The organism is Chitinophaga sp. 180180018-3, assembly GCF_037893185.1.
Taxonomy (GTDB): Bacteria; Bacteroidota; Bacteroidia; order Chitinophagales; family Chitinophagaceae; genus Chitinophaga.
The window spans coordinates 7,903,430-7,961,100 of sequence record NZ_CP140772.1; the positions used below are offsets into that span (position 1 = coordinate 7,903,430).

The window sequence follows — 57,671 nt, forward strand, 5'->3', positions numbered from 1 at the left end:
TTTTCAGATTATTATAGAGCATTTTCACAGATGCAGCGGCTTTTTTTTCATCCCCTTTTATATTAAATGTCAGATCCTGTATGTCACAGGAGCGGATTTCCACTTTGCCCATTGCTTTGGTAACCACGTTAAGGTCTTTTCCGTTCATGTTTTTGAGCTGCCCGCTTATATCGAAATGCCCGGCTTTATCTGTCAGGTTGAAATCGAATAAGGCAGTGAGCTTGCCACTTTGCATGAATACCGCATCAAACTTAGCGGTCATATGATTATTGGCAGCCACCATGGAATCGATATTGGTGATATTTCTGAATAGCGCGTGGATATGACTGAAGGTAACATATCCGGTTTGCTCGGTGACCGGGCTCAGTTCCGTGTATTGCAGAGTTACATTGCTGCCGGTGAGACTGTCTACATACAGTGGCAGCTTCAGTTGCTGCAATAATTGCTGCGGATAACGCGAGGGCTCCTTTTCCGGTGGCATGGGCAACATCCGGTTCCGGTAGATGTTGACCTTACCGCCCTGTATATTGAGCCGCTGCACCCAAACCTGTTGTTCCTGCAGTAGCAGCCTGGGATCCAGGTTACGCAGGCTGATATTGTTCAATAGTACTTCATACCGATCCTGCTGAACGCCACCGGTAGCCTGTTGAAATCCTGCAGGATCATAGCGGGGTTCCAGGCCCACCTGCCCCAGGTGCAGTGTCCGTTGGGCAGCATCGTACCTGATGCCCCGTATATGAACCAGATACAGGCTGTCGCGTGTTCTGTTCTCATAATCCTTCATCCCGATCTCATAGTTGCGCGCATAAAGAAAACGGGTGGGATCGTTCAGGGCCAGGGAGTCGATCAGGAAATCTTTGATCCTTACCCGCAGGTGACTGAACTGATGAACGACCCTCGAAGAATCCCGCCGGGTAAAAACGTATTTAAAGTTAGTGCTGTCTAACACAAGCTTGCCGACAAAAATAGATTTCATCCGCGGAGAAATGTTCTGATAGGCAGTTCGGGGCCGGGTGGTATCCCTTACCCGGAGATCCTGTTCCAGTATGATATGGGGATTGGTGACTGTTAGGATCCCGATACTCAGATTTTTCCCTATAAAATAGCTCCAGGGTTTAAAGTATTTCAGCTCCAGTTTATCAACACTGATATTATATAAATTTACAGGGGCTTTCTGGTGAGCCAGCAGGCGGTTATAGACGGATGAGTCGGCTGACATACTGGCATTTTCCAATGTCACACTGCCGGAAAGTACGTTCAACCGGAGGTCTTTGAACTTTACGCTGTACAAGCTGTCCGACATTTCCAGCACATATGCCTGCAGCTCCCGTTTCAGCAGCTTATTCCAATGAACATTAAGATACCATCCGGTGCACAGTACCAATAAGAGGAGTATGCCGGAAGTTATCAGGAGGCGTTTTACCAGACTGCCTTTATTAAATCCGCTTTTAGCCATCTGTTAAGGATAAACGAAAATCAATTCATGAAAATACCGGTTTTGCCGGAACGAAAAAAGCGGGAGGTTTAATGTGTATTGTAACTGTATTGTCAAAACCTGTTCGCTTAAAAAATGAATGCCTAAATTTGTGACTTCTATAACAGCTCGGCATTAAAAAACAGGTAAAGTGAAAGAATTACAGGAAATATTGTCTTTAGCAATTCCCCAGCCAGCAATGAGTGATCAGCTGCGACTGGCGGAACAGGATAGTGTGTCAGTACCTGACTGTCTGGATTTTACTTTACAACGATTTACCTACGATAAACCGCTGCCGGTAGAAGATGTGGCAATGGTTGTTTATCAGCCAGCCAAAAGAGGGCAGTCTGCTGCCATAGAGTTGCGTTACTGTGTGGCTGGCAGTAAATACTGTAAAAACCCGGCCTGCACTGATCAGTTATGTGCGGATGGAAAGAAGGATGCCTGTACAGACAAGATGCCTTCAGTAGATCTGATTACCGTACGTTTTCAACCAGCTTTTATTCAATCCCTGCAGAAAGGAACTACTACCTTCCCTCTCTTTGAAAACCAATCGCGTAAACCTTTCGTAAAAACCATACAGCCCTGTACCAAATCTAAGTCAGTGCTGGAAACAATGGTACATCATAACTACGAAGGAATTCTGAAAAATATATTCCTGCAAAGTCGTGCCCTGGATCTGCTGCTGTACAGCTCCGACCAGTTCATGCAAAATGATACAGAGGAGCGTTACGGATGCCGTTTCCTCACACACCTGGAAGACCGGGAAAAAATAGAAAATGCCCGCAGCATTCTGCTGGAGCAGCTGGATTCACCGATCACTATCCGGGATCTGGCTCGCAGGGTAGCCATGAATGAATGTTACCTCAAGAAAGGATTTAAAGCCATGTACGGCACCACCATTTACGATTATTTCCAGAAGGAACGCATGGAGAAAGCCAAGGGGCTGCTCTATGAAAAGGGAATGTCGGTTTCTGAGGTGGCTATGCTGATGGGCTATTCCTGTATCTCTCACTTCTCTACTGCATTTAAAAAACATACCGGGTTAAAGCCCTGCGAATTGCTGCTGCGCTGACATAGTAACGTATCAGTCCGCTTTTGTAATGCCTTTCCGGCAGCAGATTGTGCGCATTTTCCCACTTCGATCATTACTTTTCCCGATTTGAAAAGTGAAAGCAGGAATATAGCTGTTACTTTGTAACGCGATAGGCAAATATCTATTTGCGTTTCCCATAAGCTTCCTTATCAGATTTGACCATGGAAGAAACCTGGCTGGCATAAGTAAGTAAAGCCATAAATTATACTTGCATCATATCAAACACCATTGAAGTGCAAATATGCCAGACAAGTTTCTACCAGATTTTATAAAGTCGTTCGCTTCAGCGCGCGACTTTTTTTATTTCCGGAATCGCTGGTAGTATGCATGAAAAAACCCCGCCCAAAAGAGCAGGGTCTGTCCTATTTATCCCTATACCTATGAAATACGTGTTTGAATTATTCAGTGATAGTGCCAGCGTCGTTCAACAGCACTGATTTATCTGCACCATTATCCTGAATATCTATTTTGTAGTATGACGCCACATCTGCTCTTTCAATTTTCCAGCCATCTTTTATGGTGGCACTCGGATACTTCGCTTTTAATGTACCAGCTACAGTTCCGGGTAATGTCTGAGCATCGTATTCACTTCTGGTGGCAACCCATTTGCCATCTCCATCATACTCTGCAATTGTTTTGATATTTTCTTTCTGGAAATTTGCTGTCCAATGTCCTGCACTAGTCTTAGTCCACTTAGCTGTTCCTACACCAGCAAAATTCTGATCAAAAGAACTTTTCACTGCTTCCGGTGCCTGCACCGCTTTCGCAATTACTTTTTTTGTTTTTTTAACTGATTTTTTCTGCTGTGCAAAAGTTATGCCGGAAGTGAATATAACCGCACAAAATATTAACGTCAACTTTTTCATATCTGATATGGTTTTTTCGTTGGGTTAAATTTTTTAAACTTCAAGGTTTTTCTAATCTTCCTGGCTAGTTATCTAAAACAATGCCAAAAACGCAATTTAAATTCTATTTATTGCAAAGTACTAAAAAAAAAGTAAAAATTGTTCAAAAAGCGATGTTTTTAGTAAAGTAGCCTTTACTGGTGCCAGTGTATTTTCTTAACTTCGCACAATTTTAATCAATTATTGTCTCAATAACATCAAAGGACGGGGAATTGTTTTATGTCCAGTAAGTACCAGGAATATAATCAGCTGAATTTACCTCAGATAGAGAAAGATATACTTCAACAATGGGAGGATCAACAGACTTTTGAAAAAAGTGTGGAGGTGCGCGATGGAGCTACTCCTTTTGTATTTTATGAGGGACCTCCGAGTGCGAATGGTCTGCCAGGCATTCACCACGTTATTTCACGTACCCTGAAAGATCTGGTGTGCAGGTATAAAACCATGCGTGGTTACCAGGTGAAGCGTAAAGGTGGCTGGGATACCCACGGATTGCCGGTAGAGCTTGGGGTGGAGAAGATGTTGGGGATTACGAAAGAAGACATAGGAAAGAAGATCTCTGTTGCGGAATATAACGACACTTGTCGTAAGGAAGTATTGAAGTACAAGGATATGTGGGACGACCTGACCCGTAAAATGGGATATTGGGTGGACCTCAAGGATCCTTATATCACTTTTGACAATAAATATATTGAGTCGCTTTGGTGGTCTTTACAAACATTATATAAGAAAGGGCTCCTTTATAAAAGTGTAAGCATTCAGCCGTATTCTCCTGCAGCCGGTACCGGTTTAAGTTCGCATGAGCTGAACCAGCCGGGAACCTACAAGGATGTAAAAGACACCACCATAGTGACGATGTTTAAGGCAAAGAAAGCAGATAATTCAAAGTTCCTCTTCGATGCTGCCGGTTCTGATGAGGTATTTTTCCTCGCCTGGACCACTACCCCATGGACATTACCATCTAACCTGGGCCTGACAGTAGGAGCCAATATAGAATACGCATTGGTACATACTTTCAATCCATATACCCATCTTTCTATAAATGTAGTAGCGGCAAAAGTATTGCTACATAAATATTTTAAGGCAGAAGGGGAGAATGGTGATTTTGGCGCCTATAAAGACGGTGACAAGGTTATCCCCTGGAAAGTATTGACTACATTCAAAGGTAGTCAGCTGGAAAACCTTCGTTATGAGCAGTTATTCCCATTTGCGCAGCCGGAAGAAGGAGATCCTTTCCGTGTCCTGATCGGGGACTTCGTTACCACGGAGGATGGTACTGGTATTGTGCATACTGCCCCTGCCTTTGGGGCGGACGATAACCGCGTTGGCAGAAAATATGGAATCGGTATCCTGACATTAGTAGACAGGGAAGGAAAATTCACTGACAATGTAGGTGAATTTTCAGGGAGATATGTGAAGAATTATAAAGATGATCCCGATTATAAAGATGTGGATGTTGATATAGCTGTGAAGCTGAAGAAAGAGAACAGGGCATTTAAAGTAGAAAAATACGAGCACAGCTATCCTCACTGCTGGCGCACAGATAAACCTGTTTTATATTATCCGCTGGATGCCTGGTTTATTAAAACCACCGCGCTGAAAGACAGGATGGTGGAATTGAATAAGACCATCAACTGGAAACCTGCATTTACCGGAACGGGCCGTTTTGGTAACTGGCTGGAGAATATGGTCGACTGGAACCTCAGCCGCAGCCGGTACTGGGGAACTCCGCTGCCAATCTGGAGAACAGAAGACGGTACGGAGGAAATCTGCATTGGTAGTATAGAAGAGCTAAACCAGGAAATACGCAGGGCAAACCAGGTGCTTGGCGGCGACGTAAATAAATCATACCTGCATGAAGGTATCCTGGATCTGCATAAACCATATGTAGATGAAATTATTCTGGTAAGCAAAGGTGGTAAGCCGATGCGCCGGGAGCCCGATCTGATAGATGTTTGGTTCGATAGTGGTGCTATGCCATATGCACAGTGGCACTATCCGTTTGAAAATAAAGAGCTGTTGGATAAAGGGGAAGCATTCCCTGCCGACTTTATCGCTGAAGGGGTAGATCAGACTCGCGGCTGGTTCTATACGTTGCATGCGTTGGGGGTAATGCTGTTTGACAGTGTAGCCTATAAAACAGTGGTATCCAACGGCCTGGTGCTCGATGCCAAAGGCCAGAAAATGAGTAAGCGCCTTGGCAACGTAGTAAATCCCTTTGAAACCATTGATAAATACGGTGCCGACGCTACCCGTTGGTACCTGATTACGAATGCTTCCCCGTGGGATAGCCTGAAATTCGATGTAAAAGGTATCGGAGAAGTACAGCGTAAGTTGTTTGGTACCTTATATAATACCTATAACTTCTTCGCGATGTATGCGAACCTGGACAATTTCTCCTTCAGGGAAGCATACATCCCATTAGAAGAGCGCCCGGAAATAGATCGTTGGATCATTTCTGTGCTGAATACCCTGGTGAAGGATGTGACCGGTAGCCTTGATGATTACGAGCCTACTCAGGCGGGCAGAGCCATAGAGCGTTTCGTGGATGAGCAGCTGAGTAACTGGTATGTACGCTTATGCCGCCGCCGGTTCTGGAAAGGAGATTACGAACATGATAAAATTAGTGCTTACCAGACCTTATATGAGTGCCTGGAAAAGATAACTCAGTTGATGGCACCGGTGTCGCCGTTCTTCAGTGACTGGTTATTTAACAACCTCAACCGGGTGAGCAAGCGTAGCAGCGCTGTTTCCATACATCATACCGATTTCCCGGTGGTGAATGACGCTGCAATAGACGCTGACCTTGAAGAAAGAATGCAGCTGGCGCAGGATATTTCCTCATTGGTATTATCCTTGCGTAAGAAGGTGAATATCAAGGTTCGTCAGCCATTGCAGAAGATTCTGATTCCGGTGGCAAATTCACATATGCAGGAGCAGATCGAAAAAGTCGCTGACTTGATAAAAAGTGAAGTGAATGTCAAAGGGATTGATTATCTTACGGAAACAGAAGGTTTTATCAAGAAAAAGATTAAACCTAACTTCAAGTCGCTCGGTAGCAAAATGGGAGCAAAGATGAAATCGGTGGCTGCAGCTATCAGCGCATTCTCAGAAACAGATATTGCCTCTATTGAGCGTGAGGGGCATTTCAACCTGGTGGTGGAAGGAGAGCAGTTGCAAATCCAGCTTTCTGATGTTGAGATAATTTCCGAAGATATTCCGGGATGGACAGTAGCCAATAAAGGCGCTTTGACAGTAGCGCTGGATATTACTATTACCCCCCTGTTACTGGACGAAGGAAATGCAAGGGAATTGGTGAATCGTATACAGAAAATCCGCAAGGATAGTGATTTTGCATTGACTGACAGAATTGACGTTACGGTAGAAAGTGTGGAGTCCCTGAAATCGGCCATTATAAACTATAATGACTATATTTGCACGGAAATTTTGGCAGATAGCCTGGAATTAGTGGAGCAATTACAGCATGGTACAGAAATAGAGGTGAATGACCTTAAATTTAATGTATTAGTTAACAAAAAAAGCTAATCCCCCATGGCAACAAAAAAGAAGGTTGCTACGAAAACGACCCAAAAGGCAGCTCCAGCTAAGAAAACTGTGGCGAAAGCGATAACAGTAAAGAAAGCTGCCAAACCAGCTGCACCGGCAAAAAAAGCTGTGCCTGCTCCTAAGAAAGCAGCGGCTGTAAAACCAGCCCCTGCAAAAAAGGCAGCTCCAAAAGCAGCAGCTAAACCGGTAGCCAGCAAAGCCGTGGTGGCTAAAAGCCCTGCAAAGAAGGCCGTACCGGCCCCTAAAACTGCAGTGAAAAAGGCACCAGCCTCTAACAGTAAACCCGCATCCGTCAAGAAAGTTGCTGTACCTGCGAAATCGACCGTAAAAAAAGAGCCTGCTGTAAAGCAGAAAGTGGTAACGAAAAGTGTTTCCGCTGAAAAACAGAAACCATTTATTTCTAAGTCAGAAGAAAAAGAACTTAAAACGATGGCAGTAAAGAAAGCAGATACTAAGGTAGAAGTTGCTAAGGAAAAGGAATCCACCAAGAAAGCAGCGGAAAAGCCTGTTGTTAAAGCAGAAAAACCAGCGAAGGCGGAAAAATCAGAGAAACCTGAGAAGTCTGAAAAAGCCGAAAAGAAGGAGAAAGGTGGAAAAAGCCCCCTGGTAACTTACCAGCCGGAGTTCACCAAATCTGTATTGGACCAGCCTGCCCAGTCAAGCGGCCCTGTATACAGGTACAGTGATGCTGACCTTCAGGAATTCAGAGAACTGATCCAGAAGAAACTGGAATCTGCCAAAAAAGAGCTTGTTTATCTGCAGGGATTAATTACCCGTAAAGATGAAGCCGGTACTGATGATACTGAGAATAAATATATGAGCATGGAAGATGGAAGTGGTTCCCAGGAAAGGGAACAGCTGAACCAGATGGCTAGTCGTCAGATCCAGTTCATTGATCACCTGGAGAAAGCTATGGTGAGAATTGAGAATAAAACTTATGGCATTTGTCGTGTAACCGGTAAGCTTATCGATAAAGCGCGCCTTAGAGCTGTGCCTCATGCCACATTGAGCATTGAAGCAAAACTGGCAAAAAGCAAATAAGCCGTAAAATATAAAGCTGTTAAAGCAAGATGGCCAGAGCAGATCACTATCTGCTCTGGCCATCTTGCTTTAACAGCTTTATCGAAATATTCTTACACTGCTGCTTTGTTATTTTTATTACGCATCTGCCGTAATGCGAAATATATGAGTCCTGCTCCAGCCAGTCCCACCAGACTTCCCACTCCAATCCTGCGAGCCTGTTTCTTGCTGATGGTGGGCAATCTGATACCGAATTTTGCAGGGCTGGCCTGCGCAATATCCAATAGCGGTATCAGTGAGATGCCACTAATGATCTTGTCGGCAACCTTTTCTACAGCACTGCCACGATATTGTGGACAAAACGCAACGCCAATCCCCGCATCGGATAATAATCTGGTGTCGTGTTTACTATCTCCCACATAAATAATATTTTGTGGATTTACCTGATATTGTTGCGCAATGTAAGGATACATATAGCTTCTGCAATACTCGTCACCTTTCATAAAATAATCAGCAACAGAAAATTCACCGGTTGCCACACTATTAACCAGGTGCAGTTTGTTAGCGAATACGAAGTCCATTCCGAGCTTATTTTTGATGTGGCGGGCTACAGTGCCAAATCCTTCTGTGATGAGACCGCAGGCATATCCTCTTTTCTTCAGCTCTCTTACTATTTCCCTGATCCCCGGTACAAGTGGAATCGCATCTGCTACTTCCAGCAATTCTGCAATATTGCGTCCTTCAAACAAGGTAGCCGTTAGTTTCATTGTAGTTATTGGATCATAGCCTGCAGATTCAATCTCTTCCAATGCCTCTTCCTGACCAAAAGCTACTGCAGCCCATTGCATGTAGCGTTGCGTAAATACAGCGTGATCGAGATTGAAGATGACCATCTTCTGCAATTTGTCGATCGATTCCAGTATGGAATATTCCATCTGTTCGCGTATGAGGTTGATATTACCGAGTGTTTCCAGGTTTTCCTGTGGAATATTTTCCGCCTTACGCAGAATTGTTCTGGATACTTCTCTCGACATCTTACTCAACTGTTCCCAGGTTTGCATGGCATTTTCCACCTTACCGATATTAGCTTCCTGAATGCGGGCGCCCAGGTGATGCATATCTATCAGTAAACCAATGTCTACACCATAATCATTTTCAAATTGTACCTGAGAAAGGAATGACTTTTTTGCAGCAATCATACCGCTTAGCGGCTGTTGAAAATGTGCCAGCTCCGGGAACAGGATACTCAGCAGGGGCTTGGCCACCAATTGTGTGACCCTGCCAGCCTGCCGCTCAAAATAGGATTTGATGAAGTCGGCTTCATCTTTTTCAATAGGACCTGCTAATAGGTCTACAATATTATCCGGGTACGTAAGTATATCGCCATCTACATAAGCAATAATATCATATCGGGCAGCCATCATTCCTTCCCGCATGGATATCCCCTTCCCGCGCTGGCTGCTCGTGATCACCCGTACCTGTTCCTTCATGGCTTCTTCCACAGTATTGTCTGTGGAATTATCATCAACGATGATAATCTCAATTTTACGGGATGTTTTTTTTACTGTCTTAATAACCTGGCGTATGGTAGCACCTTCGTTTAATACAGGAATTACTACAGAAATCATAGGAGTTCGCTATGTTAAAGGTTAAAAAATAGTACTGCTTAGAGCTGGTATTGGCCTGTCAGGGCCGAATATAAACAAAAACCATACCTGTTGCCGAATGGCTGCGGCGGCATCAACAGTGCAATAAAAAAGCGTTTCCTTATTCAGGAAACGCTTTTTTATTTACGTATATTCTTTAACGTTAGTGTATCTGTTATTTGAACTCCTGCATTTCCACCAATTTATGGTAGATGCCTTCCTGCAGCAGCAGTTGCTCATGTGTGCCCCTTTCTTTTATCTCTCCCTGATCCATCACAATAATTTCATCGGCATATTGAATGGTACTCAGGCGATGCGCAATCACAATGGTGGTGCGGTTTTTCATCAATTTATCCAGTGCTGCCTGTACCAGTTTTTCGGATTCAGTATCGAGCGCAGATGTAGCTTCATCGAGGATAAGGATAGCCGGATTTTTGAAGATAGCCCTGGCAATGGTGAGGCGCTGGCGCTGGCCACCACTCAGTTTCAGACCACGATCTCCAATGATGGTATCATAGCCGTTTTCGAGTTGTTCAATAAATTCATGTGCATTTGCCATCCTGGCGGCAGCAATGATGGCGTCTTTGTCGGCTCCCGGTTGCCCGAATGCAATGTTGTTCAATACGGTGTCGTTAAACAGGATGGCCTCCTGCGATACTACGCCAAGCAGAGAACGAAGATCCTGCAGCCGGAGATGGCGTATATCGTTACCGTCTATACGAATAGCACCGTTAGTTACATCGTAGAAGCGGGGCAACAGATCGGCCATTGTTGATTTACCGGCACCACTGCGGCCGACCAGCGCAATCATCTGCCCTTTTTGGATCTTCAGGTTGACGTCTTTTAACACCAGCTGCTGCTCATAACGAAACGACACGCCATTGTATTCAATTTCTTTCCTGAATTCTTTTACCGGTGTTGCATCCGTTTTTTCGGTAATGGAAACAGGAGTGTCCAGTATCTTGAATATCCTTTCACTTGCCACCATACCCTTCTGAATGGTAGTAATAGAGGTGGATATATTTTTTGCAGGCTGCATGATTTGGGAATAAAAAACCAGGTAAGTCATGAATGTTGCGCCGGTAAGCAGCCCGTTCCCATTCAGCACCAGCGTTCCGCCGTATATCACCAGCACCACCACTACGATTACTCCCAGAATTTCTGAAATCGGCGAAGCCAGCTCCCGCTGATTGTACATGGATTTACTCACTTTGGTAAAACGATTGTCTACTTCAGCAAACTTGCCTTTCATGAACCGTTCTGCGGTAAATGATTGTATGATGCGAATGCCGCTAACTGTTTCTTCAGTGACGTTCAAAATCTTACCCAGCAACTCCTGACTGAATTTTCCTTTTTGCTTCAGCTTCTTGGAAACATAGGAAATGAGGATGCCGGATATGGGGAAAAAAAACAGTGTGAATACGGTCAGATTTACAGAAAGATAAAACAGTGCACAGAAGTAGCCGATTACAATGAATGGGTCGCGCAGGAGCGTTTGTATGGCGTTCACCACGCTGTTTTCTATCTCCTGTACATCATTGGTCATGGTAGATAGCAAGTCGCCTTTCTGCTGTTGGCTGTAAAAGCCGAGCGACTGCTCCGCTAATCTGGCATAGAGGCGTGTCCGCAGCCTCGACAACATCACCATCTTCAACCGCACCATCACCCTGGCACTCATATACCGGCCGATGTTGGCGACGATAACGCATACGCTGATCACCGCACAAACAAAATACAATGCACTTTGTTTGGAGCCACTGGCCCGTATGAAGTTATAGAAGTAGTAATTAAAGAGATCTACAAAGTAATTGATGTTGAAGGAGAATGTTGGGTATGGCAAAGCTTTCGGCACTTCTCCCACCTGGTTGAAAATGACAGTCAACAAGGGAATGAGCATGGCGAAATTGACCATGCCAAATATTATACCTATCAGTGTATATATAATATATTCCGGGAAATAATGATGTAAAGGCGATGCGAATCTAAGGAGACGCTTGAAAGTCTTCATTCCGGTAAAATGATTTAAGCTTGGGGGCAAAAATAGCATAATTACGATATACGAAGGGGTAATTGCAGCTATTCTTTCCGGGAAATGGTTAATTTCGCAGCAGAAGGCTGTCGGCATCCCCGGGATGCGGCGCTTTGTGAGGAGTGTTATGATGCACGAACCACTTTGATAACAATTAAAACTAAAAGAGATGCAGGAAACCAAGAGGCAGAAACAAATAGGGCAACAGGTACAGGAGGAGCTTAGCACTATCTTTCAGCGGATGGGCTTTAATGTGATAGAAGGCGGGATGATCTCTGTTGCGGCAGTAAAGATGACCCCTGACCTGCTGGAGGCAAAGGTTTATCTCAGCATGTTCAAGATACAGTCTCCTTCCGAAATGCTGGAGAGGATCAAGGAAAGGATGGGAGAAATCAAAAAAGCCCTGGGAATAGCGTTGGGTAAGCAATTGCGCAGGATTCCAGAGCTGAGCTTTTTCCTGGACGATACCCTTGATTATGTGTTCAAGATGGAAGAACTCTTTAAAAAGATCAAAGAAGAGGATGCTAATATTAAGAACAACAATAAATAATTACGAGTTACGAATTATGAATTGAACTGTGCAGCAGCAGTTTCTTTGAAGCATTCGTAATTCGTAATTCATAATTCGTAATTCTTTCTTCTCATGGTTTGGCAATTCGCGTCCCGTTACTTCCGCGCAAAGAAATCTACCAATGCTATCAACATTATTGCCTGGGTAAGTGTGGTGGCAATTGCTGTTGGCGCAGGAGCGCTGATTGTGATATTGAGTGTATTCAATGGTTTTGAGGGCCTGGTGAAATCCCTGTATTCTTCATTTTATCCTTCGATAAGAATAGCTCCTTCTGCAGGAAAAACAGTCCTGCTTACTCCGGATCGTCTGCAGCAGATCGCGGCGGTGCCGGGGGTAGCCCATTTTTCAGAAGTAATAGAAGAGAAAGCAGTGCTCCGTTACGGCGATGAACCAACGATCGCTGTGCTGAAAGGGGTTGATAACAACTATAACCAGGTCACAGGGGTAAAGGAGCATGTTGTAAGAGGACGATTTGATACCGGCGACAGCCTGGCATACCGCGCCATACTGGGGGTAGAGATTGAGGGTGCACTGGGGGTAGATGTGGTGCATAGTATAGCTCCGGTAACAGTGTATTTACCAAGAAAGAATACGGGTGCGGCCATCACTCCTGAAGATGCCCTGAGCAACGGGGTACTTTATCCAACCGGCACTTTTGCCATTCAGCAGGAATTTAACAGTAAATATGTAATAACAAATATTGATTTTCTGCGCAAACTGATGGATATCGGTCCGGACGAGATGTCGGCATTGGAGATAAGTCTTGCACCAGGTGTAGACGACCAGCAATTGAAAGACAAACTTACCCAACTGTTGGGAAGCGGCTACAAAGTGGAAACGAGGTACGAACAGAATCAATCGCTCTACGCTATTATGCAAACCGAAAAGTGGGCGGTATATGTTATCCTCAGCTTTATCATGATCATAGCGGCTTTTAACATGATAGGTTCGTTGTATATGCTGGTGATAGAGAAGGAAAAAGATATTACGATACTCAAGGCTATGGGAGCTCGCCGGTCGCTCATCATGAGGATTTTCCTTGCCGAAGGGTTGATTATTGCAGGAATAGGTACTTTACTTGGATTCAGTCTTGGGATAATTTTTTGTGTACTGCAGCAGCAATTCGGGTTGATTAGGCTTCAGGGAACCTCTTTCCTGATAGATACTTATCCTGTAAGTATGAATATCATGGATTTTCTGTTGGTATTTACCACTATCATGGTGATAGGGGTAGCTGCGAGCTGGTATCCGGCCCGGAAGGCAGCGACAGAAGCGATAACCCTGAAAGCAACCTGACTTTATATCAAAATACAATGGAGGTTAATATATTATATATTAACCTCCATTGTATTTTGATATAAACCAGTGGCTATGGAAACTAAAGTCTAATAATCTCCAAGGGTTTCTGGCAATTGGGCGAGTGCTTTGGCCAGTTGTTCGTCGCTGGGAGCGATACCATGCCATTCGTGGTGGCCTTCCATGAAGTCGACCCCTTGTCCCATAACGGTTTTCATCATGATGGCAATGGGTTTACCCTGGCCGGTAAGGCTTTTCGCTTTTTCAAGCGTAGCTACTACATCGTCCATATCGTTGCCATTCATGTGCAGTACATGCCATCCGAAGACTTCGAATTTAGCGCCTACATCTCCTAATCCTGCAACGTCGTCTGTTGTACCATCGATTTGCTGGCCGTTCAGGTCGACGGTGATGATAAGATTATCTACTTTATGGTGTGGGGCAAACATCACTGCTTCCCAGATCTGACCTTCTTCCAGTTCACCATCGCCGTGAAGGGAAAAAACAACATGTTTATCTCCGTTGGCTTTTTTAGCGAGGGCAGCGCCAATGGCAACACTCATACCCTGGCCCAGAGAACCGGAAGCGATACGTACACCTGGCAGGTGCTCATGGGTAGTGGGGTGGCCCTGTAAACGGGAATTCAGCCTGCGGAAAGTGCTCAGTTCTGATACCGGGAAATAACCGGAACGGGCAAGGGCGCTGTAAAAAACCGGGGAGATGTGGCCGTTGGACAGGAAAAACAGATCCTGGTCCTTACCATCCATATCAAAAGGGCTGGGTTTATGGTCCATCACCTTGAAATACAGCGCAGTAAGGAAATCTGCGCAACCTAAAGACCCTCCCGGGTGACCGCTTTGAACGCCATGTACCATCCGTACAATATCTCTCCTGATCTGAGTAGCAATCTCTTTGAGCTGTGGCATGATAGTTGTTATTTTTTGTGCCGCAAAACTAATAGAATTTGATAGAATTCGCGGCTGTTGAAGTTTTTTTTGCGCGCTGAAAGTAAAAAAAAACTGGGTTTTTTTTACGTTTCTTTTCATATTTCGTTGAAATTAATATCTTTGCAAAATTAAGCCCCACAAATGGAGAATGTATTAATTGCTACCGTCCTAAGTTTTGTTGTGACCTATTTTTCTATTCCAATACTCATCAAAGTTGCGGAATTAAAACACTTGTACGACGAACCGGACGAAAGGAAAGCGCATAAACAGCGCATACCAACGCTTGGGGGAATCGGATTCTTCTCCGGATTTATCATTGCTGCTGCTATTTGCGTACCTGCAATAGCCAACTCACCATTTCAATACATGATGGCTGCGTTTTTCATCATCTTTATGGTGGGAATGAAAGATGATATCGTTGGTTTATCTCCTTTGAAGAAACTGATCGGGCAGCTTGCTGCTTCTTTTGCCATTATATATCTGGGTAATCTTCAGATTACCAGTATGTATGGTTTCATGGGTATTTATACACTTCCACCGAATATCAGCCTCATGCTGACTTACTTCACCTTCATAGTAGTTATCAACGCTTTCAATCTGATAGATGGGGTAGATGGCCATGCCGGCAGCATTGGTTTGCTGGTAAGTGCTGTGTTGGGGGCTTATTTCCTGCATGTGGGAGAAATTACTTACGCAGTTATAGGATTTGCACTGGCAGGTGGTTTGGCAAGTTTCCTGATCTACAATATATCTCCTGCCCGCATATTCATGGGAGATACCGGATCATTACTGATAGGCCTGGTAAATGCCGTACTGATCCTCAAGTTTATTGATGTGGCTGGTAACCCGGCGGGTAAAATGCCAATTGGCGCTACTCCGGCGGTTGCATTTGCTATCCTGATAGTGCCGTTGTTTGATACCCTGCGCGTTTTTGCAGTACGTATGATGCAGGGAAGATCTCCTTTTTCGGCCGACAGGAACCACATCCACCACTATTTGCTCGACCTCAAACTCAACCATAGGCAAACCACGCTGGTATCTGTTTCTATTAATGCAGCCTACATTGTAGCAGCATTTGTCATGCAGAAAATGGGTGCTACTTTGCTGTTGATGATAGTAATGGGATCTGCAACCTTCCTTACCGGTATGCTGTATCTGACCCGCCGGAGGAAATTGGCAGTGAAGGCTGTGCCCGAACCGGTTGCTCAACCGGCAGCGGCTGCAGTACCAAAAGAAACTACCAAAATACTGCGTGTTACAACTGAAGGTATCCTTCAGGATAAATAGCTGCCTGTTTCCTGGTCATTACCAGTATCGCTCTCTTCCTTTTTCCGGATAGGTTACTTTGATGATTAAAAGAAAACCTGTAGGTTTGCACGCACTTAACTATTTACTGTTATGCAAGACGATCTAACGCTTATCATTGATGAGGCAGCAGACTCGATGAAAAAAGCCATCGGGCACCTGGAGCTGGAGCTCACCAAGATCAGAGCCGGAAAAGCTAATCCTCAGATATTGGATGGAATTACCGTTGACTATTATGGCGCACCTACTGCCCTCAATCAGGTTGCCAATGTAAGCATTGCTGATGCCCGTACGCTGACTATCCAGCCATGGGAAAAGAACATGCTGCAGCCTATTGAAAGGGCTATTATCGCATCTAATATTGGTCTTAATCCGCAGAATGATGGTGTGATCATTCGTTTATTTCTCCCTCCATTGACTGAAGAACGCAGAAAGGAATTTGTAAAAAGAGTAAACAACGAGGGTGAACAGGCCAAGGTGGCTGTGAGAAATATCCGCCGTGATGCCATTGAAGCGGTGAAAAAGTTGCAGAAAGATGGACTGAGTGAAGATTCTGCCAAAGATGCGGAAGCAGATATACAGCAGATAACTGATAAACATATTGCGCTGATCGATAAACACTGTGAGGCGAAAGACAAAGAAATTATGGCTATTTAGCAATAGTCCGAAATATCTGAAGCGGAGATACCAGTTTCTGGCATCTCCGTTTTTTTTATTTTCTGCCAGCCTTATTCACCATATATACTCCTAACAAGATAATACCCATACTTAATATTTGTATCCAGGTGACAGGTTCGTGGGCCAGCAACCCCCACCCCACTGCTACTAACGGTATCGCATATGCGACCATTGATGCCAGCAGGGATCCGGCTTTTTTGATCAACAGAAAAAAAAGAACGGCTGCGATGCCAGTACCCATTACCCCAAGTATGAGGCCAGCAACCAATGAGCGCCAGGGGGCATTGGGTTGAACGAATGGCGGAAAGAAATGACTATACCATAGGATAGGAAAGGTACATACAGCACAAAAACACATCGCCACAGCACCCAGCTGAAGGGAGTCAAGACCGTTCAGCTTGTGATGTACCAGACTGATATTAATACCATAGCTGACAGTGGCGAGCACCACCAACAGTGCATAATACCAATGTCCACTGCTGCTGATACCCCTGGAAGTGAAGAGCACAATCACACCCAGCAACCCAATAATGATACCTCCCAATTGTTCTTTTCTGAAAGGGCTTTTAAAGATGACTATCCCTGAAAGTAATGCCATTAAAGGTGTCAGCGCATTCAGTATACCTGCTAACGAACTGTCGATTTCGGTTTCAGCGAGACAAAACAAAAAAGCAGGAATACCATTTCCCAATAATCCCGACAGTAAGATCAGTGGTAATTTTTTGATGGGTATTTGTCGCAAAGCCTTTGGCAGAAAAGGTAAAAGCGCTAGCCCGCCCGCTACCAGTCTTAGGCTGGCCACCTGGTAAGAAGTGAAGGACTCCAATCCAATTTTCATCAGGATAAATGAGCTGCCCCAGGTAAGAGATAACAGAAGAAAAACCCCTAAGTGAGCATAGCGTTGGTGCATGTTTCCACATTTTCGGGTACAAAGGTGCACATATCTGTTACATTCTGCAAAATATAAATCGTGTTATTGCAACACTTATGAATTGATTTTGTTAAATTTATTTATAAGAATGCATTACATGAGTAAAATCAAATTGTCGGACATCAGTACTTCAGCCCCTAAAGAGCTGGACAAAGAAAAAACCAAAGAGAAAACGCGCGAAATTCTTGTAGAACTGGACGAGCTCCAGAATCTGTTATATGCTCAGCACAAACACAGCGTATTACTCGTAGTGCAAGGAATGGACGCCAGTGGTAAAGACGGGGTTATCAAAAATGTTACTGGCACTTTAAATCCTCAGGGGGTAACTGTACATTCATTTAAAACGCCTACCAGTGAAGAATATGATCATGACTTCCTGTGGAGGGTACACCAACATGCCCCTGGTAAAGGAATGATACAGGTTTTTAATCGTTCTCATTATGAAGATATACTTATACAGCGTGTACACAAATGGATAGATGAAAAAACGGTACGTAAAAGAATGGAAGCTATCAATGATTTTGAAAAGCTACTGTCTGTACACAACAATACGCAAATCATCAAATGTTATCTGCACGTATCAAGAGCAGCTCAGCAGCAACGCCTGGTGGAGCGCACGGAAGATCCACGAAAAATGTGGAAGTATAATGAAAGCGATCTGGCGGAAGCTAAGCTATGGGACGATTACATGGAAGCATATGAAGATGCGATCAATCGTTGCAATTACATTCCCTGGCTGATTGTGCCTGCTGATCATAACTGGTATAAAGAGTATCTGATTGCACTAACGTTAAGGGATACACTGAAGTCGCTGAAGATGAAATACCCCCGTTTGAAGAAATAATACATTAATAATTAACGAGTTCCGGGATTATAAATTAATTTTGTTCAGTTATTCTAACCGATAAAACCTTGCATTATGTCGTTCATGAAAGAATTTAAGGAGTTTGCCATGAAGGGCAATGTAATGGATCTTGCTGTGGGTGTGATTATAGGAGGTGCATTTGGAAAGATTGTTACATCCCTGGTGGATAATATCCTGATGCCCCTTGTTGGAGTATTTACCCATGGAAAAAACTTCAACGACTACTTTGTTTTACTGGATAAGAGTAAGGGAGAGTTTACGACGCTTACAGAAGCAAAGGCAAAGGGCGTAGCTGTATTTGCCTATGGTGCATTTATTCAAAGCATCATCGATTTTCTGATCATTGCATTCTGCATTTTCCTGCTGGTTAAATTCATGAACAGACTGACCAGGAAGAAGGAGGAAGCTCCTGCTGCCCCACCAGAGCCTACCGCACAGGAAAAACTCCTGATGGAGATCCGCGACGAATTAAGAAAATCCAGATAATTTTTATTACTTAAAGCCACCATGTTTTTCCGTAGGAGAAACATGGTGGCTATGTTTGTATATCACCTTAAATAAGAAGATTAATGAGAAAATTCACTTTATCCATTGCCTGTTGCCTGCTGTTATTTATGGCGGCATCTGCACAATCGAACTGGATGAAGACATCAAGAGAAGATGCAGCAGGTAAGATCAAAAAAGATGAGGATACTACCGGCAAAGTATGGCGTAAAGGGCTTAACCTGAATGTGAATATCAACCAGGGATCCCTGAGTAACTGGGCTGCTGGTGGCGACAAATTCTCTTTTTCCCTGGGTTCCACGGTATATGCGTATGCGTTTTACAAGAAAGGCCGGAGATCCTGGGATAACGTTGCAGACCTTGCCTACGGGTATATCAATACTACCAGCCTGGGAGGCCGTAAAAGTGATGACCGTATTGATCTTACTTCTAAGTATGGCTACGATATTGGCAGACACTGGTATGTAAGCGGATTAGTGAACCTTCGTACCCAGTTTTCGGATGGTTATCTGTATCCTGCAGATACTACTCCTCAGCTTTCATCCAGGTTCTTCGCCCCGGCCTATGTATTGCTCTCGCCGGGTTTTGACTATAAACCGGATAATTCATTTTCATTATTCCTGTCGCCGGCAACTTCCCGTTTTGTACTTGTAATGGATGATTTCCTGTCGAAACAGGGAGCTTACGGGGTAGATACCGGATCCCACTTTAAGTACCAGATTGGTGCGTACCTCTCTGCCAACTATGTAAAGACGTTTGCAAAGACGATGATGTATAAAGGCCGGCTGGACCTTTTTTCGGATTACCTGCATAACCCGCAGAACATCACGGTGTTTTTCACCAATGCGCTGGAGCTAAAGGTGAATAAATGGATTTCTACAGTGCTGAGCCTTGATATGATCTATGACGATACGGTGAAAGTATTTGAGAATAAGAAAACGGGCGTCATGGGCCCCCGGCTACAGATGAAACAGGTCATCGGGGTCGGGTTTGCCGCCAAGTTCTGATTCGCCGGATTTTTGTTATTTTTGATATCGCACACAGGTATTACCTCTGTGCGATATTTATTTTTATTTTACCTTAAAATCATCCCGTGAACGAGCAGGCGCCTGTTTATAAGATCAAATTACCGCAGTTTGAGGGTCCTTTCGACCTGTTACTGTTCTTCATTGAGCGGGATGAGCTGGATATCTACAATATCCCGATTAATAAGCTGACACAGGATTTCCTCGATTACATCCATCATATTGAGTCGCTGAATATAGAACTGGCAAGCGAATTCATCCTTTTTGTGTCCACGCTGATGCGGATTAAAGCAAAAATGCTGCTGCCACGAAAGGAGCTGGACGAGCAGGGGAATGAGATCGACCCGCGTATGGAGTTGATTGATAAGATCCTGGAATACAAGCGCTACAAACAGGCTGCTGCAGAGCTGGCTGAAATGGAAGCAGAACGGATGTTGCAGATCAAGCGCGGGAATATTGCGAAAGAGTTGGCGGAGATCGGCGAAGTTACAAGTGAAGGTACAGAGATACAGACACTTACGCTGTTTAAACTGGCTCAGACTTTTGAGAAGGTGATCCAGCGTATGAAAGAGCGGGATCATAAACCCCAGCACGTGGTGTATAAATACGATTACACCATGGAAGGTTCCAGGATGTATATGGAGGAGTTGGCAAGAACAGAGCGTACCTTATCTTTTGAGAAGATATTTGATCACTGTAAAGACAGGGTGCATGCAATTTTCCTGTTCCTGAGTATGCTGGAGCTGGTGCAGTTAAAACACCTGGGTATTATGGTGGGAGAAGGAAGAAATAATTTTATCATTGATTACATTGATCCTTCCGAGAGGGAGGAAGAACCCGCAGGAACTGTAATAGATGGCTGATAAACGTGAAAATATAGGCATAGTATCTTTACCGGATTATGCACATGTAGATCCGGATTTTGTAGTATCCGGACTTTGCGAGCTGGGGAACAGTTTCTTCAGCCATATCGGCGTGCCGCACCGGCACGATTTCTATACCATTTATTGGATAAAGAAAGGAAAGCTGGTGCATACGATCGATACTGTTCCGCATGAAGTAAAGAAGAATACACTCTTTTTTGTAGCACCTGGCCAGGTGCATAATCTGCAGGCCAGCGAAAGGATTGAGGGGTATATGATTGCTTTCCGGGATGCATTTATGTGTTTGAAAGATCAGACGCATCAGATCACCGGCATTAATTCCGGTTTGTTTTTTAACAACCAGTTCAGCAGTGTCATTCACCTTAACGACGAGCAGGAAAAAGATATTGATGCGATTGTACGTTTGATGATGAAGGAGCTTGCCATGAGAGAGCCGGATTACGAAACGGCATTACATGGCCTGTTGCGTTACTTCCTGGTGCTGGCGTCGAGGATTAAGGGAGAAAACGTGGCTATTTCCCCTGAACAGCATGCAGCCCACAATAGTTCCATCTTCCTGAAATTCAAAAACCTGATAGAAGAAAAATACCAGCATCTGAAAACAGTATCCGATTATGCAGAAATACTGCACATTAAGCCAGTGCTGCTGAATGAGATCAGTAAACAACTGTCAGGGATTACTGCCGGGGAACATATCCGCAACCGGGTGATCCTGGAGGCGCAGCGCTACCTTTATAATACCGACCTTACCGCCAAAGAAATCGCTTACAAGCTGGGTTTTGATGACCCCCATTATTTCAGCCGTTTTTTTAAAAAATATACCAATCAGAGCCCTTCTGAGTTTAAAGAGGCTGCCCGTAGTGCTGCCGTACCCACATCTGCCTGATTTTTCCGTGTAACTAAAAAAAAGTCCACCACTAGCGATATTTTATCCATTCCTAACGGGTGTTGTAACATGTAATTTTGTGTTGTCTTAAGGAGGCAAATAAATATGAAAACACAAAAACATGTAAGCCAGGTTGTAATTGCCGCAGCACCACATATGGTGGGCGATGGATTCAGGGTGCAGAGCACCTTACCTGGGGGCACCCGTTCTGAAAATAACCGGATTAGTCCGTTTATAATGATGGACTATGCCGCTCCCAATTACATTCCTCCAAGCCCGCGTCCGCGTGGTGTAGGCGAGCATCCTCATAAAGGTTTTGAAACAGTAACCATTGTTTACCAGGGAGAACTGGAACACAGGGACTCTACCGGTAGTCATGGAAAATTATTTTCGGGCGATGTACAATGGATGACCGCCGCCGGTGGGATTCTTCATGAAGAAAAATACAGTGAGGCATTTACTAAGCAAGGTGGTAAAGCCGAATTTGCCCAGTTATGGGTAAATCTGCCGAAGGCATATAAAAACAATCCGCCTGCTTATCAGAATCTTACCAAAGCAGAAATACCTGTAGTGAAGGTAAGTAACGAAGGGTATGTGCGGGTCATCGCAGGAGAGTATGATGGTATAAAAGGCGCTGCCAGCACCTTTTCTCCGGTGAACGTATGGGATATTCATTTGAAAAAGGATGATAAAATATCCTTTGAATTGCCAGCGCATTTCAATACAACAGCCGTAGTACTGCAGGGCGAAGCCGATATTAACGGGCAGCCGGTAAAATCAGTAGAAACTGCACTCTTTGAAAGAGAAGGTACAGAGATCACTATTACTGCACTGAAAGATGCCAGTATACTGGTATTGAGTGGAGAGCCGATTGATGAACCCATCTTCGCTTATGGGCCTTTTGTAATGAATACAGAGGAAGAAATCATTACGGCCATCAACGATTACAATGCAGGCAAAATGGGTTATTTACACTAATCAATTATTTATAAAAAATACTAAAACTAAAAATGATATGACTACCTGGAAAATTGATCCTACTCACAGTGATGTACAATTTAAGGTGAAACACCTGATGATAACTACAGTAACTGGTCAGTTCGCAAAGTTTGATGCGACTATGCAAACTAACAATGATGATTTCAGCACAGCGCAGATTAGCTTTGAAGCTGATGTTACCAGTATCTCTACACAGAATGCGCAGCGCGACCAGCATCTGCAGGCAGCTGATTTCTTTGAAGCTGAGAAATATCCGAAACTGACTTTTGTTTCGAAAGAAGTGAAGAAAGTAGATGCAGAAAACTACAAGCTGGTAGGAGATCTGACCATCCGCGACAATACCCGTCCGGTAGAATTGAATGTTGAATATGCCGGTGAAGTGGTTGATCCCTGGGGACAAACAAAAGCTGGTTTTGAGTTGAGCGGAAAAATCAACCGTAAAGATTTTGGTCTTACTTTCCACGCTACTACTGAAACTGGCGGAATATTGCTGAGTGATGAAGTGAAACTGGTAGCCAGTGTACAGATGGTGAAACAACAAGCATAATTACTACTCACGGGTTGAGTGTAATAATACTTAACCCGTGATACTCAATATAATAAGATGGATATTCTGAATAAATTAGAATGGCGTTACGCAGTCAAGAAATTTGATCCTGCAAAAAAGCTGAGTGCTGAGCAGTTGAACAGACTGATGGCAGCAACCAGACTTTCTGCATCTGCATATGGGTTGCAGCCTTACAAGATACTGGTAGTGGAGAATCCGGCTGTACGTCAGCAATTGAGGGCGGCGTCTTATAACCAGCCGCAAATAACAGATGCTTCACAGTTGATTGTTTTTGCGAGATACAATGATCTGAATGAAACGCACGTAGACGACTATATTAACAATATATCAGCCACACGTAATCTGGCTCCGGAGCAACTACAAGGTTTTTCCGGAACAATGAAAGGTACGGTGAACAGCCTGGGTGCAGAAGGGGCAGCAGTATGGGGTTCCAAGCAGGCTTACCTGGCATTGGGCACCCTGCTTACAGCCGCCGCCGCAGAGAATATTGATGCCTGTCCGATGGAAGGCTTTGATGCGGCCAAATACAACGAAATTTTAGGACTTAAAGATAAAGGCCTTGCGGCTGTAGTAATAGCAGCAGTGGGATTCAGAGCGGAAGATGATGTGATGCAGCATGCTAAGAAAGTTCGTAAGCCAATGGAAGAATTGGTAGAAACAATTTAAGGATCAATTGCCAGGAACCATTCAAAGGCCGCACAAATTGTTTTGTGCGGCTTTTTTGTTGCCCGGACGCAGCCGTGAGTGTTATATTTTTTATTCACGATTAATTTGTAATTTGGGCATCCACATTGATTTCTCTAACAGGAAAATAAAAAATTAAACATGAAAAGATTTGCATCTGCCAATTGGCAAGGTACCGGTAAAGAAGGTAAAGGCACTTTAACTTCTCAGTCTACAGTATTAAACAAGACACAGTACTCTTACAGCAGCCGTTTCGAAGAAGGCGTTGGCACTAACCCCGAAGAGCTGATTGCAGCTGCACATGCAGGTTGCTTCACTATGAAACTGAGTTTTGTGATCACCGGTGCAGGTTTTACTCCAGGCAACATAGATACTAAATGCACCATCACACTGGAGAATGGCGCTATCACTACCAGCCACCTGGAAGTAACTGCCAGCGTGCCCGGCCTGGATGCTGCTAAATTTGCAGAGTTCGTGAAAGATGCAGAAGCTAACTGCCCGGTGAGTAAAGTGCTGAATGCAACTATTACGTCCGACGCGAAGCTGGTTTAAGAAGAAATTACGAATTAGGAATTACGAATTACGAAACAGAGCGAAGATCTAAGCAGACAATATTTATTCGCTTAGATCTTCGCTCTGTTTCGTAATTCGTAATTCCTAATTCGTAATTATTTCTGTCCACTCTTTTCGCCGTATCATCCATTCTTCTCCCTATAGTTTATAGCGATATTTGTATTGTAAATAAACAAGGAGATTGAGTTATGAAAAAGATTATTCATCGTGCAGATACAAGAGGTTTTGCAAACCACGGTTGGTTAAAAAGCCATCATACATTTAGTTTCGCGAATTACTATAATCCTGACCGGATACATTTTGGAGCGCTGAGAGTGCTTAACGACGATGCTGTTAAAGGTGGAATGGGGTTCGGAGCACATCCGCACGACAATATGGAGATAGTATCAATAGTTTTGAACGGAGAGCTCGCACATGCGGATAATACCGGTAATCAGAAAGTGATCCGCAAAAATGATGTGCAGATCATGAGTGCAGGAACTGGTGTGGTACACTCAGAGTTCAATGCTTCCAAAACGGAAGATGTTAACTTTCTGCAGATATGGGTTATTCCGAACGAAAGAAGTGTAAAACCCCGGTACGATCAGCGGACATTTGATCCCGCCGATCGTGAGAATAGCCTGCAGGTAGTGATTTCTCCGGAAAGAACCGGCAACGGGCTGTGGCTGCATCAGGATACCTGGTTTACATTGGGAAAATATGATGCAGGCAAAACGCTGGATATTGTTTCCAAAGGGCCAGGAACAGGAACTTATCTGTTTCTGTTAAGCGGTTCTCTGAAAGTAGACGGAGAGATATTAGAAACGCGGGATGCTATCGGATTATCAGACTACAATAGTGTTAGTATAGAAATAATTAAACCGGCAGAGTTTTTGTTGATAGATGTTCCAATGTTGAACTAGATCATACACTTTACTATATACTAACCCGTTAATATCACGTAAAGATCAGCTGAAAGGCTGATCTTTTTTTCTATTTTTACCAGCGCCCATATTCCTGGAATTTAAAATAACCCATTAGAGATATGTTATTAGCCACAGACCTGGACGGTACTTTTTTAGGAGGTACAACGGTAGACAAACAACAGCTATATACGCTGTTACATGCCAACAAAGATATTCAACTGGTGTTTGTAACCGGAAGAGGCATACGCAGTGTATTACAGTTACTGGAAGACGAAACATTGCCCAGACCCGAATATATTATCTGTGATGTAGGAGCAACAGTAACACACCTGCCTTCGTTGACGGCAGTAGAGCCCATACAATCAGATATAGCATCGCGGTGGCCCGGAGAACATGTGAGAGAAACGTTGAAAACAGTGAGAGGACTGCTTCACCAGGAGGCACAGCAGCAATACCGTTGCTCATATTACTACGATGAACAGACGGATATAGAAAGTGCAAGAGAAGTAGCGGCGTCACTGCAATGTGATCTCGTTTTATCTGCAGGGAAATACCTGGATATATTGCCTGCCGGAGTCAACAAAGGATTTACATTGCAGCAATTGTTGAAGATATTGGCGTTGCCTCATCAGCGAATTCTTGTGGCAGGCGATTCAATGAATGATTACTCGATGTATGAAACAGGGTTCAAAGGCGTGGTAGTAGCGAATTCGGAACCTGAACTACTAGCGCGCACAGCCGGGATGCCTCATGTACTACGGTCTTCACGGGAAGGGGCCGGTGGTATTCTCGAAGCCATGGCGCATTTCGGAGAGTTTGGAATTTATCTGCAAAAATAGGGTTGAAAGTGGCGGTGAAAAATAAAAAGGTCGTAACTTAGATCAGGTCTTTTAGCGGAAAATTTAATGGATATTGACGATAGCATTTGGAAATGATGGATAGCCTATTCTCATCATTTAAACTGAAAAATCAGTACACCATGGAAATGACAACTCCCACCGAAGAACTGCACCAGCAGCTTAATTCCTGGAAAGAAGAAGTGAATGAAGTAAGAACTGAAGTAAAGATGATGCGGGAAAGATTGGAACAAATCGTGCTCAGTAATGCTTCCAGGGATGTGATGACACAAGTGGAACATTTTGAAAACCGTTTACTACGCCAACGAGAGGTTGCCGACGAAATGCACCATGATATTAAACAGTGTGCGAAGAAAGTTGCGAACACCGTAACAGTGATCCATGATGACCGCCCTGTTGATGATTTCGATACCATACAGCACCGTATGGAGATATTCCAGAAACTTTATGTAGGATTAAAGGCCGACTTCAACAAATTCATGCATTAACCAATACTTTTTACTGAAGGGTTTTTACCTTATGTTCAATTTTATGAATAATTTCATCCAATTGAAGGGTAGATTCATGTAACCAATCCATTAACTGAGAGTTCAGGTGAATGTCTTTGTTGCTTTTGTCGAATAACCCGGTAATGCTGAGAATGGATACTACCGGACGACGTATTTCATGTGAATTGATCCAGGCAATTTCTTTCAGGGCTTTATTTTGTTCTTCGAGCTGCCGGGCTTGTTTCACATGTTTATCAATGTCTTGTACCATGCCTATCATGCGATTGGGCAGGCCATTTTCATAGATGATATAAGCACGGTCAACTACAAATTTATAATTACCATCTGCTCCTTTGAACCTGTATTCTTCTGTCCAGAAAGTCAGTTGTTTTTTCAACGTTACTTTCAGGGAAGTAGTTACTTGTATCAGATCGGCCGGATAGATATTTTTATGCCACCAATTGAGCCAGCTGATATCCTCGTCTTTGTTAAAGGGGGCGAGATGGGAAAATCCATGATTCCACGTTACGGTGGTAGTGGCCAGGTCTTTATCGTAAACAGCATCGTTGGTGGCCTGCGCCAGTAGCTCATATCTGATGCCTAACTCATGGGAGGCCTTGGCAGCCTTTACTTCTGTATCCACGTCTTTCGACATGATGAAACGGGCATTTTTGCCGTAATAGCTGGCGGGTAGTGAAAAGATTTCCACAAAGAAATTGGTACCGTCTTTTTTACGATGTTTCCAGATTCCCCGGTACTGTGCTCCGCCATTGCATCTTTCGGCTGCATTTTCGACCAGCATCGGAATATCTTCTTCGTTACGTATGTCCTTTAACGTTAGTGCCTGAAATTCTTTCCTGCTGAAACCATATTTTTCCAATGCAGCGTTGTTGACAGTGAGAAAGCGCAATGTATTTTTCTCGTATATCCACATGGGAATAGGATGTTCCATGAACAGATGTTCGAACTGACGTGAGTACCTGCTTTGCCTGGCAGTGAAGACCAATACCACAAATACCGTACAAAGGGTAGACAGGCTTCCCACTTCCGGCCAAAAAACTATTGAATCAGTATTGGTACCGAGAAGAACGTAGCTGTTAATCGCAATGACAACAAATAACAGGCTCAAGCAAATCGTTTTCATTGGGGTGCTTCGCATTACCTGAATTTGCTGAGAAATTACCTAAAAATTTAATAATCAACAAATTATAGTATAAATCGGATGATTGATAATTATTTTTATATTATTGTAGATTATAATTCCAGAATTACCACTTCGGTGGCAGGATATCCTACACAGGTAAGCACCAGGCCTTCTGCGAGCTCTTTATCAGTCAATACTTCATTTACGGACATCCATACTTTCCCGCTCACGCATTGGGCTGTACAGGAACCGCAAACGCCTCCTTTGCAACTATAGGGAAGTAATACCTCATGTTCAAGTGCGTAGCTGAGAATGGTTTGATCGCCAGGAACAGACAGCATATATTCTTCATTCCGGTAGCGGATAATCACCTGTTTCAACTGATGATCCTGCGGTAACGGGGTTTTGGCAATACGGACATCGGTATTGACCACAAAATTCTCTTTATGCAATTGGTCGTCTACGAATCCCATAAATGTAAGCGTCAGCATAATGGTGCGCATATAATCCGGTGGGCCACACAGGAAGAAACGGGCATCTGCTGCCTCAAAGCGCAGATGCGTTTTTACCAGTTGTTCAAGCAATATGTTATTCAGTCGCCGGTACGCATGATGGGCATCGGGGTCATTACTGAAAAGGAAAATGCAACTTAGCCGGGAGGGGTAAACAGTCTGCAGCTGTTGTAACTGCTGGTAGAATATTGTCCGTTCGGGAGAGCTGTTGCTGTAAATAAGTTTGATATGAGCTTCGGGATCGTACGCCAGCATATGTTTCAGTAGCGAATATATCGGGGTGATACCGCTGCCTGCTGCAAGCAGGAATATATCTTTCTGTGCCGGTGTTTTGTTTTCATAGGTAAACCGGCCAGAAGGTTCAAGGGCAGTTACAACGTCATTTACCTTCCAGTTACGGATAATATGCCTGGAAATTTCTCCGTTCGTTTTTTCCCTTACAGTAACAGACATAAAAGGATCAATGCCCGGGGTGGAACTGAAAGAGTAGGAACGCCGGAATTCCTTATTATTCAACGTAACCAGGAACGTCAGGAATTGACCTGCCTGGTAAACTACTGGTTCGGAAGATGTATTTTCCAGCCTGTAAGTATAGGTTCCAGGTGTTTCCTGTATAATTGCTGTTATCCTTAGTTGAAAATACATAGCAGAAGGAATTAAGAATATAGAATGTGGAATTAAGAATAATGAGCGAAGACCTAAGAGATGTCAATTATCCGCTTAGGTCTTCGCTCATTATTCTTAATTCCACATTCTATATTCTTAATTATTTATATAGTTACGGTGATTTTTTCCTTCATCATTTCCCTTGCTGCACGGGCAATGCCGGTGGCGTCGTAGCCACATTCGCGGAAGAGTTCCTCGGGTTTGCCGTGTTCGATGATCCGGTCGGGAATGCCCAGTTTTTTTATCTGCGCCCTGTAGTTGTGAGCGACCATGAAATCGGTCACAGCACTACCAAAACCGCCCATTACCGCAGCATCTTCTACAGTGATTATTTTATCAAAAGATTGGAAGATTTCGTGGAGCATCGCTTCATCGAGTGGTTTCACAAAACGCATGTCATAATGTGCAGGCTGCAGGCCATCGGCGAGGAGTTCCCTGCAGGCTTCCGTAACGAAGTTGCCGGGATGTCCGAAAGACAGGATGGCGACATCCTTTCCATCGCGGATCTTACGGCCGGTACCAGCTTTGATGGCTTTGAACGGAGTACGCCATTCAGGCATTACGCCCTGGCCGCGAGGATAGCGGATCACGTATGGCATATCGTTATCGGGCAGCTGTGCGCTGTACATGAGATTACGAAGCTCTTCTTCATTCATTGGCGCGCTGATGATCACATTGGGAATACTCCGCATGTAAGCGATATCGTAGGCGCCATGGTGTGTAGGGCCATCTTCTCCCACTAACCCTGCCCTGTCGAGGCAGAATATAACCGGGAGTTTCTGGATAGCCACATCGTGTACTGCCTGGTCGAATGCGCGTTGGAAGAAGGAAGAGTAGATCGTGCAAAATACACGCATACCCTGGGTAGCCATACCGGCGGAGAGGGTTACAGCGTGTTGTTCGCAGATACCCACGTCGAAAGCCCGGTTAGGCATTTTCTCCATCATGAATTTGAGGGAGGAGCCGGAGGGCATCGCCGGGGTGATACCAATGATCTTATCATTCTTTTCAGCAAGTTCGATGATGGTATGCCCGAAAACATCCTGATACTTAGGTGGCTGGGGGGTAGTAACCTGTTTTTTGAATATTTCGCCGGTAATTTTGTCGAACAGGCCCGGAGCATGCCAGGTGGTCTGGTCTTTTTCGGCCAGTGCATAGCCTTTACCTTTGGTGGTAACGATATGCAGCAGTTTAGGACCGGGGATCTCTTTCAGATCCTGCAGGGTATCGGCGAGCTTAACGATATTGTGCCCGTCGATCGGTCCGAAGTAGCGCATTTTAAGCGCTTCAAAAAGATTGCTCGACTTGGAAACAACACCTTTAAGGCTGGCTTCCAGTTTGGAGGCCATGTCCCTGGTAAACTTCTTGCCAACTGGTAATTTACCTAACAGGTTCCACACGTCATCCCTTACCTTGTTGTAAGTAGGAGATGTAGTGATGTCGGTAAGATATTCTTTCAGCGCGCCCACATTAGGATCGATGGACATGCAGTTATCGTTCAGGATAATAAGCACATTGGCATTGGCCACACCTGCGTGATTCAGGGCTTCGAAGGCCATACCGGCTGTCATGGCGCCATCACCTATCACGGCAATATGCTGCCTGTCGAATTCTCCTTTATAGTGAGAAGCCATTGCCATACCCAGTGCGGCGGATATAGATGTTGAGGAGTGCCCTACACCGAAGGTATCGTAGCGGCTTTCATCTCTTTTAGGAAATCCGCTAAGTCCTTTATACTTTCTGTTGGTTGGGAATGCTTCCCGGCGACCGGTAAGAATCTTATGGCCATAGGCCTGATGACCCACGTCCCAAACCAGCTGGTCGTAAGGAGTATTAAAAACGTAATGCAATGCCACTGTCAGTTCCACAACGCCCAAACTGGCGGCAAAATGGCCCCCATGCACACTTACAACATCAATGATATACTGACGAAGCTCCTCACATACCTGGTGAAGCTGGTCTTTACTCAGCTTTCGCAAATCAGCGGGATATTCGATCTGACTTAACAGTTGACCTGCCTTGATATTCATATAAGACTCAGGGTTTAGGTGAAGTAACAAAAGTACGTAATTAAGCTGTAAATAGCCTGCACCGAATATACGAAAAAGAACAGTTTGGGCATATCTCGCCATTCAGATGGAGGCATCTGCCATTTACCGGTTTTGATTCACCATTTATAACAATTAGGTTTCCCCGGGGGCTACTGTAGGGTATTTTTGGAATATAGGTGAAGTTTACTAATTTGATTTAATGTTTAAGCAGATAAACAAATATTGGTGGTGCCAGATCCTGGGGTGGTTGACGTATTTTCTGGTTAATGTTTTTTTCGCCTTTATAGTTAACAGGAAAACATTTCCAGATGTGGCCTATACCCTGAATGTAGTGATTTTCATCTTTTTTGGGTTACTATCCACCCATTTGTTCCGTAATTTGATCCACCGGTTAGCCTGGGTCAATTATGGGTTTGAAAACCAGATCCTACTTTTTATCGGGCTGATGACGGGGTCAGGCCTGGTTTCTTATATAGGGTATTATTTTGTAGGGATATATTTGCTACGGCTGTCCGATACACCGGTACAGGTGGGAATTGTTGGATCTTTCGTTATTACCACTATCTGGTGGTGCCTTTATTTTATCTGGCATTACATAGAGCGAAACAGGCGCTCGCAGGTAGATCAGCTAAAATTACAGACAACAGTGAAAGAACTGGAACTGAAAACGATCAAGGCGCAACTGAATCCGCATTTCATTTTTAATGCGCTGAACAGCATCCGGGCGCTGGTGGATGAGAATCCGCAGCGGGCCAGAACTGCTATCACGGAGTTGTCTAATATCCTGAGAAGCTCTATGCAGACGGAGAAAGCGGAAACGGTTAGCCTGGAAAACGAATTGAATATAGTAAAGGATTACCTTGCATTGGAACATATCCGTTTTGAGGAGCGTCTGAATGTGAAGTATGAGATAGACCCGGATACGTTGTCGCTGCAGGTACCTCCGATGATGCTACAAACACTGGTAGAGAACGCTATTAAGCACGGCATCTCTCGTATAGTCAGGGGAGGATCGGTGTATATTAATTCGTCGCTCAGAGGGATGCAGCACGTTATTACTATTGAAAATACCGGCCAGTTGGTGGAGAATAGTAAAAATGGCCATGGATTCGGGCTTCAGAGTACCCGGCAGCGACTGAGTTTGTTATTTGGCAGTCGTGCTACTTTCGACATCAGGAATAAAGATGAGCAAACAGTTGAAGCTACAGTAGTGATGCCTTTGCTCTGAATCACTTGTTATAAATCGGCCATGACCGGCATTGAGCCGGGATTGGTTATTTTTTAATTTATTAAATCATCAACCAAACTTCATATTGCCAATGAAAAAAGCATTGATAATAGATGATGAACGCCTGGCCAGAAGTGAGTTAAAAAAATTACTGGCAGATCACCCGGAAATAGTGGTGGTGGGAGAAGCTGTGAATGCGAAGGATGGTATAGAAAAGATAGAAACATTGCATCCCGACCTGCTTTTCCTGGATATTCAGATGCCAGATAAAACAGGATTTGATCTGCTGGCAGAACTGGAAAAATCGCCACAGGTCATTTTCACCACCGCATATGACGAATATGCATTAAAGGCATTTGAATACAATGCGCTGGATTACCTGTTAAAGCCCGTGGAGCCTAAAAGACTGGCTGATGCTATTCATAAGCTGCATCAGCAGGATGAAAAGGACCGACTGGCAGCTACCGGCGGGATCCGATCGATGTTGTCTGAGAACGACCAGGTATTTGTAAAAGATGGTGACCGCTGCTGGTTTGTGAAATTGCAGGAGATCCGCCTGTTTGAAAGTGTGGGGAACTATGCGCGGGTGTACTTTGAAACAAATAAACCATTGATTCTGAAGTCGTTAAATGCGTTGGAAGAGCGTCTGGACGAGCGTACTTTTTTCCGGGCGAACCGCAAGCACATCGTGAACCTGCGAATGATCGAAAAGATTGACACCTACTTTAACGGCGGGTTGTTACTGGAGATGCGTGGTGGGGAAAAGATTGAGGTAAGCCGCAGACAGGCGGTAAAGTTTAAAGAAATGATGAGCCTGTAAAGAGGTTATTATTAACGATTGAAGCGAAGTACCATGGAGAACAGACGATAGTCTGTTTATCATGATGCTTCGCTTCAATCTTTTTTTGGGTATCTTTTACTTTTTGCTTGCTTGTTTATGCCTTTACAGGAACGGAATGTACCGCATCTGCCAGTTCTTTGATCAGGGAGAGATCTTTCTCAATTGCGTTACCTACCACCAGTATATCCGCACCTGCTCTGCAGTTGAGATATGCTTTTTCAGGGGTTTTTATACCGCCACCAACTATGATAGGGGCCTGCACCTGGCTGGCTACCCTGCTGATCATGCTTTCGGTGATGGGTACTCTGGCGCCACTTCCGGCGTCCATATAAATCACTTTCATACCAAGCATCTCTCCTGCTATGGCAGTACACATGGCAATATCGGCCTTATCGGCCGGGATAGGAGTAGTGTTACTGATATAAGAAACAGTAGTAGGAGCTCCGCCATCAATGACCATATAACCGGTAGAAATCACTTCCAGACCACTTTTTTTGACAGCAGCAGCAGATACAACGTGCTGGCCTATGAGCAATTCGGGATTTCTACCTGAGATAACAGACAAGTAAAGCAGGGCATCCGCATATCTGGATACCTGAGAAGGGCTTCCGGGAAATAAAACAACGGGAATGTTGCAACTGGCTTTCAACTGTTGTACGCATTCATCCAGATGATCGGAGATCACCAAACTACCTCCCAGGAAGATATAATCTACCCTGGCAGCAGTACATTTGTCAGCCAGCTCTATGATACCGGCAGGAGTTACCTTATCCGGATCAATTAAAACCGCGAATGCCTTTTCCTTTTTAGCCTTTCTTTCGATGAACGAAGTGTATATGTTATTGTACATCAATAGCGCATTGTTCCGGTTGTCGCAAAAGTATAATATTTTTATTAATAACACACATTGCTAAATAAATAAGCATTCAATTCATTTTGTATGAATGAGCTTCATGCGACCAATCACACCGGTGTGCCATTATAACAAGTGCCTTTTTATGACAAATTTTAAGCCGGATTTCTTCAGGGATAACAATCTTGCTGGCAAACTGTTTGAGCAATTATCCACATCTGTGCAAAATAAAAGGCCTTATCCAGGTGTTTAAGAATTAATTTTAATGAACTCCGCATTACTAACTCATTTGTATCACCTAAGAAAAATTTAAGGGCATGAAAATTCAAGTCAACAGTGCTAATGGGCTCGCATTCTCCCGGCATTTCACAAAGGAAGGAGTGAGTCCTTACGATCAGTTTTCCTATGAGCTGCGTTCTTCGGTTATCCGTAATCCCGGAGGCGATGTAGTGTTTGAGATGAATAATGTGGAAGTGCCATCGGGGTGGTCGCAGATAGCAACTGATATTTTAGCGCAGAAATATTTCCGGAAGGCAGGGGTACCGCAGCCCGACGGATCAACAGGAAGGGAAACATCCGTAAAGCAGGTGGTGCATCGTATGGCGGATTGTTGGCGGGCCTGGGGCGAAAAATACGGCTACTTTGCTTCAAAGGAGGACGCCGGTATTTTTTATGAAGAGCTTTGTTACGGGATGTTGAGCCAGTCGTGTGCTCCGAATTCGCCACAGTGGTTTAATACTGGTTTGTTTGAGAGCTATGGTATTAAAGGTGGGCCGCAGGGGCATTATTATGTAGAGCAGCATACGGGGAAACTTGAAAAATCCACTTCAGCCTATGAACGGCCACAGCCGCATGCATGCTTTATACTTAGCGTGGAGGACGACCTGGTGAATGAAGGGGGAATTATGGATCTGTGGATGAGGGAAGCCAGGATTTTCAAGTATGGCTCCGGGGTAGGTACTAATTTTTCGAATATCCGGGGCGAAAGTGAAAAACTGAGTGGGGGTGGTACTTCCAGTGGTCTGATGAGTTTTCTGAAGATTGGAGACCGGGCGGCCGGAGCCATCAAATCGGGTGGAACTACCCGTCGTGCGGCCAAGATGGTGTGCCTGGACCTTGACCATCCTGAGATTATGGACTTCGTGAACTGGAAAGTAGAGGAAGAAAAGAAAGTGGCGGCACTGATTGCCGCGGGGTATTCATCGGATTACGAAGGGGAAGCATACAGAACTGTATCCGGACAAAACTCCAATAATTCGGTGCGGGTACCCAATTCCTTCTTTCATGCGCTGGCTTCGGATGGTGAGTGGGAGCTGAAAGCCCGGACCAATGGCAAAACCGTGAAAACGCTCAGGGCAAAGGAGTTGTGGGATCAGATCACCTATGCGGCCTGGCGTTGTGCCGACCCCGGTACGCAGTACGATACCACGATTAATGAATGGCATACCTGCCCCGCAGGAGGACGTATCAACGCCTCCAATCCCTGCTCGGAGTATATGTTCCTGGATAATACAGCCTGCAACCTGGCTTCTGTGAACCTGCGGTGTTTTTTTGATGATGAGCAGAACACTTTCGATGTAGCTGGCTTTGAGTACACGGTAAGACTTTGGACGGTAGTGTTGGAGATTTCCGTACTGATGGCGCAGTTCCCTTCCCGGGAAGTGGCGCAACTGAGCTATGATTACCGGACCATAGGTTTGGGATACGCAAACCTGGGATCAATGCTGATGGTGGCGGGTATCCCGTACGATAGCGAGGAAGCGCGGGGCATTGCAGGAGCGGTTTCTGCTATCATGACCGGGATTGCTTACCGGACGTCCGCTGAGATGGCAGCTCACCAGGGGCCTTTCCCCGAATATGCAGCCAACCGGGAGGCGATGCTTCGGGTGATGAGGAATCACCGGGCCGCCGCGTATGATGCAGTGGATGCCTACGATGGACTGGAAATAAAGCCAAAGGGAATTGATGCCCGGTACTGTGCGGACTACCTGTTGAAAGCTGCAACGAGGGCCTGGGACGAAGCTGTACAACTTGGGGAGCAGTATGGTTACCGGAATGCGCAGGCAACAGTAATAGCGCCAACAGGCACTATTGGTTTGGTGATGGATTGTGATACCACTGGCGTGGAACCCGATTTTGCACTGGTAAAATTCAAGAAGTTATCCGGAGGAGGGTATTTTAAGATAATCAATCAGTCTATTCCGGTCGCCTTACAAAACCTGGGCTACACTCCGCATGAAATAAAGGCAATTGTGGATTATGCCAGGGGAAGTGGCAGCTTTGCCGGAGCGCCCTATATCAACCATCAGTCGTTAAGTGAAAAAGGGTTTATTGGGGAAGAGTTGAAGAAGCTGGATGTAGCGGTAGCTTCCTCTTTTGATATTTCCTTTGTATTTAATGTATATACTTTGGGAGAAGAATGTATGCAACGACTTGGATTCAGGGCAGAGGAGTATTATAGCCTGGAATTCAGTTTGTTACATGCCCTTGGCTTTACAGATGAACAGATAGAGGCCGCCAATGATCATGTTTGCGGAACGATGACCGTGGAGGGAGCGCCTTACCTGAAGGAAGCACATCTGAGGGTATTCGATTGTGCCAATAAATGCGGCAAAAAGGGAGAGCGTTATATTCATCCACACGGGCATATCCGTATGATGGCTGCAGTTCAGCCGTTTATCTCCGGGGCTATTTCCAAGACTATCAATTTGCCGAATGAAGCAGCAGTAGCTGAAATTGCAGATGCTTATTTATTAAGCTGGCAGTTGGGGCTGAAGGCCTGTGCTTTATACCGGGATGGAAGTAAGTTGAGTCAGCCATTGAGCAATAAAAGTGAGAAAAAGAAAAAGGAAGAGCTCGTTAATGAGAAGGCTGCAGTGCAGGATCTGAACCGGTTAACAGAGGAAGAGTTACTGGAAGAAGTGAACAAACGGATGCTTGCCAGCCGGGATACGACGCTCAAGCGGCGCTTGTCAAGGATAGTTGAAAGGCAGTCCTTACCTTCTAAACGCGGCGGTTTTACGCAAAAGGCAAATGTGGGAGGTCAGGTTATTTTTGTAAGGACTGGTGAGTATATCGATGGAACATTGGGAGAGATCTTCATAGACCTGGCTAAAGAGGGTTCTACTTTGCGCAGTCTTATGAACTGCTTTGCCATTGCTGTTTCCGTTGGCTTACAGTACGGTGTTCCATTGGAAGAGTTCGTTGATAAATTTGTATTTACCCGTTTTGAGCCGGCGGGGATGGTTGACCATCCTAATATAAAATCGGCGACGTCTCTGATTGACTATATTTTCCGGGTGTTGGGATATGAGTATCTGGGGCGTATGGACCTGGTACATGTGCTGGATGCCCCTGGTAATACCGGTGAGGAAGATGAAAATATGCCGGCTTCAAGAGAGCGTCAACAACCGGGAGAAATTACGCCCAGGGTTCATAGAAAGCAGACTGCTGGCGTGTTTCAGCAGGAGAATAGCACACAGGATTATATGAAAAGTATGCAAAGTGATGCTCCTGCGTGTAGTACCTGCGGTCATATTACGGTTAGGTCCGGAACTTGCTATAAATGCCTGAATTGCGGTACCAGCATGGGTTGTAGCTGATGGATGTTGTAACTTCTTGTTAATGATATGTTATTGTGCCTCTAAAATTTCAAAGAAAAATAACATGCCTTTATCTTTGTATTCAAATAGGGTTTTCATAGGATAGTAACAAATTGAGGGCGCTTTTCTAGGCGCCCTTACTATTTATACAAAACTGGTTTTTCCCCACTTTCTGATTAGCATTTTTCTTCTCTCTTTTTGTACACGAATTTTTTCCATTTGATATTTTTCTGAAAAAGAGCTTTTTATTGCATCTTTTTAAATTTTAAATCAAAATATTTTAAAATTTCTAATATTTATATCTTCGTGAAGCACACGATATAATTTTATTATATTTGTTATTGTATTAATTTTTATTATGGTTACTGTCCTATGAAAAACCAAATATTCCTACACCGCATGATTCATCATGCACTGTAAATGACTCTCGAAAGCAATGGTTCGTCCATTGCTTTTGTTTTTTCAGGGGGTAGGGCCATTATTTTGAATCTGCTAGGAATCTCAAAATATAATTGTATTTTTAGACTCGAAAATTTTACGCATTATGAAGAAGCTGTTGTTAATGCTGTTGGTTGTTTTTGCCGCAGCCACATCAGCAAATGCCAGCACTGGTTTCAAGAATGGGGATAAAAACGGGGATAAAAACGGAGACAACAACGATAACCGTAATAATTCCAAGAACACTGCCAATGCTAAACCTGTAAGGGTGGAAGAGTCGGTGTTAATGTTCCCAAGGGTGGAAACGACGGAGAAGGTAGATGAAGCGGAGTTGGAAAAAGCTATTGTGGATCTGTACAAGTGGTATTTACAAAACGAAAACAAATTAAGTACAAACGACTTTCTCAAAGGAAGTGGGAAGGAGTTGTCTTTTCCGTTCAAGGTAGATCCTAAGACCTTGCAACAATATTTTCTGTTCATCAAGAAAAACTTTCCTGGCTTTAGTGAAGACGATCTGTCTAATGTAAAACGGAGCCGGAAGAAAGAAGCACCTGTAACCGTGCGTGATGAAATGGATAATCCTATGTCGATTTCAGTTAACAGATAAAATTGTTTTGCCTGGCGATAATGCATTTAGAGTTTAGTTACAATAAGGGAGAGGTATTGCATGCATTGCGCTATCATTTTATGCAGAGGGGTGAGATCAAGGTCTTCCGCAATACCCTTATCATTCTGCTTCTTGCAACATTAACAGGTTATTTTTTCAGTGTTGTTACTGTGGGTGCGCTGACTGGTATCGTAATCATGGTATTGGTGCTGGGTTGGGTATTTTGGTACTTGCTGCCGGTATCCATCTACAATAAAGCGGCTACTTTTAAGGATAAAATATCCCTTCAATATTCTGATGAGGGGCTTCAGATATCTACCAGGGCCAGTGATCATCAGCGTTTGATCAGCTGGAGTAATTTTTCGAGAGTGGTAGAAACCAGCAAATTCTTCTTTCTATACAGGGATAAAAAAACATTCTTCCTCATCCCAATCAGCGCATTTAAGACAGAGCAGGCGTACAGCGATTTTGCTGCCATGCTGAAGGCCAAGTTCGGCGACTACCGTTAGAGGCTAAAGTTGTGGAAAACACTGATGTGCAGGATATGGTTCATCGTTCTGGCACCGGTGGTTACCTGCAGCAATTGATTCATGTAGCCGATATCGGCTTTCAGATTGGGGTTGAACTGGTAGCCGAATGCCAGCAGGAAGCGATTTTGATCAAACAGCAAATTACTGATATCATTTCCCCACAGGTTGAGGAAAATCTCATCCTGAAGGGCAATATAAAATGGCGTGCGTTGTTGCTGGTGCAGTACCGGGAATTGAGTGCGGTTGAAATAGCGTAACCGGTTACCATAGCGCCAGTCGCCGATGGCATGGGTAGCGCCGGCATCCGCTGGTTGGGCTACCCAGCGTTGTTCGAGCCTGACGCGGTGGGTCATATCTATTTTTGAGGCCTTATAAATATATTGTTCGAAGATACGTTGTTCGGGTAGCCAGGTGCCGCTGATGTTATTGTATGCAGGTATGAAGGCGTAGCCCATCAAAACGTGGTGCTTTTTGTTAATGGAGTATTGTAGTCCACCTCTCATCAGCAGCTGACCTTTGTTGCTGATTCCGTCCCTGATCCGGGCCTGTATATCAAAAGGAATTGCCCATTTATCATTCAGTTTTGCTGTGCCGAAATAGGTGTACCAGCCTTGCCAGGCATGTGTAATATTCTGTGCGGACAATATCCGGACAATAGCCATCAGGGCCATTGTGAGCATTAGTTTCCTCATAATAGCAGAATATAGGTAAGGCATCAAAGGTAACTAAAGCGGCTTAAAAAAAGAAAGCGCCTGCAGACGCAGGCGCCGATAGATTGTTGTTTAGCTATAGTTGATTGTTGTATCAAAATTTGTTATACCACAATTTGGTTCCTTTCAGGTCTCCTCCTATCGCTGAAGCAGCTGCATCATAAGCGGCTTTGTTCTGCGTTTGCTCTGTTACGAGATAGGTAAGACGATAGGGAACCATTTGCACGCTGGCATCCAATGAGCCGGATACAGGTGCAATGAACAGTGGTTGGCCGCCGGGTTTGCTGAAGTGCAGCCTTGTTCTTTCGAACCAGGCCTGGAAGCCTTGTGGGTAGAGTGCCAGCCATTTCTGGGTGCCAATCACATTTCTCCAGTCGGTTGCCACATATGGTACCCCTTTAATATAGTTCTGGATCATTGCATCGGTGATGCTGGTACTGTTTGCCAGCTGGCGCCAGTAGTTGATGGAAGCAGCAATACCGTTGGTATAGTGAGTAGCTGCATCTGCGCCGACGTTCATGCCGCGGGCAGCAGCTTCAGCGAGAATAAACTCTACCTCGGCATATCCCATCAGGATACCGGGCATCGTGGATTTGTAGATCTGGGTACCGGGCTTGGAATAGTTTCCTTCCGGCAGCCTCTTTGAATCGGATGCAGCCCAGCCATAAGGCATACCTTTAATGGTATCGCCGATGGCAGCCTGGCGGGCGTATATGGCAAGCCGTGGATCGTTCACACTTTTCATGTAGTTAACCAGTGTTTCGGTTACTGAAAAGTCGATAAGTGGCCGTTCGGATTCGTTATACGGGAACTTATTCGGAGCAGCATCCAGGTATTGGAACTGTGCGTTATCAGTGTTGCTGGTGAAAGCATCTTTATAGTGTGCTTCTATGATCTGCTGTGCTTTTTGCGGATTCGCATCCACCATGCGGATCGCCAGTCGAAGCATCAGTGAATTCGCGAGCTTTTTCCATTTTGTTACATCCCCGCTATAGATGATATCTCCTGATGTAAAGCTGGGTTGACCGGGATCCAGTGCATTTATCTGGGCTTGCAGCGTATCCAGCAGCGAGTTGTAAATGGTTTTGGCATCATCATACTTAGGAATAATATTGGTACTTCCTTTCAGCGCTTCCGAATAGGGAACGTTACCATAAGTATCGGCGAGGATCTGGTAGATCCAGGCACTTGTGATTCTGGCGATAGCGTTCTGATTGCCGGAGCCGGGAGGATTTCCCTTTTCATTATTCTGCCTGATGATATCGGCGAGATTGTTAAGGGAAATACGGTAGAGATTATTCCAGAGCGTAGCATTATTTCCCTCATCCAGCGCAAACTGGCTGTCGTTGGTCCTTGAATTGCCGGTCCAGAACTGTGCATAGTTCATCGCGATGAATCCATTCTGCAATCCGCTGTAGAGCACATCCATGGCGTTTTTCTGAGCACCGGTGAGCAGGTTGGCCGGATCCGCTGTGGTGGGTTTGGTAGGGTCGCGGTTCATATCATCCAGCTTCTTACAACCTGTGAAAGCCATGACAGTACTTAAACAAAGGACGCTGCTATATTTTAAAATCTTCTTAGTCATCTTCACAAAAATTTAGAATGATACATTCAGGTTTACTCCAAAGGATCTCAGCGAAGGCAGCGCGCCGCCTTCTATACCCTGTACATTGGATGCAGAGTTGAGAATATTGGATGGATCCACATTAGGAGCATTGGATTTTATCAACCACAGGTTACGGCCGTATAAAGAGATACGGGCGGCCTGTGCGCCGATTTTCCTGTACCATGAATCGGGCAGGTTGTAGCCAAATTTTGCTTCCCTGAGGTAGATATAACTTGCATCATACAAATTTGCTTTGCTGATAACATTTCCGCCGTTATAGTTAAAGTGGTCCTGTGCGGAAATGTTGACAGTATTGGGATGCCCGTCGGCAGTTACACCCGGCACTACAATACCATTTTCGCGGATACCGTTTTCTACGGTACTTTCAAGCAATCCGGATTTGTTACCATACAGGTTAGTGTAGGAGAAGAAATTACCGCCATGCTGGAAATCGATTAATGCAGAAAGGTAGAAGCCTTTGTATGTGAACGTATTGGTAACACCCCCGACATAGTCCGGATAGGCGTTACCGATAGGTTTAACTGCACTGGGAACGTAGCGCCCCTGAGCATCGACCACTTTTTGTCCGTTGAGGTATGTATAATCCGTACCGCGGATAGTTCCAAGCGGTTCACCTACCTGTCCTACTACTGATACTTTCTGAGTGCGGCGATCGGTACCTATCAGCTGGTAATCGAGCCAGGTTTTGTATTGCTGGATATACAGGTTAAGTACTTTGTTCCGGTTTCTGGCCAGATTGGCGTTGATATCCCAACGGAAGCCGTTTCTGAGGCGGATGGGATTCAGGTTCAATCCTATTTCCACCCCTTTGTTTTCCACACTTCCCCCATTCACAAATGCAGCTGCAAAGCCGGTAGCAGAAGGCAGAGAGATTGGGATGAGCTGATCTTTGGTAATACGCCGGTAGTAGGTAAAGTCGACGCCTATATGATTATCAAGGAATTTCAGTTCAACGCCGGATTCAAATTCCGTAGTTCTTTCCGGTTTCAGGTCTTGTGTATACAAAATAGAAGAGAACTGGGAAATAGGGCTGCTGCCAAATGGTGGAATAAAATCGTAGGTATTGTAGATGCGATAAGGATCGGCATCATTACCAACAGCTGCCACACTTCCTCTTAACTTACCATAGCTGAGCCATTTCCACTCTTTCAGCAGATCTGAAAAAACAAAAGAAAGGGAAGCTGAAGGATAAAAATACTGGTTATTCCCTTTGGCAAGAGTGGATGACCAGTCGCTGCGGCCGGTCAGATCGAGGAACAGCATGTTTTTATACCCGAGATTGGCAGTAGCAAAGGCGGAGTTGATCTGTTTTTCGAAGAACTGATCGAAAGCCTGTGCTGGTTGAACGGAGTTCAGGAGATTGTATACGCCCTTAGTGGTAAGGCCTCCGGTGGTGGCTCCACCGGTTACTGTCCACTGCCGATGCATAACGTTGCCGCCTATAGTAGCATTCAATTGGAATTCTTTACCAAAATCCTTTTTAATATCGGCTGTTAATTGATAGTTCATTTCGCGGTTAGTTCTTACCCGTTTGATGTACTGACCAATTGCATAATCTTTTGCGGTTCTTTCTTCTTCCAAAGTATTGTAATCATCCATAAATACACGGCCGGAGAAAGACAGCCATTTGGTAGCATCTACATCCAGGCCGGCATAGCCGTATACCCTGTTGCGACTGTCTGTTTCATAGTCCATATAGCGATTCCAGTATGGGCCATTGCTGGAGGAAACACGGGGGTCGTTCCAGGCGGTGCGGTTCCAGGTGATCTGGGAGCCATCGTCGTATTTATATCTTTTTTCTTTTTCTATGTCGAGCTGGCGCTGGCCATACATCGTGAACTGGAGGGTAGGATTAGGCCCGGTAAAGCCTGTGCCAGGGCGACCTTTCACCTTCAGTGCAGTGTAGTTTAAAGAAGCTACTGCCCTTACACCTTTGGTGAGGTTGTAGCTACCATTGAAGGAAAGATTATTCCTGTTGTTGGTGGCATTAGGCAGCACAAAGGTTTGATTCATATTGCCATAAGAGAGGCGGAAGCTTCCTTTGTCGTTACTGCCGGCCATAGCGATATTGTTGGTAAGTGTAAAGCCGGTGCGGTAGAAATCCTTTACATTATTCGGATGTGGCAGCCATTTATCTGTTTGTCCGAAGTATGGATTGTTTTTGTCTTTATCCCAGGACCAGTAAGGGCGTACGATCTGGCCGTTAAGTTTTGGTCCCCAGGATTCATCTACTTTATATTGCGGCATCAGGTCGTACCGGCCTCTCCCATCGTGATCATCGTAAGTAGCGCTTTGTTCGTTCAGGAAGCCACCCGGGTTTTGGTTATAGTAGAGGGTATCGAACTTACCACCGCTGCCACCACCGTACATATTCTGGTACTTGGGTAATACGGCCACTTTGTCGACTTGTGCGTTGAGGCTATATGTAACACCAATACCTTTTTCCACATCAGGTCTTTTCTTGGTGGTAATCAGCAGCACACCATTTGCGCCCCTGCTTCCGTAGAGAGCAGTAGCGGCGGCACCTTTCAGCACGGAGATATTTTCGATATCCTCCGGGTTGATATCCTGGAGCGGGCTACCGTAATCGTAACCACCGCCACCATTCTGCTGGCCGGGATCGTTGGTTACATTATTCATCATGGGAACCCCATCGAGTACGAAGAAGGCATTATTATCACCGAGGATTGATTTTACGCCGCGGATAGTGATCTTGGTGGCACCACCCATGGAACCGGTATTGGTATTCACCTGAACGCCAGGTACTTTACCGGTGAGTGCATTCACGAAGTTTACTTCCTTGGCTTCCTGCACAGCGTTTCCGCTTACTTCCTGAATGGCGTAACCAATAGAGCGGGGATTCTTTTTGATACCGAGTGCAGTTACCACTACTTCACCGAGTACTTTTTTAGTAGCACTAGATGGCACAAGGGTGAAATTTACCGGTCCTCTTTTTTCGACAACGACATTCTGTTCGGCGAAAGAAGGAACGTTTATCAACAGTGTATCGCCAGCGGAAGCTTTGATAGAGTAGTTTCCGTCGGGTGTACTTGTTATATTTGTTTTAGCCCTTTTGTTGCGAATAACAGCGCCTGGTATTGGGCTGCCTTTGTCATCTTTCACCACCCCGGTTACAGGAAATTCACCAGCTTCCTTCTGCAGGGCGGATTTATCCGGAGGAAGGATAAGCGTGGTGTCTTCTTTCGGGCGGACTTTACCGGTATCCTGTTTAGGCCGGGTAGTATCCTGTTTGGGTTGGGTAGTATCCTGAGCGGGTTTCGCGGAGTCAGGCTTGGGTTTATTGGAAGTATCAGCAGCGGAGGGTTTGATCACTACGGGTACAGTGGTATCGGTCGCTTGTTGGGCGGAAGGATACCTGTCGGGATGAGCATATGCACTGCCAGGTGATAAGCAGAAAAAGGCATAGCACAGCCCCGACCAGGCTAGTACATGGCTTCTCATAGTATTATAAAAGATTTGGTTACTTGTTTTTTCGACAGGATTCCTAAACTGCCTATTGTTGTATTGTACGTTCATCAATATAACAATACAATCAAAAGGCCTTCTACAATGGGTTGCAGCAGGAAAAAATATTTTATTTCAGGATTTTCCTCATTTCGTAGTGTGGGATGCCCACTTCTGTAAATTCTTCTCCACATATTTCGTAGCCGAGCCGCAGATAGAAACCTGTGGCTACTTTGCGGGCGTGCATGGTAAGTATATCGAAGCCGTTATCGATGGCGTAGCGTTCGGCAAAGTTAATGATATCGCGGCCAAGGCCTTTACCCTGTAAGTCGGGAGACACGGCCATTTGCCGGAGTTGTACTCTGTGCTGGTCGAGAGGTGTGAGGATACAGCAACCTATGAGTACAGATTTATTGTTATCATGATCAAAGCATCCGATGAGAATATCATTCATTTCTTCCTGTAGCTGTTCGGTTGTAAAGCTTAATCCGAGCGGCTTCCGGAGCACATCGCTGCGCAGCTCAACCATACTGTGGTAGTCGCAACTACCGTATTCGATTATACGAAAACCGATCATATGAAAATTATAAATGAGCTTACAAGATAAGATTGTGATATTTTAAAGATATGCAGCATATCAGGGATGCAGGGAATTGAAATAATTGACGATGAGCTGATCAACAGATTTTACCTCGAGCATGTTGTCGTTAATGGAAAGTGCATTGGGATGTGTATCGGTGCAAATGACTTTGCTGATAAGACCGCTTTTTTTAATTTTTTCGAATCCGTTGCCTGCGAAGATACCGTGTGTAGTGATAACGTAAATATCGGCAGCGCCGGCATCACGATATGATTCCGCGGCATGAATGAGAGAGCCACCGGTGCGGATCATATCATCATAGATAATGACGGTTTTGCCTTTCACATCTGCGCTGATAGCGGTAATAGCAGTTTCTTCTCCGGAGATGCGGCGTTTGAAAACGAAAGCGGCGGGAACATGCAGATCGTTGGCGAGCGATTCCACCCATTTAGCCCTGCCTGCATCTGTGCTGGCGAGCACAAAGGGGCGGCCGGCGGCGAGCTCCATAGCAGCTTCCTTGACAAGATCTTTGGCGTAAAGATGAACCGGGCGAACATCATTTTCGAAATACCAGGTGATGCCATCCACATGCAGATCGATCATAACGATGCGATTGCCTCTGGAGGTATTGGGTAAAGAAGAAAATAAAACAGCCCTGGTTTTTGCTTTTACGATTTCCCCGTATTTAACTGCCCGTTCCATTGTAGAGTAGCCCAGGAAAGGAATGACGATAGTGAGTGAATATGCTCCGAGCTGGATGCAACCGCTGGCGAGATCATACGGCTCCAGCGTTTCTTTATCATCGATGGTGCCGCCAATGAGAATCACCTCTTTGTTACTAACATCGCTCAGGATACGGTGATAATGCTCTCCATCAGGAAAATCGCGGATATCCAGCTCTCCATTTTCCCAGGTATTGTTGGTAATCGACAGTATCCGGTTTTTGAGATATTGGTAGTGCTGGGTTGCGAAAATGACTTTCTGTGGCATGACTTTTACAATAAAAACAGGTGATAGTTGTAAAAATAAGTGTTTAGGGGGATATTTATAATATTGATAATTAATATTTTTGCAGCCGAGCACTAAAGCACCTGTTGTTTTTTAACTTTTCGTTAGCGGGTGGAACATTAAATTTGAAGGATTACTATATTCATGATTCGTTTTACAGCATATATCGGAGCACTGTTCTTTTTCTTTTTCATTGGCATGCAGGGTATTTTCGCGCAGGTGCGTTTGTCCGGTATGGTAGCGGATCAGGAAACTAAAACCGGATTGCCGTTTGTTTCCATAGTAAACAAACGGACAATGACGGGAACGTTAAGTAATGAAAGTGGACGTTTTTATATTGAAGCCCTGCCGGGGGATACGCTGGAGTTCTCCATGCTGAGTTATGTTCAGAAGATACTGATAGTCCCGGGAATGTCGACCAGCCAGGAAGTATATATGCAGAAACGTTTATTTGAGCTGCAGGGGGTGAATGTAAAAGGCCGGAATTATACGAGGGATTCTATTGCGATGAGGAATGAATATGGTAGGTACTTCGATTATAAGAAGCCGGGAGCAATGGATGTATTGAAGACGTTGCCCGCTAATCCTATCACGGCGTTGTCATATCTGGTGCCGAGCAAGGCGCGTAAGCGAAAGGAACAGTTTCATGAGCAGCTGTTATATTGGGAGAAGGAAAAATTCATTGATAACCGCTATTCTCCGGAACTTGTAGGAAGAATGACGAAATTGCAAAGCCCTGAACTGGATTCATTTATGTACAGATACCGGCCAGGGTACCAGTTCCTTAATTCGGCTTCGGACTATGATTTGCTGCTTTACATTAAGCAGTCGTTTGAGGAATACAAGAAGGAAAGGGTAACAAAGAAAGAACCATAAATAAATTGTTTATAAAGAATACGCCAGGGCATTGTAACCCTGGCGTTTTTATTAAAAGCAACAATGGATTCTCATTGATCAGCCCAGTATTCTTTTAGTCCGGGTAGAAAGAAGTAGTGATTTTTTTCCAGGTAGTCAAACAGCCCTTTGTCTACTGACATTATTTGATCGAGTACCGGAGTTCTAGGCCACAGCGCTGTGTTATAGCGATAGTATTCATAGAACAGTGGTTCATAAATGGCAGAGATATACGCCACAATTTTTCTTTTCTCGTTCAAGGTATAATAGTGATATGGATGATGTTGGAATGCTGCTTGTCTCAGAAGGCTGTCATACATAGCATCGGCGAAATAGCTTAAACCGGAGAGTAGCGTATTGTTATCTCGTGTGGTATGGTTAGCGATCCATTGAAGCAGATCTGTTTTTATATCCAGTTGATCTCCATTTTTGAGGAAAATAATTTCGCCCACAATCGCAGCCTTAATTTCACCGAGGTCGAGATAATCGTTCATAGCCAGATCATTTAGACGGGGTTCTTTTGTATAGCCAAAGGATTTAACCAATGTTTTCATGAAGAAGTCATCTTCTCCGATGAGAAATGCCAGATCAGATCTGCTGCCATTGAAGAAATATTTGTTGAGGGCTGCCAAACGAGGATCCATAGTTATTGTATAGTGACTACTATCGGAAAACTCTACTATATCGGCCAGAAACGGAACGTAGGTAATAAACCTATATTCTTTTGATATAAACAGATTATCGACGGTATAGTCAAATTCCTGCTCTTCATTCATGTTGGCTTCAACGAGAATTGTATTGAATTTATTTCTCAGTCTGACCTTGTTATTGGTTTTAGTGAATATATCACCGAATATTTGCCTGATTTTTCTGTCAAAAACTACTGAATCCGGCGCCACATAGTTTTCATTTTTCAACCCTTCTGCAATCAGTGGCAACGCAATTTCAATATCTTTTGCAGTGTAATTGTACAACGGCCCGTCACCCTCCTCCTGTTTTTCTATGTGTAGTTGCAGTTGTATATGTTTTTTTATTTCTTCCAGGTTCATGTCATAAACTTTTGTTGTTGGAATAATAGTATCTTTCAAAGGCTTTTCCTGATTTTTCCGGGGTGTTGTCTGACAGGCGTGGAGCAGGACATTGAATGCTACAGTACAGTATATTAAGTAGGGTGTTTTCATAAATGAGCTGATTTATCTCAGGCCTAAGTGAAAATGATCCTGGTGGATGGTTGTTAAATGACTGGTAGTATTTTTGATTTTGCTTTTATAGGCGAAATTTCTATTGAACCCCCATCGCCCGGCAACCTCCAGAATTCTTTCCAGTACTCTCAGGAATTCTCTCTCTGAACCGAATGTTTTCTCTGCTTCCTGCCAGAATACATGACCTTTCCTGGCTGTACTACCGGGGTAGCGGATATCGATGTCGTTGCCATTGACATGTCCCCTGTGTCCGATATTACGTTTATTGCTGGCAGATATATCATTGTAGTATAATATCCCGTCATAGTTGTTATGGGGAAGAGAGTAAAAGAATCCCAGCAGTGATGCAGCTACATGTGGTGCGATGAAGTTATCGTCTCCACCATCTCTGTTTCCGAACCGCCCCCAGTTTGGACCTGTTGACGGAAAAGGCAGTAACCCGTTTTCGTTTTTGGTCAGTTGAAAGGTATGTACGAGTTCGTCTGATAAATAGAGACTATATCGATAGTTGTTGCTTTCGGGATTCTCAAAAATCAATTGATGACTAAAGGTATCCAGCTGGATAATGTATTGGTTGGGCTTATTATCTGATATAGTTTGAAACTGGCATTCTTTTACCTTGAACATGAAAGCAGTACAGGTTTCAAAAATATGTTTCTTCCTGGCATAATTGCTGCCATCGGCTGATGTTACTTCGTTTCCTACCCTGCGGCTGATACCAGTAGTTACCTCGGTATTGCCGTTCGCACGAAGGTGAAGTTTTTGGGAATGCCAATATGCCATGGATGATAGTACGGCAATTCTCATGCTGTTGCATACCAGTTCCGGATGACTGACAATATCCGCTTGTTCTTTCAGTGTGTATTTGTTGGCATTTGTATATGCTTTCCGGCCGGTGATCTGAATAAGCCCCCGGCCTCTGAAAAGCCAGCCATCTTCTTCCTCAGTATTACCCAGCAGTTTTCCGGTTCTAGTATCGGGGCCGTACGCAAAGTTGGCAATCTTCTGCTGATTGGCGACGCTTACTCCGGGGATTGCCGGCTTTCGTACCTGGCGGCCCCATTCCATGGCTTTTCTTCTCCCCGATGCCGTGCGGAACGCTGAGAAGGTGTGTATTAATTCTTCCCAGTACCAGTTAAAGTTCTCTCCTCCCTTAATATGTAGTGCTCTTCCACTTTCAACCGCTATCTGTGCAAAGAAGTGTGCTTTGTTCCAGCAGGTATTCATATTCATGATTTCCATATAAGCATTATAGGTAGTTGTGGCGGATTCGAGATCTGCGCTATTTGCTCCGGGAAATATCTCCTTCAGCTGAGCAACGGTTACTTTATTATTGCACCGGGGACAGCCATCCGGAGTTTCGTTTGTTGCATATGTTTCGCCCAATATTACAGGAGCGTTGGATCTCGTGAGTTGTCTGAATAGTCCGCCTAGTTTGTTAGAGAGTTTCAAATGCTGATAGAAACTGGCTTTGCCAGGATCGAATAAATTTTTATCCGCTACATCTGCCGGATACAAATATTTATCGGTACTGGTTTTAACAACAATGTAGAAGCAACGAAGCAGCATATCTGCGAATTTGCCGGCTCTAAGCTGGCCGGTATCTATCATAACAGAGGCGGTTTCGTTTTCATTGACTTTGATGTGTTTGTTGATACACAGCTTGTCGTTTTCGCTGTGCCGGTTTTCCCATAGTTGAACAATAAGATCGTTTCCAGAGAGATTGATGGTTTGAATATGAATAGTTATTTTTTCTCCAAACCTGTATACATTGATAGCCGGTTTTTGTTGTGCATCGAGGGCCTGAACTGATATCACTTCTTTAGTTGGTTTCAACTGTAACAGGTTGCCTGTTTCTTTCATTCGCCTGAGCGTTTGATGCCGTGGATACCAGTATTTCTGTTCGTGGGTTGTTATCGTTTTCATGTTTGTGAACATGATTGTACGAGGGGAATGTGGTACGGCGAAGAGCAGCCGGAAGGTATTCCAATCGAAGCTGGTGGCAGTTAACTTGTGCCGCAGACTATGAACATTTACATCTACATTGAGTTCGCCGTTAGCATCAAATTCGGCATAGCCGAGATGCTTTATAAAATAGTATTGGTTGGCCGGATTGCAGCCCAGTAAATCGAGCGGAATCTTTTCACCGTGAGCATCAGCACAGGATATATTCAGCCGGATATCTTCTTTCCATCCGGCTGTTGATCTGTAGAAGTTTTGCAAATCAGTAAAGCACCAGCGTGTGATATTGGCAGTGGTTACATGTACTTCATATGAGCATCCTGATTTGCCAAGACTTGCAGTTATAGTGAAGGAACCTTCCTGTTCCAGTTGTGCTTCCCGAAAATTAGCTTCTCCTGCCCCGAATGGATGCCAGATGACAGGGCCATCGAGTGAAGCATCGTATGGCATCAATGTTAGGGCTGACAGGCTGTATTTTTTTCCGGCTATCCAATTATTGTTTCCATTTTCAACAGTTATCTGAAGTAGCTCGTTGGGTTTTACTTCCAGCAGCCACACTAATGCTGAGGGTATATCCTGAGAATGCGCTTCCACCCTGTATTTACCGGGAACGGTAAAGTGGGTATCGCCATTCAGTGTGATGGTTGAGCCGATACCCATCAGTTTACCGTTTAGCAGCCATTGGATAGCTGTAGCACCTGAAGCTGGCAATGGTGTAGTCCCGTTTGTATCAGCAAGCTGAAAGCTCAGTGAAGTGCGGGGCCTTATCATATGGCTGCCATGATGGTTGGTTATTGATATTACGTTTCTGCTAGTGGTTAGCGTCAGGGATCTTTCTTCGCGAAACCCATCTGAATCTATAGTGGCGGTAACTGTATAAGTGGTGCCCCTGTTCATGGGAGTGAAATGAACATATGCGTTATTGCTCATGGCAAGTATATTATTGCCGGCATCTTTTATCTGTATGGTTACTACAGGCTGCCCCGCAATACCTGGTATAAAAACCGGCTGGATGATGATACGCTCGCCAACAGCTACTTCATAAGGTGTGTCGCAGGGAACAATGATCTGGTTGCTGCCGCACATCAATTTGAAGGCTCTTTCCAGCAAGGCGCCGGTGACGTTAATACTCAGGCGGGGCGGTTCATGCAGCTGGCCTTCTCCGAATGCTGAGACCTGATAGATACCTGGTGTGCTGAGATGAGTAGTCAGGCAGGCGCCATTGTTTTCAAATACCGCCGGGGCGACCTTGTCGCTAATGATCTTCCAGGTTATCAAACTTTCATCCACCGCTGATGAATTGTGATAACTCTCGGTTGTGAATATCAATGGTTCGTTGACAGCAACGGTAATTGGCTGCTCCGCAGTTTGTATGTCGCTGATGAACTTTGTTGCTTCCTCTCTGGCCCCGAAGCTCAGCATTATACTCCTTACATCAGGAGGAGTGCTTTTTATGTTGTTTGTATGGAAGAGGGGATTCAGTGTAGTAATATCAGCCAGCGATGTTTGTGTTATTGGCTGGTTATGCGACAAACTGGCTGTTTGACCGTGAAAAAGAATGCTGATAGTAGCTGCACCTGATACCGCGCATACAGCAGTACTATTTTCGAGCAGTACCTTTCCGTTGTCCGACAATATAACATTGCCGGTGCTGCTCCATTTTATAATGGAAGGCATACAGGTACTGCGGGAGAAGCTGCAGGAGCCGAAGGCGCCGGGCAGGAAAGGGTTCCCCGTTGTATTGGTACTGGCAACCGGTTTGAGATTGCCACTGTGGTCATTGATATATTCGCTGGCACCGGATACTACGAGCTTATTGGAGACAGACCCAAAGCTGCATTGGCATAGCGCTCCCTGCACAACAATATGTTTGTCGGCCATATTTAAATCGGGTTTAAACGATGTGATTAATTTTCCCGGGAACCCAAGACCCCGGTGTTCCGGAATTTTATTCCCTCTTTACCTTTCAGTGCTACAGATTTTCCGGAATACAGCAATAAAGTGCCGGTGCTATTCCAGCAAATGGTTCTTCCATTTTCTGTATATTTTTTACAGATAATAAGCAAACATCCTGTGGTACTATTTTCCATCGGGTTAAAATATTTTTGATTTTTCTGCACTTTTAATATTGACCATACCCCCCGCGTTGAGCGTCATATTTTCAGTGGTACTGTTTACTGATATTTCTTCTGCTCTTTTCTCTATTTCTTTTGCCTGCATATTTATGTTCTCCATCGCCACCTTTGTGATATTGGTAGCAGTAAGGCGGTAGTCGTTAACCGCATATTGATGCAAACAATCGCCCGCACTTTGAAGAATATCAGCTCCTGCGGAATAACACATATTGAAACCAGCGTTCACATTGATATTATCTGTTGCATGTATACCGATATTGCGTGCGGTAATGCTGATGTTTTCAGCTGCTGATAACGAAATATTCCTGCCCTGCGTATCCAGTATGATGGTATTTCCTCCCTTGTCGGCTATGACAATGTTTTCGCGACCAGCTGTATCGTCGAGTCGTATGATATGGCCGCCGCGGGTTTTGATCACTTTCAGGTTATTGGCGTCATCTCCGAATGTCGTAGTTGCGATACCGTTATATGCGCAGCCGGTAGCGTAGGGGGCTTCGGGGTTACCGCCTTCGAAATCAACCCAGACTTCCTCATTAATTTCCGGGATGAAATGGAATCCTTTTCCGGCGCCGGCGTGGGGTTGATGAAACCTGATCCACGGGGTGCAGCCCTGTTGCCAGCAGAAGCGGACCCTGATACGTCCCAATCCTTTCGGATCGCTGTTGTCTGTTACAATGGCGCTTTGTGCTTCACAGCAGGGAATGTTTTCCAGATCCATTATTGGAATAGCAGCATCTGCAGGAATGCCTTCAAATGAATTGTAGTAATTGCCATTCCCATTGCAGTGATGTTCAATAGAAGTGAGCACGAATTCGCCGTGATCTTCTTTTGCCAGGGTACGTTCATTGATATGTACAATATCGCCTGCTTTCAAGCCTATGTGCTGGCTATGGCCCTTGAGAATGATCATTTCGGCAAGGCGGCCCCGTTGATATTGCCGGGCCATTATGCTGAGCTCCTCCCGGGCATTGCTGCCGAAGGCATAAGGAACCTTATAATATGCAGGATAGTTGTACAACTTTCTGCTTACTGACCGGACATGACTGGTGTAGGGATTATTCCCCGTTAAGAGCCGGTCGCCTGCCGGCTCTTCGAGGATTTGCTGAAGCCTGTATTCCGTGGCCATCAGCTGATGATTAACCGGAACAATTTTATATTCCAGTTGAAAATCTGCCAGGTCAGTATGATGTAACAAGCAGTGTTGACCGGGTTTGTATTGTCCGAATATAATTTGCTGCCCATTGTAGAAGAAGTGTTCTCCAAAACGCCGGGACAACCGGTGCAGGAAATCGAATCCCGTTTCCTTGTATTGAACAATATATTTCAGCGGATGCAAATAGGCGGGGGCTACCTGCGGGTTAACAGACAATGGGTAGCTTTTTCTAAATACAGCATTAACAATGGATGATAAGGCCAGCTGCTCAAATGAACGGGAATCAGGACTGCCGGAAAGCAATATCGTAGGACTATGGCCCCGAAGTATACAATATCCGGTACTATCACTATTGCCTTTCCCAGCAATGATACCTGTAATAATGCCGTTGAATAGCAAAGGATGCTGATTTTTCCCGGCGTCTGCCGGATAAATACAGATGCCAATTTCTTTCCCCAACAATAACTTTCCTGCAGTTACTGAACTATGCCCATAGGCAGATAGCCAGTCGTAACTTATACCGATTTCAAATTCATGATGACATGTCATGGATTGCTTCAAATGCAGAAACTGGAATTGTTCTAATTGTGTTTCTCCAATAGATATGGTTGTCCGCATACAGTAGTGCAGCTTTGGTGTTAATGATACTTTTGGTTGAAGGATTAACCTTTGAATAGGTTAACAAACGTGAATTAAAAGTATGAAAATAATTTCAATTATAAAAAAAAATAATTAGAACTTCTTACTAAATATTTTTCTGTTAAAGATATTTTCATAATGATGTACGGGTTTTAATTTTTAGTTGCGCTTGTTACTAATACATTTGTTGTAATGGGGAAGTACCAGGGAAGAAGAAAATAAATTTTTTTAATTTCCAGGATAGAGGGGCATCTGCGGGGTCCAAATAAAAAAGGCCCTAAGAACCCGTGTTCTTAAAGCCCACTTCTAACGTATCAATCAACAAAGTTTATTTAAATACTAAATTTTTCCAGTCTCCCGCAGAACCATTTCCTACCCAATACCCGACCATACCACTTTTTTGTTTGCTAAGCTGAGTCACTGTCAGGCATCTTTTCCCATTTATAAAGGCATTTACTTCCGGAAAGGTAATAACAATTTTTACATGAAACCAGGCATTAGGATCAGTGGTAGGATCAATTTCGTTTTCATATTTCCCGGGAAATTCATCTCTCAGCTGAAACCATTCATGGTTGGGGAGGGAAATATACTGCACCGAGTGTGCCCTTCTCCCCTTTTCAGGTACCTGGAAATTAAATGGACGGAAATATACTGCGTCATAAGTAGAGTCATTTACCCCGTGAAAGGCAATGCCAACGAAACTCCGCTGTAACATATTTTTACCTTTGACATCGAATTCAATGGTGCCGTTTCCGAAATCGGATCCTTTTATCCAGGCAACTCCGGCCCCCGGGGCTTCGTTGAGGTGGATGACTGCATCACCGGTTGCAATACGGTTGACTGCCCGCAGCTGTTGTGCCATCCCATTGACGTTAATAAAAACCAGGGAGGTAAGTGTAATGAAAATGTGACGAAACATGATGGTCGATATTGATGAGTAATAACGTCCGTCATAAAATTATGCCTGAGTTACGGGGTTTGAGAATTAGTCTTTTTTGTATATTTTATATTTTCATGTGTTCGATAGCGATACACCGGCCCGTTCGGCGGCGTACAATTGAGGACATACTGCTTATCGTACTAATGCGCCATTCAATCGACCTAATTCCGTTTCAGCTAATTTGGTATTATACCTGGCCTGTATCAATCTATAATAAGAATCTTCCAGGCTTTGTTGGGCTATCTTTACTTCCAATATGGTAGATACGCCTTGTTTGAAACGCTCCAGGGCTACCATTGCGTTTTCTCTGGCGAGACCATTGGTTTCTTCCTCCAGTGAAGCCTGTTTTTTATAGTATTCATAATCTTCAAAGGCGTTATGAAGAGAAAGATCTACCTGGGATTTTACATTATCCAGTGTAATGTTCTGGAAATCGAAATCTATCCTGGCATTTTGTACCTGTCTTTTTACATTAAACCCATTGAAGATGGGAATAGCGGCAGTTAATCCATAGCTGAACACCCCGTTGCGGTTGAATCGTGGACTAAATGCATTGGAGGCTGCGTTGGACGTATTGCGGTTATAGTTATAGCCCGAGTTGAAACTGATTACCGGGAAATAATCGGCCTTACGTTCTTTAACCGTGAGTGCAGCGATATCTACATTCTGTTGCTGCACTTTGATTGCAGTGTTGTTATTGGCGATCTGTTGTTGCAATGCGGCAAATGATAATCCTGTTTCCAGCGGAATAGAATCAGATACGTCATAGCCGGTGGCGCCTGCCGGCACCGCCATCAGCTGATTCAGCAGGGCCTTGCTTTGCTCGATTAATGTTTGCTGACGTATATACAGCGCTTTCTGAGCGTTATAGTCCACCTTTGACTGGAGGAGATCCGTTTTAGGCGCAAGACCGGTACTGAATTTCGCATCGGAGAGTTTTACTCTTTCCTCGGAGATGGACATTTGTTCGGCAAGCGCTTTCAGCTGTTGTTTTTGCTGTACAATGTTATAATATCCCCCGATGACAGTAGCTACTGAATTCTGTACCTGATTTTTTATAGTCAGTTCCCCCAGATCCCGGATGGATGCCAGTTTCTGGCGGGTGGCGAACATTTTCAGACCATCGAACAGGGTCCAGCTCAGGGTAACGTTGCCACTGATATTGTTGCCTTTGATCCCACTGGTATCGCGCTTGCTGCCGTTTACGAATTCCTGTTTGGTAGCAGTAGTATTCCAGGTGGTACCGGCTGTTGCATTCAGTCGGGGTACAAATGCAAAATTCGCATAGGCGTAATCGTTAGCTGAGAGTTCTGCGGTGTTTCTTGCCAGCCTGATATCGAAATTGTTTTTCAGGGCCAGGTCTATCGCCTGTTCCAGGGTAAGTGCTTTCTGTTGTGCGCTGGCTTTCATTATAGCTGTGGTCAGCAGTAACAGGCAGATACTATATTTTATTATAAATGACTTCATCTTGATTATTTATGCTGTTAGGCATGGGCAGTAGCTATCTGCGTTTCTTCGCCATCTGTTTCATCTTCCTCTTCTTCATGTTTATTCATACCCCTGCGGGAGAAGAAAGTATACATCGCAGGGATTACGTATAAGGTTAATACCAGCGAGAATATGATTCCACCTACGATTACAATACCTAATGGGATACGGCTGGTAGCGGCTGCTCCGAGCGACATGGCAATCGGCAAAGCTCCCAGGGCCATGGCGAGGCTTGTCATCAGGATAGGCCGGAGGCGCATCGCGGAAGCGTGTATTACGGCATCTGCTTTTTTCAGGCCGGAATCGCGCTGATGGTTAGCAAATTCCACGATGAGGATCCCGTTTTTGGTAACCAGTCCTATCAGCATAATTACCCCGATCTGTGAAAAGATATTCCAGGTTTGATTGAATATCCACAACGACAATAAGGCGCCGGCGAAGGCCAGGGGCACGGTAAGCATGATGATCAGCGGATCTATCCAGCTTTCGAACTGTGCTGCCAGTACAAGGTAGATCAGCACCAGGGCAAGACCCAACGCAAACATCGTGTTGGAGCCACTCTCCGCATAGTCGCGGGAAGAACCGGATAATGCCGTATTGAAAGAATCGTTCAGGATGTTTTCCTTTTGCAGTTTATTATAGATCCGGTACATTTCGCTGATGCCGTCACCGATGGTTTTGCCTGGCGCGAGG

Annotated in this window: 46 protein-coding genes (2 of these 46 running past the window's edge); 25 read left to right on the forward strand and 21 right to left on the reverse strand. The window is 44.6% G+C overall.

The window, feature by feature from the left end:
* Positions 1-1,456, reverse strand: the 5' portion of a protein-coding gene (locus UNH61_RS31330) for a hypothetical protein (RefSeq protein ID WP_326995971.1). It extends 227 nt beyond the left edge of the window; only the first 1,456 of its 1,683 coding nucleotides appear in the window; the start codon lies at positions 1,454-1,456; its stop codon lies beyond the left edge, outside the window.
* Between the two features lie 169 nt (positions 1,457-1,625).
* Between UNH61_RS31330 and UNH61_RS31335 the strand changes: the two genes are divergently transcribed.
* Complete coding sequence (locus UNH61_RS31335; protein ID WP_326995972.1) at positions 1,626-2,549, forward strand: AraC family transcriptional regulator; 924 nt, start codon at positions 1,626-1,628, stop codon at positions 2,547-2,549.
* Between the two features lie 419 nt (positions 2,550-2,968).
* Here UNH61_RS31335 and UNH61_RS31340 read toward each other — a convergent pair whose 3' ends face one another.
* Positions 2,969-3,436 carry a PepSY-like domain-containing protein gene (locus tag UNH61_RS31340; RefSeq protein ID WP_326995973.1) on the reverse strand — a complete coding sequence of 156 codons (468 nt, stop codon included), beginning with the start codon at positions 3,434-3,436 and terminating at the stop codon, positions 2,969-2,971.
* Positions 3,437-3,694: 258 nt separating this feature from the next.
* Here UNH61_RS31340 and ileS point away from each other — a divergent pair, with 258 nt between their 5' ends.
* Both ileS and UNH61_RS31350 read left to right on the forward strand, forming a co-directional pair.
* Complete coding sequence (gene ileS / locus UNH61_RS31345) at positions 3,695-7,021, forward strand: isoleucine--tRNA ligase (RefSeq protein ID WP_326995974.1); 3,327 nt, start codon at positions 3,695-3,697, stop codon at positions 7,019-7,021.
* A gap of 6 nt (positions 7,022-7,027) precedes the next feature.
* Positions 7,028-8,083 (forward strand): TraR/DksA C4-type zinc finger protein, encoded by a 1,056-nt coding sequence (locus UNH61_RS31350; protein WP_326995975.1) that lies wholly within the window; start codon positions 7,028-7,030, stop codon positions 8,081-8,083.
* Positions 8,084-8,175: 92 nt separating this feature from the next.
* Here the strand turns inward: UNH61_RS31350 and UNH61_RS31355 are convergent, their stop codons facing one another.
* Both UNH61_RS31355 and UNH61_RS31360 read right to left on the reverse strand, forming a co-directional pair.
* Positions 8,176-9,690: a glycosyltransferase gene (locus UNH61_RS31355; RefSeq protein ID WP_326995976.1), complete on the reverse strand. Its 1,515-nt coding sequence runs from the start codon at positions 9,688-9,690 to the stop codon at positions 8,176-8,178.
* A 193-nt stretch (positions 9,691-9,883) separates the two neighbouring features.
* Complete coding sequence (locus UNH61_RS31360; RefSeq protein ID WP_326995977.1) at positions 9,884-11,716, reverse strand: ABC transporter transmembrane domain-containing protein; 1,833 nt, start codon at positions 11,714-11,716, stop codon at positions 9,884-9,886.
* A 190-nt stretch (positions 11,717-11,906) separates the two neighbouring features.
* On the opposite strand from UNH61_RS31360, the gene rbfA reads away from it, so the two are divergent.
* Entirely contained in the window at positions 11,907-12,287 is a 381-nt protein-coding gene (gene rbfA / locus UNH61_RS31365) for a 30S ribosome-binding factor RbfA (protein WP_326995978.1), read from the forward strand.
* A 93-nt stretch (positions 12,288-12,380) separates the two neighbouring features.
* Positions 12,381-13,604: an FtsX-like permease family protein gene (locus tag UNH61_RS31370; RefSeq protein ID WP_326995979.1), complete on the forward strand. Its 1,224-nt coding sequence runs from the start codon at positions 12,381-12,383 to the stop codon at positions 13,602-13,604.
* A gap of 89 nt (positions 13,605-13,693) precedes the next feature.
* On the opposite strand, the gene UNH61_RS31375 is transcribed toward UNH61_RS31370, so the two are convergent.
* Positions 13,694-14,530 carry a transketolase gene (locus tag UNH61_RS31375; protein WP_326995980.1) on the reverse strand — a complete coding sequence of 279 codons (837 nt, stop codon included), beginning with the start codon at positions 14,528-14,530 and terminating at the stop codon, positions 13,694-13,696.
* 162 nt (positions 14,531-14,692) lie between these two features.
* On the opposite strand from UNH61_RS31375, the gene UNH61_RS31380 reads away from it, so the two are divergent.
* Positions 14,693-15,838 (forward strand): MraY family glycosyltransferase, encoded by a 1,146-nt coding sequence (locus tag UNH61_RS31380; protein WP_326995981.1) that lies wholly within the window; start codon positions 14,693-14,695, stop codon positions 15,836-15,838.
* Positions 15,839-15,949: 111 nt separating this feature from the next.
* Entirely contained in the window at positions 15,950-16,513 is a 564-nt protein-coding gene (frr, locus tag UNH61_RS31385; RefSeq protein ID WP_326995982.1) for a ribosome recycling factor, read from the forward strand.
* A gap of 55 nt (positions 16,514-16,568) precedes the next feature.
* Here the strand turns inward: frr and UNH61_RS31390 are convergent, their stop codons facing one another.
* On the reverse strand, positions 16,569-17,444 hold the full coding sequence (locus UNH61_RS31390; protein WP_326995983.1) for a DMT family transporter: 876 nt from the start codon (positions 17,442-17,444) through the stop codon (positions 16,569-16,571).
* Positions 17,445-17,562: 118 nt separating this feature from the next.
* Here UNH61_RS31390 and UNH61_RS31395 point away from each other — a divergent pair, with 118 nt between their 5' ends.
* From UNH61_RS31395 to UNH61_RS31450, 12 genes are all read left to right on the forward strand, one after another.
* A complete protein-coding gene (locus UNH61_RS31395; protein ID WP_326995984.1) occupies positions 17,563-18,309 on the forward strand; it encodes a PPK2 family polyphosphate kinase in 747 nt (248 codons plus the stop codon).
* A 75-nt stretch (positions 18,310-18,384) separates the two neighbouring features.
* Complete coding sequence (gene mscL, locus UNH61_RS31400; RefSeq protein WP_326995985.1) at positions 18,385-18,816, forward strand: large conductance mechanosensitive channel protein MscL; 432 nt, start codon at positions 18,385-18,387, stop codon at positions 18,814-18,816.
* Positions 18,817-18,899: 83 nt separating this feature from the next.
* The gene (locus UNH61_RS31405) at positions 18,900-19,841 is read left to right on the forward strand and encodes a DUF3078 domain-containing protein (protein WP_326995986.1); all 942 of its coding nucleotides are present in this window, start codon (positions 18,900-18,902) and stop codon (positions 19,839-19,841) included.
* Between the two features lie 86 nt (positions 19,842-19,927).
* The gene (locus UNH61_RS31410) at positions 19,928-20,722 is read left to right on the forward strand and encodes a segregation/condensation protein A (protein WP_326995987.1); all 795 of its coding nucleotides are present in this window, start codon (positions 19,928-19,930) and stop codon (positions 20,720-20,722) included.
* The gene (locus tag UNH61_RS31415; RefSeq protein WP_326995988.1) at positions 20,715-21,629 is read left to right on the forward strand and encodes a helix-turn-helix domain-containing protein; all 915 of its coding nucleotides are present in this window, start codon (positions 20,715-20,717) and stop codon (positions 21,627-21,629) included. Before UNH61_RS31410 ends, UNH61_RS31415 begins: the two co-directional genes overlap by 8 nt.
* Positions 21,630-21,734: 105 nt before the next feature.
* A complete protein-coding gene (locus UNH61_RS31420) occupies positions 21,735-22,607 on the forward strand; it encodes a pirin family protein (protein ID WP_326995989.1) in 873 nt (290 codons plus the stop codon).
* A gap of 37 nt (positions 22,608-22,644) precedes the next feature.
* Positions 22,645-23,175 carry a YceI family protein gene (locus UNH61_RS31425; protein WP_326995990.1) on the forward strand — a complete coding sequence of 177 codons (531 nt, stop codon included), beginning with the start codon at positions 22,645-22,647 and terminating at the stop codon, positions 23,173-23,175.
* Positions 23,176-23,232: 57 nt separating this feature from the next.
* Positions 23,233-23,862 (forward strand): NAD(P)H-dependent oxidoreductase, encoded by a 630-nt coding sequence (locus tag UNH61_RS31430; protein WP_326995991.1) that lies wholly within the window; start codon positions 23,233-23,235, stop codon positions 23,860-23,862.
* A gap of 159 nt (positions 23,863-24,021) precedes the next feature.
* Positions 24,022-24,432, forward strand: a complete 411-nt coding sequence (locus UNH61_RS31435) for an OsmC family protein (RefSeq protein WP_326995992.1) — start codon at positions 24,022-24,024, stop codon at positions 24,430-24,432.
* 209 nt (positions 24,433-24,641) lie between these two features.
* Positions 24,642-25,355, forward strand: coding sequence for a pirin family protein (locus UNH61_RS31440; RefSeq protein WP_326995993.1), 714 nt, complete (start codon positions 24,642-24,644; stop codon positions 25,353-25,355).
* A 122-nt stretch (positions 25,356-25,477) separates the two neighbouring features.
* The gene (locus tag UNH61_RS31445; protein ID WP_326995994.1) at positions 25,478-26,197 is read left to right on the forward strand and encodes an HAD-IIB family hydrolase; all 720 of its coding nucleotides are present in this window, start codon (positions 25,478-25,480) and stop codon (positions 26,195-26,197) included.
* A 140-nt stretch (positions 26,198-26,337) separates the two neighbouring features.
* Complete coding sequence (locus UNH61_RS31450; RefSeq protein WP_326995995.1) at positions 26,338-26,703, forward strand: hypothetical protein; 366 nt, start codon at positions 26,338-26,340, stop codon at positions 26,701-26,703.
* A 10-nt stretch (positions 26,704-26,713) separates the two neighbouring features.
* Here the strand turns inward: UNH61_RS31450 and UNH61_RS31455 are convergent, their stop codons facing one another.
* From UNH61_RS31455 to dxs, 3 genes are all read right to left on the reverse strand, one after another.
* Entirely contained in the window at positions 26,714-27,847 is a 1,134-nt protein-coding gene (locus tag UNH61_RS31455; protein ID WP_326995996.1) for a PAS domain-containing protein, read from the reverse strand.
* A gap of 110 nt (positions 27,848-27,957) precedes the next feature.
* Positions 27,958-29,004, reverse strand: a complete 1,047-nt coding sequence (locus UNH61_RS31460; RefSeq protein ID WP_326995997.1) for an iron-sulfur cluster-binding domain-containing protein — start codon at positions 29,002-29,004, stop codon at positions 27,958-27,960.
* A gap of 125 nt (positions 29,005-29,129) precedes the next feature.
* Positions 29,130-31,055, reverse strand: a complete 1,926-nt coding sequence (dxs, locus tag UNH61_RS31465) for a 1-deoxy-D-xylulose-5-phosphate synthase (RefSeq protein ID WP_326995998.1) — start codon at positions 31,053-31,055, stop codon at positions 29,130-29,132.
* A 220-nt stretch (positions 31,056-31,275) separates the two neighbouring features.
* Between dxs and UNH61_RS31470 the strand changes: the two genes are divergently transcribed.
* Together UNH61_RS31470 and UNH61_RS31475 are read left to right on the forward strand one after the other, a co-directional pair.
* On the forward strand, positions 31,276-32,304 hold the full coding sequence (locus UNH61_RS31470; protein ID WP_326995999.1) for a histidine kinase: 1,029 nt from the start codon (positions 31,276-31,278) through the stop codon (positions 32,302-32,304).
* 91 nt (positions 32,305-32,395) lie between these two features.
* Complete coding sequence (locus UNH61_RS31475; protein WP_326996000.1) at positions 32,396-33,124, forward strand: response regulator; 729 nt, start codon at positions 32,396-32,398, stop codon at positions 33,122-33,124.
* Between the two features lie 115 nt (positions 33,125-33,239).
* Here the strand turns inward: UNH61_RS31475 and UNH61_RS31480 are convergent, their stop codons facing one another.
* On the reverse strand, positions 33,240-33,995 hold the full coding sequence (locus UNH61_RS31480) for a geranylgeranylglyceryl/heptaprenylglyceryl phosphate synthase (protein ID WP_326996001.1): 756 nt from the start codon (positions 33,993-33,995) through the stop codon (positions 33,240-33,242).
* Between the two features lie 320 nt (positions 33,996-34,315).
* Here UNH61_RS31480 and UNH61_RS31485 point away from each other — a divergent pair, with 320 nt between their 5' ends.
* From UNH61_RS31485 to UNH61_RS31495, 3 genes are all read left to right on the forward strand, one after another.
* Positions 34,316-37,600: a vitamin B12-dependent ribonucleotide reductase gene (locus UNH61_RS31485; RefSeq protein WP_326996002.1), complete on the forward strand. Its 3,285-nt coding sequence runs from the start codon at positions 34,316-34,318 to the stop codon at positions 37,598-37,600.
* A 544-nt stretch (positions 37,601-38,144) separates the two neighbouring features.
* On the forward strand, positions 38,145-38,645 hold the full coding sequence (locus UNH61_RS31490) for a hypothetical protein (RefSeq protein WP_326996003.1): 501 nt from the start codon (positions 38,145-38,147) through the stop codon (positions 38,643-38,645).
* A 20-nt stretch (positions 38,646-38,665) separates the two neighbouring features.
* A complete protein-coding gene (locus UNH61_RS31495) occupies positions 38,666-39,154 on the forward strand; it encodes a YcxB family protein (protein ID WP_326996004.1) in 489 nt (162 codons plus the stop codon).
* On the opposite strand, the gene UNH61_RS31500 is transcribed toward UNH61_RS31495, so the two are convergent.
* From UNH61_RS31500 to prs, 5 genes are all read right to left on the reverse strand, one after another.
* Complete coding sequence (locus UNH61_RS31500) at positions 39,151-39,867, reverse strand: DUF2490 domain-containing protein (protein ID WP_326996005.1); 717 nt, start codon at positions 39,865-39,867, stop codon at positions 39,151-39,153. The genes UNH61_RS31495 and UNH61_RS31500 overlap by 4 nt on opposite strands.
* 112 nt (positions 39,868-39,979) lie before the next feature.
* Positions 39,980-41,470: a SusD/RagB family nutrient-binding outer membrane lipoprotein gene (locus tag UNH61_RS31505; protein WP_326996006.1), complete on the reverse strand. Its 1,491-nt coding sequence runs from the start codon at positions 41,468-41,470 to the stop codon at positions 39,980-39,982.
* Between the two features lie 12 nt (positions 41,471-41,482).
* On the reverse strand, positions 41,483-44,974 hold the full coding sequence (locus UNH61_RS31510) for a SusC/RagA family TonB-linked outer membrane protein (RefSeq protein ID WP_326996007.1): 3,492 nt from the start codon (positions 44,972-44,974) through the stop codon (positions 41,483-41,485).
* 133 nt (positions 44,975-45,107) lie between these two features.
* Entirely contained in the window at positions 45,108-45,554 is a 447-nt protein-coding gene (locus tag UNH61_RS31515; RefSeq protein WP_326996008.1) for a GNAT family N-acetyltransferase, read from the reverse strand.
* 60 nt (positions 45,555-45,614) lie between these two features.
* Complete coding sequence (gene prs / locus UNH61_RS31520) at positions 45,615-46,547, reverse strand: ribose-phosphate diphosphokinase (RefSeq protein ID WP_326996009.1); 933 nt, start codon at positions 46,545-46,547, stop codon at positions 45,615-45,617.
* Between the two features lie 162 nt (positions 46,548-46,709).
* Here prs and UNH61_RS31525 point away from each other — a divergent pair, with 162 nt between their 5' ends.
* Complete coding sequence (locus UNH61_RS31525; protein ID WP_326996010.1) at positions 46,710-47,441, forward strand: carboxypeptidase-like regulatory domain-containing protein; 732 nt, start codon at positions 46,710-46,712, stop codon at positions 47,439-47,441.
* Between the two features lie 71 nt (positions 47,442-47,512).
* On the opposite strand, the gene UNH61_RS31530 is transcribed toward UNH61_RS31525, so the two are convergent.
* The 6 genes from UNH61_RS31530 to UNH61_RS31555 form a co-directional block, all read right to left on the reverse strand.
* Positions 47,513-48,640, reverse strand: a complete 1,128-nt coding sequence (locus tag UNH61_RS31530; protein WP_326996011.1) for a hypothetical protein — start codon at positions 48,638-48,640, stop codon at positions 47,513-47,515.
* Between the two features lie 12 nt (positions 48,641-48,652).
* The gene (locus UNH61_RS31535; protein ID WP_326996012.1) at positions 48,653-52,504 is read right to left on the reverse strand and encodes a PAAR-like protein; all 3,852 of its coding nucleotides are present in this window, start codon (positions 52,502-52,504) and stop codon (positions 48,653-48,655) included.
* 213 nt (positions 52,505-52,717) lie between these two features.
* Positions 52,718-54,529 (reverse strand): type VI secretion system Vgr family protein, encoded by a 1,812-nt coding sequence (locus UNH61_RS31540; protein WP_326996013.1) that lies wholly within the window; start codon positions 54,527-54,529, stop codon positions 52,718-52,720.
* 349 nt (positions 54,530-54,878) lie between these two features.
* Positions 54,879-55,469 (reverse strand): family 16 glycoside hydrolase, encoded by a 591-nt coding sequence (locus UNH61_RS31545; RefSeq protein ID WP_326996014.1) that lies wholly within the window; start codon positions 55,467-55,469, stop codon positions 54,879-54,881.
* A gap of 153 nt (positions 55,470-55,622) precedes the next feature.
* Positions 55,623-56,957, reverse strand: coding sequence for a TolC family protein (locus UNH61_RS31550; protein WP_326996015.1), 1,335 nt, complete (start codon positions 56,955-56,957; stop codon positions 55,623-55,625).
* A gap of 17 nt (positions 56,958-56,974) precedes the next feature.
* On the reverse strand, positions 56,975-57,671 hold the final stretch of the coding sequence (locus tag UNH61_RS31555) for an efflux RND transporter permease subunit (RefSeq protein WP_326996016.1). 2,432 nt of this gene lie beyond the right edge of the window; only the last 697 of its 3,129 coding nucleotides appear in the window; its start codon lies off the right edge, out of view; its stop codon occupies positions 56,975-56,977.

Coding starts and splice junctions, on each gene's coding strand:
- UNH61_RS31390 (WP_326995983.1), bottom strand. CDS start 17,444: ATGCACCAACGCTATGCTCACTTAGGGGTTTTTCTTCTGTTATCTCTT.
- prs (WP_326996009.1), bottom strand. CDS start 46,547: ATGCCACAGAAAGTCATTTTCGCAACCCAGCACTACCAATATCTCAAA.
- ileS (WP_326995974.1), top strand. CDS start 3,695: ATGTCCAGTAAGTACCAGGAATATAATCAGCTGAATTTACCTCAGATA.
- UNH61_RS31455 (WP_326995996.1), bottom strand. CDS start 27,847: ATGAAAACGATTTGCTTGAGCCTGTTATTTGTTGTCATTGCGATTAAC.
- UNH61_RS31375 (WP_326995980.1), bottom strand. CDS start 14,530: ATGCCACAGCTCAAAGAGATTGCTACTCAGATCAGGAGAGATATTGTA.
- UNH61_RS31500 (WP_326996005.1), bottom strand. CDS start 39,867: ATGAGGAAACTAATGCTCACAATGGCCCTGATGGCTATTGTCCGGATA.
- rbfA (WP_326995978.1), top strand. CDS start 11,907: ATGCAGGAAACCAAGAGGCAGAAACAAATAGGGCAACAGGTACAGGAG.
- UNH61_RS31470 (WP_326995999.1), top strand. CDS start 31,276: ATGTTTAAGCAGATAAACAAATATTGGTGGTGCCAGATCCTGGGGTGG.
- UNH61_RS31450 (WP_326995995.1), top strand. CDS start 26,338: ATGGAAATGACAACTCCCACCGAAGAACTGCACCAGCAGCTTAATTCC.
- UNH61_RS31515 (WP_326996008.1), bottom strand. CDS start 45,554: ATGATCGGTTTTCGTATAATCGAATACGGTAGTTGCGACTACCACAGT.
- UNH61_RS31540 (WP_326996013.1), bottom strand. CDS start 54,529: ATGCGGACAACCATATCTATTGGAGAAACACAATTAGAACAATTCCAG.
- frr (WP_326995982.1), top strand. CDS start 15,950: ATGCAAGACGATCTAACGCTTATCATTGATGAGGCAGCAGACTCGATG.
- UNH61_RS31420 (WP_326995989.1), top strand. CDS start 21,735: ATGAAAACACAAAAACATGTAAGCCAGGTTGTAATTGCCGCAGCACCA.
- UNH61_RS31435 (WP_326995992.1), top strand. CDS start 24,022: ATGAAAAGATTTGCATCTGCCAATTGGCAAGGTACCGGTAAAGAAGGT.
- UNH61_RS31340 (WP_326995973.1), bottom strand. CDS start 3,436: ATGAAAAAGTTGACGTTAATATTTTGTGCGGTTATATTCACTTCCGGC.
- dxs (WP_326995998.1), bottom strand. CDS start 31,055: ATGAATATCAAGGCAGGTCAACTGTTAAGTCAGATCGAATATCCCGCT.
- UNH61_RS31505 (WP_326996006.1), bottom strand. CDS start 41,470: ATGACTAAGAAGATTTTAAAATATAGCAGCGTCCTTTGTTTAAGTACT.
- UNH61_RS31405 (WP_326995986.1), top strand. CDS start 18,900: ATGAGAAAATTCACTTTATCCATTGCCTGTTGCCTGCTGTTATTTATG.
- UNH61_RS31370 (WP_326995979.1), top strand. CDS start 12,381: ATGGTTTGGCAATTCGCGTCCCGTTACTTCCGCGCAAAGAAATCTACC.
- UNH61_RS31395 (WP_326995984.1), top strand. CDS start 17,563: ATGAGTAAAATCAAATTGTCGGACATCAGTACTTCAGCCCCTAAAGAG.
- UNH61_RS31485 (WP_326996002.1), top strand. CDS start 34,316: ATGAAAATTCAAGTCAACAGTGCTAATGGGCTCGCATTCTCCCGGCAT.
- UNH61_RS31380 (WP_326995981.1), top strand. CDS start 14,693: ATGGAGAATGTATTAATTGCTACCGTCCTAAGTTTTGTTGTGACCTAT.
- UNH61_RS31530 (WP_326996011.1), bottom strand. CDS start 48,640: ATGAAAACACCCTACTTAATATACTGTACTGTAGCATTCAATGTCCTG.
- UNH61_RS31545 (WP_326996014.1), bottom strand. CDS start 55,469: ATGTTTCGTCACATTTTCATTACACTTACCTCCCTGGTTTTTATTAAC.
- UNH61_RS31475 (WP_326996000.1), top strand. CDS start 32,396: ATGAAAAAAGCATTGATAATAGATGATGAACGCCTGGCCAGAAGTGAG.
- UNH61_RS31490 (WP_326996003.1), top strand. CDS start 38,145: ATGAAGAAGCTGTTGTTAATGCTGTTGGTTGTTTTTGCCGCAGCCACA.
- UNH61_RS31445 (WP_326995994.1), top strand. CDS start 25,478: ATGTTATTAGCCACAGACCTGGACGGTACTTTTTTAGGAGGTACAACG.
- UNH61_RS31510 (WP_326996007.1), bottom strand. CDS start 44,974: ATGAGAAGCCATGTACTAGCCTGGTCGGGGCTGTGCTATGCCTTTTTC.
- UNH61_RS31430 (WP_326995991.1), top strand. CDS start 23,233: ATGGATATTCTGAATAAATTAGAATGGCGTTACGCAGTCAAGAAATTT.
- UNH61_RS31350 (WP_326995975.1), top strand. CDS start 7,028: ATGGCAACAAAAAAGAAGGTTGCTACGAAAACGACCCAAAAGGCAGCT.
- UNH61_RS31360 (WP_326995977.1), bottom strand. CDS start 11,716: ATGAAGACTTTCAAGCGTCTCCTTAGATTCGCATCGCCTTTACATCAT.
- UNH61_RS31415 (WP_326995988.1), top strand. CDS start 20,715: ATGGCTGATAAACGTGAAAATATAGGCATAGTATCTTTACCGGATTAT.
- UNH61_RS31535 (WP_326996012.1), bottom strand. CDS start 52,504: ATGGCCGACAAACATATTGTTGTGCAGGGAGCGCTATGCCAATGCAGC.
- UNH61_RS31480 (WP_326996001.1), bottom strand. CDS start 33,995: ATGTACAATAACATATACACTTCGTTCATCGAAAGAAAGGCTAAAAAG.
- UNH61_RS31440 (WP_326995993.1), top strand. CDS start 24,642: ATGAAAAAGATTATTCATCGTGCAGATACAAGAGGTTTTGCAAACCAC.
- UNH61_RS31550 (WP_326996015.1), bottom strand. CDS start 56,957: ATGAAGTCATTTATAATAAAATATAGTATCTGCCTGTTACTGCTGACC.
- UNH61_RS31525 (WP_326996010.1), top strand. CDS start 46,710: ATGATTCGTTTTACAGCATATATCGGAGCACTGTTCTTTTTCTTTTTC.
- UNH61_RS31460 (WP_326995997.1), bottom strand. CDS start 29,004: ATGTATTTTCAACTAAGGATAACAGCAATTATACAGGAAACACCTGGA.
- UNH61_RS31495 (WP_326996004.1), top strand. CDS start 38,666: ATGCATTTAGAGTTTAGTTACAATAAGGGAGAGGTATTGCATGCATTG.
- UNH61_RS31355 (WP_326995976.1), bottom strand. CDS start 9,690: ATGATTTCTGTAGTAATTCCTGTATTAAACGAAGGTGCTACCATACGC.
- mscL (WP_326995985.1), top strand. CDS start 18,385: ATGTCGTTCATGAAAGAATTTAAGGAGTTTGCCATGAAGGGCAATGTA.
- UNH61_RS31425 (WP_326995990.1), top strand. CDS start 22,645: ATGACTACCTGGAAAATTGATCCTACTCACAGTGATGTACAATTTAAG.